At 73.8% G+C, this 56266-nt stretch carries 53 protein-coding genes and 1 tRNA gene (2 of these 54 running past the window's edge); 33 read left to right on the top strand and 21 right to left on the bottom strand.

Annotated features, from left to right (window positions below; all coding sequences use genetic code 11):
• On the bottom strand, positions 1–18 hold the 5' portion of the coding sequence (locus V6D49_RS20495; RefSeq protein WP_340561765.1) for a DedA family protein. The gene continues 615 nt to the left of window position 1, outside the view; the window shows 18 of its 633 coding nt (coding positions 1–18); it begins with the start codon at positions 16–18; its stop codon lies off the left edge, out of view.
• Between the two features lie 176 nt (positions 19–194).
• Here V6D49_RS20495 and V6D49_RS20490 point away from each other — a divergent pair, with 176 nt between their 5' ends.
• Complete coding sequence (locus tag V6D49_RS20490; RefSeq protein WP_340561763.1) at positions 195–797, top strand: superoxide dismutase family protein; 603 nt, start codon at positions 195–197, stop codon at positions 795–797.
• Between the two features lie 47 nt (positions 798–844).
• On the opposite strand, the gene V6D49_RS20485 is transcribed toward V6D49_RS20490, so the two are convergent.
• Positions 845–1522, bottom strand: a complete 678-nt coding sequence (locus tag V6D49_RS20485; RefSeq protein ID WP_340561761.1) for an HNH endonuclease family protein — start codon at positions 1520–1522, stop codon at positions 845–847.
• 392 nt (positions 1523–1914) lie between these two features.
• Between V6D49_RS20485 and V6D49_RS20480 the strand changes: the two genes are divergently transcribed.
• Positions 1915–2499: a TMEM165/GDT1 family protein gene (locus V6D49_RS20480; RefSeq protein ID WP_340561759.1), complete on the top strand. Its 585-nt coding sequence runs from the start codon at positions 1915–1917 to the stop codon at positions 2497–2499.
• 47 nt (positions 2500–2546) lie between these two features.
• Here the strand turns inward: V6D49_RS20480 and V6D49_RS20475 are convergent, their stop codons facing one another.
• The gene (locus V6D49_RS20475; RefSeq protein WP_340561757.1) at positions 2547–3227 is read right to left on the bottom strand and encodes an HAD-IA family hydrolase; all 681 of its coding nucleotides are present in this window, start codon (positions 3225–3227) and stop codon (positions 2547–2549) included.
• A 217-nt stretch (positions 3228–3444) separates the two neighbouring features.
• Between V6D49_RS20475 and V6D49_RS20470 the strand changes: the two genes are divergently transcribed.
• On the top strand, positions 3445–5499 hold the full coding sequence (locus V6D49_RS20470) for an MDR family MFS transporter (protein WP_340561755.1): 2055 nt from the start codon (positions 3445–3447) through the stop codon (positions 5497–5499).
• 4 nt (positions 5500–5503) lie between these two features.
• Here V6D49_RS20470 and V6D49_RS20465 read toward each other — a convergent pair whose 3' ends face one another.
• On the bottom strand, positions 5504–6007 hold the full coding sequence (locus tag V6D49_RS20465; protein ID WP_340561754.1) for a GNAT family N-acetyltransferase: 504 nt from the start codon (positions 6005–6007) through the stop codon (positions 5504–5506).
• Positions 6008–6178: 171 nt separating this feature from the next.
• Here V6D49_RS20465 and V6D49_RS20460 point away from each other — a divergent pair, with 171 nt between their 5' ends.
• Both V6D49_RS20460 and V6D49_RS20455 read left to right on the top strand, forming a co-directional pair.
• Complete coding sequence (locus V6D49_RS20460; protein ID WP_340561752.1) at positions 6179–7420, top strand: choice-of-anchor A family protein; 1242 nt, start codon at positions 6179–6181, stop codon at positions 7418–7420.
• Positions 7421–7502: 82 nt separating this feature from the next.
• Positions 7503–8048: a hypothetical protein gene (locus V6D49_RS20455; protein WP_340561750.1), complete on the top strand. Its 546-nt coding sequence runs from the start codon at positions 7503–7505 to the stop codon at positions 8046–8048.
• A gap of 3 nt (positions 8049–8051) precedes the next feature.
• Here V6D49_RS20455 and V6D49_RS20450 read toward each other — a convergent pair whose 3' ends face one another.
• Together V6D49_RS20450 and V6D49_RS20445 are read right to left on the bottom strand one after the other, a co-directional pair.
• The gene (locus tag V6D49_RS20450) at positions 8052–8723 is read right to left on the bottom strand and encodes a TetR/AcrR family transcriptional regulator (RefSeq protein ID WP_340561748.1); all 672 of its coding nucleotides are present in this window, start codon (positions 8721–8723) and stop codon (positions 8052–8054) included.
• Positions 8724–8781: 58 nt separating this feature from the next.
• Positions 8782–9759 (bottom strand): NADPH:quinone oxidoreductase family protein, encoded by a 978-nt coding sequence (locus V6D49_RS20445; RefSeq protein WP_340561747.1) that lies wholly within the window; start codon positions 9757–9759, stop codon positions 8782–8784.
• Positions 9760–10381: 622 nt separating this feature from the next.
• Here V6D49_RS20445 and V6D49_RS20440 point away from each other — a divergent pair.
• Complete coding sequence (locus V6D49_RS20440) at positions 10382–10687, top strand: hypothetical protein (protein ID WP_340561745.1); 306 nt, start codon at positions 10382–10384, stop codon at positions 10685–10687.
• Positions 10688–10760: 73 nt separating this feature from the next.
• Here the strand turns inward: V6D49_RS20440 and V6D49_RS20435 are convergent.
• Positions 10761–10835 (bottom strand) — tRNA-Val (locus V6D49_RS20435).
• 145 nt (positions 10836–10980) lie between these two features.
• On the opposite strand from V6D49_RS20435, the gene V6D49_RS20430 reads away from it, so the two are divergent.
• Positions 10981–12246, top strand: a complete 1266-nt coding sequence (locus tag V6D49_RS20430) for a hypothetical protein (RefSeq protein ID WP_340564172.1) — start codon at positions 10981–10983, stop codon at positions 12244–12246.
• A gap of 21 nt (positions 12247–12267) precedes the next feature.
• On the top strand, positions 12268–12486 hold the full coding sequence (locus V6D49_RS20425; RefSeq protein WP_340561744.1) for an FmdB family zinc ribbon protein: 219 nt from the start codon (positions 12268–12270) through the stop codon (positions 12484–12486).
• Between the two features lie 67 nt (positions 12487–12553).
• On the opposite strand, the gene V6D49_RS20420 is transcribed toward V6D49_RS20425, so the two are convergent.
• The 3 genes from V6D49_RS20420 to V6D49_RS20410 are packed head-to-tail and all read right to left on the bottom strand — an operon-like array spanning position 12554 to position 17021.
• Positions 12554–13372: an HAD family hydrolase gene (locus V6D49_RS20420; RefSeq protein ID WP_340561743.1), complete on the bottom strand. Its 819-nt coding sequence runs from the start codon at positions 13370–13372 to the stop codon at positions 12554–12556.
• Entirely contained in the window at positions 13369–15807 is a 2439-nt protein-coding gene (locus tag V6D49_RS20415; protein ID WP_340561741.1) for a phosphoribosyltransferase, read from the bottom strand. Before V6D49_RS20415 ends, V6D49_RS20420 begins: the two co-directional genes overlap by 4 nt.
• A complete protein-coding gene (locus tag V6D49_RS20410) occupies positions 15807–17021 on the bottom strand; it encodes an HpcH/HpaI aldolase/citrate lyase family protein (protein WP_340561739.1) in 1215 nt (404 codons plus the stop codon). The genes V6D49_RS20415 and V6D49_RS20410 overlap by 1 nt, the downstream gene beginning before the upstream one ends.
• Before the next feature lie 253 nt (positions 17022–17274).
• On the opposite strand from V6D49_RS20410, the gene V6D49_RS20405 reads away from it, so the two are divergent.
• A complete protein-coding gene (locus V6D49_RS20405; RefSeq protein WP_340561737.1) occupies positions 17275–18186 on the top strand; it encodes a TerD family protein in 912 nt (303 codons plus the stop codon).
• Positions 18187–18257: 71 nt separating this feature from the next.
• Here V6D49_RS20405 and V6D49_RS20400 read toward each other — a convergent pair whose 3' ends face one another.
• The 5 genes from V6D49_RS20400 to V6D49_RS20380 all read right to left on the bottom strand — a co-directional run bounded on the left by V6D49_RS20400 (position 18258) and on the right by V6D49_RS20380 (position 22234).
• The gene (locus V6D49_RS20400; RefSeq protein ID WP_340561736.1) at positions 18258–19016 is read right to left on the bottom strand and encodes a Tellurium resistance; all 759 of its coding nucleotides are present in this window, start codon (positions 19014–19016) and stop codon (positions 18258–18260) included.
• 123 nt (positions 19017–19139) lie between these two features.
• A complete protein-coding gene (locus tag V6D49_RS20395; RefSeq protein WP_340561734.1) occupies positions 19140–20291 on the bottom strand; it encodes a DUF475 domain-containing protein in 1152 nt (383 codons plus the stop codon).
• Positions 20292–20447: 156 nt separating this feature from the next.
• A complete protein-coding gene (locus V6D49_RS20390; RefSeq protein ID WP_340561733.1) occupies positions 20448–21023 on the bottom strand; it encodes a TerD family protein in 576 nt (191 codons plus the stop codon).
• Positions 21024–21196: 173 nt separating this feature from the next.
• Positions 21197–21655: a peroxiredoxin gene (locus V6D49_RS20385; protein ID WP_191207826.1), complete on the bottom strand. Its 459-nt coding sequence runs from the start codon at positions 21653–21655 to the stop codon at positions 21197–21199.
• A 138-nt stretch (positions 21656–21793) separates the two neighbouring features.
• Entirely contained in the window at positions 21794–22234 is a 441-nt protein-coding gene (locus V6D49_RS20380; RefSeq protein WP_191207827.1) for a DUF3052 domain-containing protein, read from the bottom strand.
• Between the two features lie 454 nt (positions 22235–22688).
• On the opposite strand from V6D49_RS20380, the gene aceE reads away from it, so the two are divergent.
• The 5 genes from aceE (at position 22689) to V6D49_RS20355 (ending at position 29676) form a co-directional block, all read left to right on the top strand.
• Positions 22689–25421: a pyruvate dehydrogenase (acetyl-transferring), homodimeric type gene (gene aceE / locus V6D49_RS20375; RefSeq protein ID WP_340561732.1), complete on the top strand. Its 2733-nt coding sequence runs from the start codon at positions 22689–22691 to the stop codon at positions 25419–25421.
• A gap of 453 nt (positions 25422–25874) precedes the next feature.
• On the top strand, positions 25875–26549 hold the full coding sequence (locus tag V6D49_RS20370) for a TetR family transcriptional regulator (RefSeq protein ID WP_340561730.1): 675 nt from the start codon (positions 25875–25877) through the stop codon (positions 26547–26549).
• A gap of 85 nt (positions 26550–26634) precedes the next feature.
• The gene (locus V6D49_RS20365; protein ID WP_340561728.1) at positions 26635–27837 is read left to right on the top strand and encodes an alpha/beta hydrolase; all 1203 of its coding nucleotides are present in this window, start codon (positions 26635–26637) and stop codon (positions 27835–27837) included.
• Between the two features lie 45 nt (positions 27838–27882).
• Positions 27883–28803 (top strand): DUF4429 domain-containing protein, encoded by a 921-nt coding sequence (locus tag V6D49_RS20360; protein ID WP_340561726.1) that lies wholly within the window; start codon positions 27883–27885, stop codon positions 28801–28803.
• Between the two features lie 60 nt (positions 28804–28863).
• On the top strand, positions 28864–29676 hold the full coding sequence (locus tag V6D49_RS20355) for a serine hydrolase domain-containing protein (RefSeq protein WP_340561724.1): 813 nt from the start codon (positions 28864–28866) through the stop codon (positions 29674–29676).
• Positions 29677–29703: 27 nt separating this feature from the next.
• Here the strand turns inward: V6D49_RS20355 and V6D49_RS20350 are convergent, their stop codons facing one another.
• Positions 29704–30378, bottom strand: coding sequence for a pirin family protein (locus tag V6D49_RS20350; RefSeq protein ID WP_340561722.1), 675 nt, complete (start codon positions 30376–30378; stop codon positions 29704–29706).
• Between the two features lie 138 nt (positions 30379–30516).
• Between V6D49_RS20350 and V6D49_RS20345 the strand changes: the two genes are divergently transcribed.
• From V6D49_RS20345 to fabF, 5 genes are all read left to right on the top strand, one after another.
• A complete protein-coding gene (locus tag V6D49_RS20345) occupies positions 30517–31722 on the top strand; it encodes a PucR family transcriptional regulator (protein WP_340561720.1) in 1206 nt (401 codons plus the stop codon).
• Positions 31723–31816: 94 nt separating this feature from the next.
• A complete protein-coding gene (locus V6D49_RS20340; protein WP_340561719.1) occupies positions 31817–32755 on the top strand; it encodes an ACP S-malonyltransferase in 939 nt (312 codons plus the stop codon).
• Positions 32756–32768: 13 nt separating this feature from the next.
• Positions 32769–33773 (top strand): ketoacyl-ACP synthase III, encoded by a 1005-nt coding sequence (locus V6D49_RS20335; protein ID WP_340561718.1) that lies wholly within the window; start codon positions 32769–32771, stop codon positions 33771–33773.
• 77 nt (positions 33774–33850) lie between these two features.
• On the top strand, positions 33851–34099 hold the full coding sequence (locus tag V6D49_RS20330; RefSeq protein ID WP_340561717.1) for an acyl carrier protein: 249 nt from the start codon (positions 33851–33853) through the stop codon (positions 34097–34099).
• An 81-nt stretch (positions 34100–34180) separates the two neighbouring features.
• The gene (gene fabF / locus V6D49_RS20325) at positions 34181–35446 is read left to right on the top strand and encodes a beta-ketoacyl-ACP synthase II (protein WP_340561716.1); all 1266 of its coding nucleotides are present in this window, start codon (positions 34181–34183) and stop codon (positions 35444–35446) included.
• A 68-nt stretch (positions 35447–35514) separates the two neighbouring features.
• On the opposite strand, the gene V6D49_RS20320 is transcribed toward fabF, so the two are convergent.
• Entirely contained in the window at positions 35515–36009 is a 495-nt protein-coding gene (locus V6D49_RS20320) for a DUF3145 domain-containing protein (protein ID WP_340561715.1), read from the bottom strand.
• A 267-nt stretch (positions 36010–36276) separates the two neighbouring features.
• Here V6D49_RS20320 and V6D49_RS20315 point away from each other — a divergent pair, with 267 nt between their 5' ends.
• Entirely contained in the window at positions 36277–37197 is a 921-nt protein-coding gene (locus tag V6D49_RS20315) for a GDSL-type esterase/lipase family protein (protein WP_340561714.1), read from the top strand.
• 61 nt (positions 37198–37258) lie between these two features.
• The gene (locus V6D49_RS20310) at positions 37259–38281 is read left to right on the top strand and encodes a zinc-dependent alcohol dehydrogenase (RefSeq protein WP_340561713.1); all 1023 of its coding nucleotides are present in this window, start codon (positions 37259–37261) and stop codon (positions 38279–38281) included.
• A gap of 106 nt (positions 38282–38387) precedes the next feature.
• Here the strand turns inward: V6D49_RS20310 and V6D49_RS20305 are convergent, their stop codons facing one another.
• Positions 38388–38813 carry an organic hydroperoxide resistance protein gene (locus V6D49_RS20305; RefSeq protein ID WP_340561712.1) on the bottom strand — a complete coding sequence of 142 codons (426 nt, stop codon included), beginning with the start codon at positions 38811–38813 and terminating at the stop codon, positions 38388–38390.
• Positions 38814–38901: 88 nt separating this feature from the next.
• A complete protein-coding gene (locus V6D49_RS20300) occupies positions 38902–39918 on the bottom strand; it encodes an NADP-dependent oxidoreductase (RefSeq protein ID WP_340561711.1) in 1017 nt (338 codons plus the stop codon).
• A gap of 94 nt (positions 39919–40012) precedes the next feature.
• Between V6D49_RS20300 and V6D49_RS20295 the strand changes: the two genes are divergently transcribed.
• Positions 40013–40471, top strand: coding sequence for a MarR family winged helix-turn-helix transcriptional regulator (locus tag V6D49_RS20295; protein ID WP_340561710.1), 459 nt, complete (start codon positions 40013–40015; stop codon positions 40469–40471).
• Positions 40472–40525: 54 nt separating this feature from the next.
• On the opposite strand, the gene V6D49_RS20290 is transcribed toward V6D49_RS20295, so the two are convergent.
• Entirely contained in the window at positions 40526–41740 is a 1215-nt protein-coding gene (locus V6D49_RS20290) for a helix-turn-helix domain-containing protein (RefSeq protein WP_340561709.1), read from the bottom strand.
• The gene (locus tag V6D49_RS20285; RefSeq protein ID WP_340561707.1) at positions 41737–42045 is read right to left on the bottom strand and encodes a hypothetical protein; all 309 of its coding nucleotides are present in this window, start codon (positions 42043–42045) and stop codon (positions 41737–41739) included. The genes V6D49_RS20290 and V6D49_RS20285 overlap by 4 nt, the downstream gene beginning before the upstream one ends.
• Positions 42046–42368: 323 nt before the next feature.
• Between V6D49_RS20285 and V6D49_RS20280 the strand changes: the two genes are divergently transcribed.
• The 11 genes from V6D49_RS20280 to dnaG form a co-directional block, all read left to right on the top strand.
• Positions 42369–43316, top strand: coding sequence for a DUF3068 domain-containing protein (locus tag V6D49_RS20280; protein WP_340561706.1), 948 nt, complete (start codon positions 42369–42371; stop codon positions 43314–43316).
• A gap of 307 nt (positions 43317–43623) precedes the next feature.
• Entirely contained in the window at positions 43624–44838 is a 1215-nt protein-coding gene (locus V6D49_RS20275) for a glycosyltransferase family 4 protein (RefSeq protein WP_340561705.1), read from the top strand.
• Positions 44839–44843: 5 nt separating this feature from the next.
• Complete coding sequence (locus V6D49_RS20270; protein ID WP_340561703.1) at positions 44844–45584, top strand: class I SAM-dependent methyltransferase; 741 nt, start codon at positions 44844–44846, stop codon at positions 45582–45584.
• Positions 45568–49887, top strand: coding sequence for an alpha-(1->3)-arabinofuranosyltransferase domain-containing protein (locus V6D49_RS20265; RefSeq protein ID WP_445330562.1), 4320 nt, complete (start codon positions 45568–45570; stop codon positions 49885–49887). Before V6D49_RS20270 ends, V6D49_RS20265 begins: the two co-directional genes overlap by 17 nt.
• The gene (locus V6D49_RS20260; protein ID WP_340561702.1) at positions 49884–51218 is read left to right on the top strand and encodes a condensation protein; all 1335 of its coding nucleotides are present in this window, start codon (positions 49884–49886) and stop codon (positions 51216–51218) included. Before V6D49_RS20265 ends, V6D49_RS20260 begins: the two co-directional genes overlap by 4 nt.
• Complete coding sequence (locus V6D49_RS20255) at positions 51215–51958, top strand: class I SAM-dependent methyltransferase (protein WP_340561701.1); 744 nt, start codon at positions 51215–51217, stop codon at positions 51956–51958. The genes V6D49_RS20260 and V6D49_RS20255 overlap by 4 nt, the downstream gene beginning before the upstream one ends.
• 2 nt (positions 51959–51960) lie before the next feature.
• The gene (locus V6D49_RS20250; RefSeq protein ID WP_340561700.1) at positions 51961–53025 is read left to right on the top strand and encodes a DMT family transporter; all 1065 of its coding nucleotides are present in this window, start codon (positions 51961–51963) and stop codon (positions 53023–53025) included.
• Positions 53015–53227: a Trm112 family protein gene (locus V6D49_RS26245; RefSeq protein WP_431780414.1), complete on the top strand. Its 213-nt coding sequence runs from the start codon at positions 53015–53017 to the stop codon at positions 53225–53227. Before V6D49_RS20250 ends, V6D49_RS26245 begins: the two co-directional genes overlap by 11 nt.
• Positions 53224–54015, top strand: a complete 792-nt coding sequence (locus V6D49_RS20245; protein WP_340561698.1) for an FkbM family methyltransferase — start codon at positions 53224–53226, stop codon at positions 54013–54015. The genes V6D49_RS26245 and V6D49_RS20245 overlap by 4 nt, the downstream gene beginning before the upstream one ends.
• A 21-nt stretch (positions 54016–54036) precedes the next feature.
• Positions 54037–54501, top strand: coding sequence for a GNAT family N-acetyltransferase (locus V6D49_RS20240; RefSeq protein ID WP_340561697.1), 465 nt, complete (start codon positions 54037–54039; stop codon positions 54499–54501).
• A gap of 54 nt (positions 54502–54555) precedes the next feature.
• Positions 54556–56266, top strand: partial view of a DNA primase gene (gene dnaG / locus V6D49_RS20235; RefSeq protein ID WP_340561695.1) — the 5' portion only. It continues 212 nt past the right edge of the window; 1711 of the gene's 1923 nt are visible here — the first part of the coding sequence; its start codon is at positions 54556–54558; its stop codon lies off the right edge, out of view.

The raw sequence follows: 56266 nt of genomic DNA, 5'->3' as shown, positions 1-56266 counted from the left end.
CGTTTCCAACACCGTCACTCCCGGTCCCGCTCCTCGGGCGGGAGCCGTCTTCCGCCGTACAGCGTACGCGCGGTTCCCCCACACGGACCGCAGGGGTTCGCGTGGCGCCGTTCCCGCACCGCGTTCGGCCCGGGTGGCGGGCACAGTGTCGGCCGTACGGCTCGGACAGGACTTGAGACGCGAGGGAGCAGGACATGCTGAAGGGACCGGCGACGGCGTTCATGGCGGCGGCACTGGCGGTGCTGCCCGCAGCGGCGGCGGACCGGGCGGCCGGGGCGAGCGCGCCGTCGGACGGCACGTACTGGATGACGCGCACCTCGGCGTTCGCCGTCGCGGAGCGGCAACTCACGCACGCGGCCGTGACGTACGCGCCGAAGGTGGTGCCCGAGGGAGCCGGGGTGACGGTGCGGCAGCGGCTGGACTCCGACGGCATGACGGTGAGCCTGACCGTCCGGGGCGCGGAGGCGGGCCGGACGTTCGGGGCGCACGTCCACACCCGGCCGTGCGGGCCGGAGCCGTCCGACCCCGGCCCGCACTACCAGCACGTCAAGGACCCCGTGCAGCCCTCCGGCGACCCGGCCTACGCCAATCCGTGGAACGAGGTGTGGCTGGACCTCACCACCGACGCGGAGGGCACGGGCACCGGTACCTCCCGGCAGACCTGGCGGTTCCGGGCGGGCGAGGCGCGTTCGGTGACGCTCCACCAGCACGCCACGCGCACGGGGCGCGGGGAGGCGGGCTTCGCGGGCGAGCGCCTGGCCTGCTTCTCCGTCCCCTTCCTCCCCCGGGGTCGCTGACCGGCCGGCCGGGGCCCGGTACGGCACGGGCCCCGGCCACCGCCGTCTCAGCAGCGGTTGAGGATTCCGGAGAGCGCCGACTTCTCGGCCGGGTCGACCTTCATCGCGTAGTTGTGCTTCACCCAGACCCAGGAGCGCGCGTAGAGGCAGTGGTAGGCGGAGCGCGGCAGCCACTCCGCCGGGTCCCGGTCGCCCTTGGAGCGGTTGGAGCTCGCCGACACGGCGATGAGCTGCGCGGCGCTGAGGTTGTTGGCGAAGGAGCGCCGCTTGCTCCAGGACCAGGAGTGGGCGCCGGAGCGCCAGGCCTCGGCGAGCGGCACGACGTGGTCGATGTCGAGCCCGGAGGAGTCGTACAGCGTGACCCCGTCGTACTGCGAGTACCACCTGCCGCTGACGGCGCGGCACTCGGCGTCCGTCTCGACCCCGGTGCCGTCGCGCTGGAGGACGATCTCGCGGGTGTTGCAGCTGTCCCCCTGGGAGATCCAGTGCGGGAACAGGTCGCGGTCGTAGCCGCTCAGCGAGTCCTCGGCGTCGACGGTGAGGCCCGCCAGCAGGGTGCGGGCGTCGGCGGCGCCGGGCGGCGTGGGGGGTGCGGCCTGGGCGGTGGGCGCGGTGGCCACGAGACCCGCGCCGAGACCGGTGAGCGCGAGGGCGGTGGCCAGGACCGGACGGGAGTGACGCGCGTAGCGTCGGGACGGGCGGGCGGACAGGCGTATGCGGCGCATACGGGCTCCCTGGGGTGAGACCTGCGGCGAGTGGGGGACCGGTGGTGCCTTCAGGCAGGGTGGTCCTGCCAGATGGCGCACCAGCGGTTCGCGGGTTACAGATTGGCGACATGCCCACGTCAAATCAAGGGGCGTGCAGCCACCCGCTCGCCGAGGGGGAGGCGCGGGCGCTCCGACGGGCATGTCGTAGGCTGACCGCACTGAAGGGGAGTAGCCCTCCGCCGGACCGTCGACATACTGGGCGGCTCACACCGCCCCGGCGCCCGGAGCGGCCCGCGTACGCGCGGCGCCGCCGGCGAGACCTTCGGCCGCAGTGTCCTGGACTCTGCCGTGCCGAAGCCTGCTCCCCGCAGCCCCTCTCGGTACGGCCCGACCGAACGGGGAACGCATCCGTGTTCAGCCTGACCGTCACCGCCGTCGTCTTCGGCGTCGTCTTCCTCGCCGAACTGCCGGACAAGACCGCGCTCGCCGGGCTCGTCCTCGGCACCCGCTTCAAGGCGTCCTACGTCTTCGCCGGGGTCGCCGCCGCGTTCACCGTCCACGTGGCCCTCGCCGTGGCCGCCGGCAGCGTGCTGACCCTGCTGCCCGAGCGGCTGCTCGCCGCCGTGACCGGCGCCCTCTTCCTCGGCGGCGCCGCGATGCTGCTGTGGCACAAGGGTGAGGACGACGAGGGGGCGGCGACGAAGGAACCCGCCGACCAGTCGTTCTGGAAGGTCGCGGGCAGCGGCTTCACCCTCATCATGATCGCGGAGTTCGGCGACCTCACCCAGATCATGACGGCCAACCTGGCGGCCCGCTACGAGGACCCGCTCTCGGTGGGGATCGGCGCGGTGCTCGCACTCTGGTCGGTCGCCGCCCTCGGCATCCTGGGCGGCCGGGCCCTGATGCGCCGTGTGCCGCTGCGCCTGATCACCCGCATCGCGGCCGCCATCATGGTCACGCTCGGCGTCTGGAGCCTGTACGAGGCGATCGCCTGACGGGCTCGCCCCGGCCGGGCGGGGCGGGCGTCATGCGCGGGCCGCCGTCACCCCCCGGCCGGAGCCAGGCACAGCCGGACGGCGCCGTCGGGCAGGACGTCGACCCGCACCGCCTCCAGCGTGGCCACGTGCGCGGTGGGCGCGAACGCCCCCGCGCGCGGGCCGACGCCGACGACCCGCATGCCGGCGGCCCGGCCCGCCTCGACGCCCGCGGCGGAGTCCTCGAACACGAGGCAGTCGGCGGGGGCGACACCGAGGGCGGCGGCGGCCTTCAGGAAGCCCTCCGGATCGGGCTTGCTCAGGCCGACGGACTCGGCCGTGATCCGCAACCCGGGCACGCGCAGCCCGGCGGCGGCCATGCGGGCCTCGGCCAGGGCCGCGTCGGCCGAGGTCACCAGCGCGTGCGGGACGTCCCGCACGGCGTCCAGGAAACGCGCCGCGCCGGGGATCGGGACGACGCCGACGGTGTCGGCCGTCTCCTCGGCGAGGAGGGCGCGGTTGTCCGCGTGGTGCTCCGCCAGGGGGCGGTCCGGCAGCAGCTCGGCCATCGTCGCCCAGCCCTGCCGGCCGTGCACGACGGGCAGCACGTCACGCGGGTCGAGGCCGTGCCGCACGGACCACTCGCTCCAGACGCGTTCGACGACGGCGTCGGAGTCGACGAGCGTGCCGTCCATGTCGAGCAGCAGCGCGCGGGCCGTGAGCCGGAGGCCGGGAGAGGTACCGGGCATGGCGGCTCCAGGGAACGAAAGGAGTGGCTCCGCCCGCCGGTCAGGGGCCCCGTGACCACACAGTCACCACGGGCACGGGCGGAACCACTTTGTTTCTGCACCATACAAAACAAGCGGGGCCTCGCGCCACCCCGTGCCGTCCCCCGCTTCCCGGCGGGCCCCGCAGCCGGCGTCGCCTCGACAGGACGGGACGGAAGCGGACACCCACCATGGACCCATGACGCACGCGCCGCCCTCCGGGCCCGCCACCCGCCAGGACAAGCGCACGCTCTACCTGGCCCTGAGCGCCCTGCTCATGGGCATGCTGCTCGCCGCCCTCGACCAGACGATCGTGGCCACCGCCCTGCCGACGATCGTCAGCGAGCTGGGCGGCATGGACCACCTCTCCTGGGTCGTCACCGCCTACCTCCTCGCCGCGACGGCCGCCACCCCGCTGTGGGGAAAGCTCGGCGACCAGTACGGCCGCAAGCGGCTCTTCCAGGGGGCCATCGTCATCTTCCTGATCGGCTCCGCCCTCTGCGGCGTCGCCCAGGACATGGGTCAGCTGATCGGCTTCCGCGCCCTCCAGGGCCTGGGCGGCGGCGGGCTGATGGCGCTGTCGATGGCCATCGTCGGGGACCTCGTCCCGCCCCGCGAACGCGGCCGGTACCAGGGACTGTTCGGCGCGGTCTTCGGCGTCACCAGCGTCCTCGGACCGCTGCTCGGCGGCCTCTTCGTCGACCACCTCAGCTGGCGCTGGGTCTTCTACATCAACCTGCCGCTGGGCGCCCTCACCCTCCTCGTCATCGCGGCCGTCCTCCACCTGCCCCGGCTGCGGGAGCGGCACCGCATCGACTACCTCGGCACCGCGCTCATCGCCGCCGTGGCCGCCGCCATCGTCCTGACCACCTCACTCGGCGGCACGACCTGGGCGTGGGGCTCCCCCGAGATCGTCGGGCTCGCGGTGCTCGCCGCCCTGCTGCTCCTGTGGTTCGTGCGCGTCGAGCGGCGGGCCGCCGAACCCGTGCTGCCGCTGAGCCTCTTCCGCAACCGGACGTTCACCCTCTGCGCGGTCATCGGCTTCGTCATCGGCTTCGCGATGTTCGGCGCGCTGACCTACCTGCCGACGTTCCTCCAGGTCGTGCACGGCATCTCCCCGACGCTCTCCGGCGTCCACATGCTCCCGATGGTGCTGGGTATGCTGCTCACCTCGACCCTCTCCGGGCAGCTCATCACCCGCACCGGCCGGTGGAAGATCTACCCGGTCCTCGGCACCGCCGTCGCCGCCGTCGGCCTCCTGCTCCTGCACAACCTCGGGGTGGACAGCGGAGACGGGGAGATGAGCCTGTACTTCCTCGTCTTCGGCCTCGGGCTCGGCCTCGTCCTCCAGGTCATCGTGCTCGTGGCGCAGAACTCCGTGCGCTACGAGGACCTGGGCGTGGCCACCTCGGGCGCGACGTTCTTCCGCTCCATCGGCGCGGCGGTCGGCGTCTCCGTCTTCGGCGCCGTCTTCGCCGCGCTGCTCGTGCCCCGCCTGGAGGAGTCGCTCGCGGACGCCGCCCTGCCGCCCGGCGTCACCCCGGAAAGCCTCTCGGAGGACCCGCGCGGCGTCGGGCGGCTCGCTCCGGGGGAACGCGCCGGAGCCCTGGAGGCCTACTCGGACTCGATCACCGACGTCTTCCTGTGGGCCGTCCCCGTCATGGTCGTCGCCTTCGTGCTCGCCTGCCTGCTCAAGGAGACGCCGCTGCGGGCCGGCGTCCAGGTACCCGACACCAGCGAGACGCTCGGGCTCAACCCCGTCGAACGCTCCTCGCACGACGAGCTGTGCCGCGCGCTCAGCGTGCTGGGCAGCCGCGAGGGCCGCAAGGACCTCTACGTCCGGCTCATCGCCGACGCCGGGCTCGACCTGCGCCCGGCCGCGGGCTGGCTCATCCTGCGCATGCACCGGGACGGCGGCGTGGAACCCGCGCTGCTGGCCGACCGGATGGGGCTGGACCGGGGCGTCATCTTCGCCGGTGCCCGGCAGGCCGAGGAGCGCCGGCTGGCGGTGCGCGAAGGGCTGGACCTCACCCTCACCCCGGTCGGCCACGCCGTCGCCGAGCGGCTCGCGCACGCCCGGGAGAACGCCCTGGCCACGCTGCTCGGGGACTGGTGGACGCCCGACCGCCCCCGCGACCTCACCGACCTCGTCCACGAGCTCTCCCGGGATCTCGGCGGCTCCGAGTCCGAGACACCGCACAGGGACGACGACCGCCACCCCGCGCCGCGCGGGCCGCTCGCACCACCCGGCTGACGGCTCAGCCCAGCGGCTTCGCGTACCAGTGACCGGCCATGTCGTTCGCGTTGTACGGCGGCACCTCCGCGTAGCCACGCCGCTCGTACAGCCGTCGGGCCGCCACCAGCTCGGCGCGGGTGTCCAGCACCAGGCGCGTCGCGCCCAGTCGCCGGGCGGCCTCCTCGGCCGCGTCCAGCAACGCCTTCCCCACGCCCCGGCCGCGCGCGGCGGAGGCGACGTACATGCGCTTGAGCTCCGCCGTGTCCCCGTCCAGCCCGCGCACGCCCGCGCAGGCCACCGGCTCCCCGCCCACCCGGGCGACGAGGAAGACCCCGTTCGGCGGGGTGAGGTCGGACCCCGTGCCGGTCAGGTCGGCGGGCGGCACACCGATCGCGGCGCCCACCTCCCGCGCGTAGGCGTCGAGCAGCACGCGGGACGAGGCCGCCGACACCGGCTCCTCGGCGACGGTCCAGCCGGGGCCGGGCTCGGGGCGGGGGGACGACGCGGGCGCGGAGGAGATCGGCATGCCACCAGTATCCCGCCGGGCGCGGAGCCCGCCGGACGGGCCCGGCCCGGGTCCGCCCCGGTCCGCCCCGGGCGCTCCCGGAGCGGACCGTTCATGACGGCTTCATCACGGTCCTCGCAGGACGCCGCCACCGCTTGACCCGCCGGTCCCGGGGTGGCGATCATGCGTCGCATGCGGCCCCTCCCCCCACGCGCTGCCGCGCTCGCCGCCTTACTGGCCGGCAGCGGTCTGCTCCTCGCGACGCCCGCCCCCGCCGTCGCCGCTCCCGCCTGCGGCCCCCAGCTCGGAGCCGCCGGCAGCTTCACCGAGTTCGTCCTCGGCGACTCCGACCGGTTCGGCGAGAGCGAGGGGGCCGTCGCCGTCGGCGGTGACGCCGACTTCACCCGTGGCTTCAGCATCGCGGGCCAGCCCGCCCCCGCCGACTCCGTGCCGGAGGACACCACGCTCGTGGTGGGCGGCACCCTGCGCAACGGGTCCGCCGGAAGCTCGACGTTCACGGTCCTGGAGCGCGGCACGGCCGTGTACGGCGGGCTCGACGGCCGTCCGCCGGTGGTGAAGGCCGGGCTGGAGGCGACCGAGGGCGGCTCCCCCGTCGACTTCCCCGCCGAGTTCCGCTCGCTGCGGGCCCTGTCCGAGCGGCTCGACGCGCTGCCCGCGCGCGGCAGCGTCGCACGCACCACGAACGACGGCGCGACCGTCGTGCGGCTGCTGGGCGAGGACGAGGACCTCAACGTGTTCCCGGTCAGCGCGAGCCGGCTGGAGTCGGCGCACAAGGTCCTGATCGTGGTCCCGGAGGGCGCCACGACGGTCGTCAACGTCTCCGGCCCCGTGTACGAGAACGGCGCGGCCCGCGTCGAGACCTCCGCCGGGGACAGCGAGGACGACGGTGCCGGCGGTGACGGCGGCGAGGGAGACGGCCCGGACGACACCGGGGACGCCGCCGGGAGCGGCGGGGACGGGCGCCGGGCGGCCGGCCGGCTGCTGTGGAACTTCCCCGACGCTACCGCCGTCACCCAGCCCGCCGGCGCCCACTGGCCCGGCTCCGTCCTCGCCCCGAACGCCGCCGTCGAACTCGACCCGGACGGGCGGGTGACCGGCACCGTCGTCGCCGCCTCGCTCACGGGCCGGGGCAGCGACACCCTGCGCGCACCGTTCACCGGCTGCCTGGACACGCCGCTCACCCCTCCCGACGGCGGCACGGGCACGGCCGGGGAGGACGACGACGCGGCCGGCGGCGACGGCGCGGGCCTGCACCTCCGCGCCCTGCTCGTCGCCACCCTCGGCGCCCTCGCCGCCGGGGCCGCCGCCCTGTGGGCCGGCGCCGGACGCGGCCGGGGAGGGGACCGGGACCGGCGCCGGGACCGGCCGGGCACCGGACACCTGGACGTCACGGCCGACGGCGGCCGGGGCTGACCGGCACCGGACCCGACCGTCCGACGGTCCGCGTCCAGGCGGCCGCCGGTTCACCGGCCCGGCGGCGGGGCACCCGCACCGCATGCCCCGAACGTCCCGCCACCCCTCGCCCGGTACGCCGACCCGCCGCCGTCCCCCGGGCCACGCCCTGCTCGGCGTCTACCTCAACGACCACCTCGCCGGGGCCACCGGCGGCCAGGAGCTGGCCCGGCGCGTCGCCCGGAACCACCGGGGCGCACCGGCCGAGGAGGCCCTGGCGCACCTCGCGGAGGAGATCGCCGAGGACCGCGCGAGCCTGCTGCGCCTCATGCGCCGCCTCGGCGTCCGCCCGAGCCGCTCCAAGGTGCTGGCGGCACGGCTCGCCGAACGCGCCGGACGCCTGAAGCCGAACCACGCCCTGGTCCACCGCTCACCGCTCAGCCCGCTGCTGGAACTGGAGGGCCTCTCCCTGGGCGTGCACGGCAAGCTCGGCCTGTGGCGCACCCTGCTCGGCGTCGCCGACCCGCTCGGGCTGGACCGTTCCGAGCTGCGGACGCTTCAGGAGCGGGCCGAGCGGCAGGCGGCCGTGCTGGAGGAGATCAGGCTGGCCGGGCCCGCGCCCTTCGCGCGCGCCGACCCCCACCGCTGACGCTCAGGGCGCGCCCCGCGACCCGTCCAGGCCCAGGTGCGCGAGCAGCTCCGGGGACAGGTCGGCGGCCAGCCCCGGCTCCGCCGTGGTGACGAGCGCGGGCAGCGCGCGTGCCAGGATCAGCACCAGCTCAGCACGCGGGACGGTAGGCTCCTTCGCCCAGGCCAGGGCCGTGTCCTCCACGAAGCTGAACCAGCCCCGCAGCGCGAGCTCCGTGCGGGGCGTCGTCTCGAGGGCGCCCAGCGAGGCCGCCGCCCGCGCCACGAAGTCGCCGCGGATCTCCTCGTAGATCTCACTGACGTAGTCCGCGCCCCCGGCCGACCCCCGCAGCAGGGCCAGGTACGGCTCCCGGCGGCGCTCCAGGAAGCCGAGGTAGCCGTCCAGGGACTGCGTCAGCTGCACCGCCCGCGACGCCTCCGCGTCCGGCCGCGCCGCCCGCAGGATGCGCCGCGCGGCGGCCCGCACCACCGCCACGTAGAAGTCCCGCTTGGTGGCGAAGTAGTGGAACAGCAGCCCGCGCGAGATGCCCGCCTCGGCCGCGATCTCGTCGATCGACAGGTCGTGGATCGGCCGTTCGGTCAGCATCCGCAGCCCGATGCCGACGAGCTGACGGCGCCGGTCCTCGGCGCTGAGCCGGGCCCGGGCTGGGGCCGGCGGGGAGGGGGAGTCGGGCATGGGCCTCATTCTAGGAAGCTGCGGGGGCTCCCACCGGGGCCGCCCGCTCCCCCACCGGTCACCTGACCTTCAGGACGACCTTGCCCAGCGCCGTGCGCCGCTCGAGCGAGGCGATGGCCTCGGCCGCCCCGTCCAGCGGGTGCAGCACCGGCTCGGGCACCGGCACGGCCCCGGACGCCAGCAGCGGTTCGTAGGCGGCCCACTGCTCGGCCAGGTACTCGGGGTCCGACAGCCACCAGGCCCCCCAGCCCACGCCGCGCACGTCCACGTTGTTGAGCAGCAGCCGGTTGACCTTGACCGTCGGAATCTCGCCGCCGGTGAAGCCGACGACGAGCACGCGTCCGGCCGGGGCGAGGGAACGGAGGCTGTCGGTGAACCGGTCCCCGCCCACCGGGTCGACGACGATGTCCACGCCTCGGCCGCCGGTCAGCTCCTTCACCCGGTCCCGCCAGCCGTCGGTGAGGACGACGTCCGTCGCCCCGGCCGCCTTCGCGACCTCGCCCTTCTCCTCCGTGCTCACCACGGCGACGACCCGCGCGGCACCCATCGGCCCCGCCAGCCGCAGCGCCGACGTCCCGATGCCCCCGGCCGCCCCGTGCACCAGCACCGTCTCGCCCTCCCGCAGCCCGCCGCGCCGGCCCAGCGCGAAGTGCACGGTGAGGTCGTTGAACAGCAGCCCGGCGCCCGCCTCGAACGAGACGTTGTCCGGCAGCCGGAACGTCATCGACGGCGGGACGGCCGCGACCTCGGCCATGCCCCCGCCGAACCCGGTCAGCCCCACGACGCGGTCCCCCGCGTCGAAACCGGAGCCCTCCGGTGCGCTCCGCACCACCCCGGCCACCTCACTGCCCGGCACGAACGGCAGCTCCGGCCGGTACTGGTACTGCCCGCGCGAGAGCAGCACGTCGGGGAACGCGACGCCCGCCGCGTGCACGTCCACCACGACGGCGTCGGGGTCGGTGGGCTCCGCCGCCTCGCCCACCTCCACGGCCTCCGGTCCTTCCAGCTCCACGATCCGTACCGCCCGCACGGCCATCCCTCCTCCTGTTGAGCAACGCTCAACAACATACGCCCGACCCACGGCGGGAGCACAAGGCGTCCGTGCCCTGCATCGGAGCTCCGGGGATGTGCGCCCGCCCAGCGCGGTGCCCCCGGCCGGCGCCGCGCCGGGCGGTGAGGCACGTCCTCGGCGGACCGGCCCACGCGGGCTACTGCCGCCGGCGCTTCCCCTCCTTGGCCTTGCGCTTCTGGATCGTGTACGAGGACCACGCGCCGCGGTGCTCGTGACAGCGCGAGGCACCGACCATCGCGCGATTCCGACAGCGGGTGCCCTTCTTCGTCCACGCTCCGCACGTGGACTGCCTGGTCGCCATGTGCTCCGGTCCGCCCTTCGTCAGTCCGCTGTGACACGGCCATGGTCGGACTCGGCGGAGCCCCTCCGACAGGCGCACGGAGGACGACACGGAGTCGCCGGGAAGCACGAGCGGCCACGCACGTCACCGGCCCGCCCCGGCGTGCGCGGCACCGGGCGCTGGCCGCGCCTCCCCCGCCGTGCGCCCACCTGAGTACGCGTACTCATGCGGGTCGGCCGGGGCCGCGGACAGACTGCGGGGCGGGGCGGGGCGGCCGTCCGTCGGCATCACGACCGGGGGTGGGGTGTGCACGAACCGTCGACCGGCCAGAAGGCCGCCGCCGTCGTTCTGCTCCTGCTGGCCGACCTGTTCGTGGTCGGCTGCCTGCTGTGGGGCTACCTGTGGACGGGGTGGGGCGACGGCTGGAACGAAGGCCACCCGCCGGAAGCACCCCGGCTGGCCCGGGAGTTCATGTGGTACCTCGCCGGGAGCGCGGTCGTCACCGCAGGCGCGCTGATCGCCTTCGGCCGGGGCGCCTACGCCGCCGTGCAGCTCGTGGTGCTGGGCGGCGGCGCCGCGCTGTTCGCCGCCCTCGCGACCCGGACGCACTGAGCCGTACCGCGATCCCCGGCGTCGGCACGGATGGGCAAGACCCCCGACTGTCCTCGGCCGGGGGTCTTCGGGGTGGTGGGCGCAGACGGGTTCGAACCGCCGACATCTGCCTTGTAAGGGCAGCGCTCTACCGCTGAGCTATGCGCCCGGACACGCGCACCCGGGGGTGGGCGCACGACGAGGGTAAAGGATAGCGGGCGGTCGGTGGTGCCGTGGCCTGCGTGCCGGGCGGGGTGCGGTGGAACAATGGTGGCGGCCAGAGGCGGACACCCGGAGGGGATTGTGTGGCGGCGATGAGCGGGGGCGGCGGGACGCGGCGGTGGGGCTGGGGCGGCGGACGCGCGGAGCAGCTGCGGGCCGAGGCGCAGGCTGCGAAGGACGCCGCAGCGGCGGCCTTCTACGCACTGGACACCGCTCAGCGTGACGTGCGCATCTCGGTGGAGACGATCGGCGCCGTGGACGCGTCGGGGCCCGGGCGGCGGACGGTGGAGCGGTTCGCGGAGTTCGGGCAGCGGATCGACGCGGTGAGCCACGACTACATCCAGGCGGTGGACGCGCACGACCTGGACCGGGAGGGGCTGGAGCCGGGGGCGGCCCAGCAGGCGCTGCGGGACCTGGAACGGGTCAGAGGGGAGCTGGAGCGGACCCGTGCGGACCTGGCGCGGTTCGAGCACGGGCTGGCCCCGCTGCTCCAGCACGCGGAGGCCCAACTGGCGCAGGTGGCACCGGCCGTCGAACGGGGACGGCAGGCGCTGCTGGGGGCGACACAGGCGCTGGACGCCGCGCGGGAGGCCGGTTTCGCGGCGCAGGAGCAGGCGGCCCGGCTGGCCGCGCTCGCCCCGGAGCTGACCCGGCTGAACGAGGGCGCGGCCCGGCACGGCGTCCCGGAGACGATCCGCCGGGCGGAGGACGTCCAGCGGCGGGCCGAGGCGGTGCGGGAGGAGGCGCGTCGGCTGCCCGAGCAGGCCGCCGAGATCGACCGCAGGCTGGCCAGCCTGCGGACCCGGGCCCAGGCGCTGGCCACGCGGGCCGAGACGGTGGAACCGGTGCTGAGCGAGCTGCGGCGGCGCTTCAGTGCCGCGTGCTGGGAGGATCTCCAGCACGTGCCGGCGCAGGCGCTGGAGGCGTCCCGGCAGGCCGAGGAGAAGCTGCGCGAGGCGCAGGAGGCCCGGCGGGCGCAGCGCTGGCCGGACGCGACGGCGCTCCTGGCGACGGTCCGGGCGTCGCTGAACAGCGGGGACAGCGCGGTCTCGGCGGCCGGGGAGCGGCTGGACCGGCTGAACGAGGTGGCGTTCAGCCATGAGCGGGAGACCGAGCGGGCCCGGTTCGCCGTCCGGGACGCGCAGAAGCTGGCCATGGCGGGTCGCAGCACGCCCGACCCCCGGCACGCCGCGCCGCTGGACGAGGCGGTGGCCCGGCTGGAACGGGCGGTGGCGGGCCTGGAGGGCGGCGGCCGACACCCGGACTACTGGCACTTCCTGACGGAGCTGGACGCGATCCGGGAGACGGTGTCCGCCGTGGTGCGGGACATCCGGGAGAGCCGGGGCGGGCAGCGCTGACCCGCGGCTATCCTGCGGGGTATGCCGAGATATGAGTTCCGTTGCCGCGAGTGCGGCACGTCGTTCGAGGTCAGCCGCCCGATGGCGGAGTCCGGTGCGCCCGCGTCCTGTCCGCAGGGACACGGGGACACGGTGAAACTGCTGTCGGCGGTGGCGGTGGGCGGCACGAGGGCCGCACCCGCGCCCGCCGCCCAGGGCGGCGGCGGTGGCGGATGCTGCGGGGGCGGTTGCTGCGGCTGACCGCCGGGTCGGCGGGTCAGGGGCCGGCGGGTCGGCGGCGGGTCGGCGGCGGGTCGGCGGGTCGGCCTTACACCCCGGCGCAGCGCAGGGCCTCGTCGAGGATGCGCTCCCCCGCGCCGACCCCGACGTCGGGCAGCGCCGTGATGTGCGGGGCGGTCCAGCCGGTGTCGGCCAGTTCGCCGTGGCCGGGACGCCAGCCCGCGTCGGCGGCGAGCAGGAGGTCGGCGTCGAGGAGGGAGTCCCCGGCGGCGAGGGTCCGGCGGGCGCCGGTCCGGCGGACGACCTCGGCGACGGCGGCGCTCTTGGTGAGCGGCCGTGGCACGGCGTAGACCTTGCGGCCCTGGACGGAGATCGCCCAGCCGAGCGGCTCGGCCCAGGCCGCCAGGTCCTTGATCCACGCCTCCGGCAGCAGGGTCCGGTCCACGACGAGGTAGGCGAAGAGGTCCTCGGCGGTGCGCTCCTTCAGCAGCCAGGCCGGGTCGGACGCGCGACGCAGGTGCTCCCGGACCTCGGCCAGCGGGGCGCAGGCGTCGTCGAGCCGGGCCAGGACGGCGCGGTGCCAGTCGTGGTCGGTGCGGCCGTCCACCAGGAGGTGGCCGCCGTTGGCGCAGATGGCGAACGGTGCGGGCGGGCCCGGCAGGTGGATGCGCCGGTACTGCTCGCGGGTGCGCGTGGTGGTGGGGACGAGGACGCTGCGCGCGGCCAGCTCGGGGAGCAGCGCGGCGGCGCGTTCGGTGAGGTAGGACAGCGGCTTGCCCTGGTAGACCTCGACGCACAGCAGCCGGGGTGCCTCGGCGTCCGGCACGTCGAGGTGGAGCGCGGCGGCGGAGTAGATGAGGGTGCGGTCGAGGTCGCTGGCGACGAGCAGGGGTCCGGTGGGCGTCATCGGGCGGCCTTTCCGTCGGCGCCGGTGGCGCCCCTGGTGTAGCGCGGGTGGATGAGCCCGACGCAGGTGTAGGGCAGGTCGTCGGTCTCCTCGACGGGCACGCCGCGCTGCTGGGCGAGCAGCCGGACGTGGTCGAGGTCGGTGCCCGCTCCGCGCCGGGCCAGGATGCGCCAGGGCACGCGGCGCAGCAGGACGCGGGTGGTCTCGCCGACGCCGGGCTTGACGAGGTTGACGTCGCCGATGCCGTACTCGTCGCTGATGCGCTCGACCGCCCGCCAGCCGTCCCAGGTGGGGGTGCGGTCGGCGGTGCGCAGGGCACGGGCGTCGGCGGCGGCGTCGGCCGCGACGTCGGGGAAGTGCGCGGCGACGGAGTCGAGAAAGTGCGCGGACAGGTCGCTCCCGGCGAGCTCCCGGTAGTGCTTGGCGCCGTGGAAGTCGCCGGGCCCGACGAGGTCGGCGCGCAGGACGGTGCGGGAGATCAGCCCGGACACGGTGGAGTTCAGGCAGGCCGACGGGATGAGGTAGTCCTCGCGCGTGCCGTAGGTGCGCACACAGCCACCCGGGTCGGCGAGGACGGCCAGGTCGGGGTCGAAGCCGGGGAAGGGGCGCAGGGCGTCGGCCAGTTCGCGCGTGATGGCGCCCTTGCCCGTCCAGCCGTCGACGAAGACGACGTCGGCCGGGTCGTGGTGGGCGGCGAGCCAGCGCAGCGCGGTGGTGTCGATGCCCCGGCCGCGCACGATGGAGACGGCGTAGTGGGGCAGGTCGAGGCCGTGGGCGTGCCGGGCCCAGCGGCGCATGAGGACGCCGACGGGCGTGCCGGCCCGGGCGAGGGAGACCAGGACGGGGCGCGGGCCGCGCTCGGCCAGGACGGTTTCGGTGACGGTGCCCACGGCGCGGGCGACGCGGGCGGCGGAGAGGTCCAGCGCGGTGTGGAAGAGGCGCTGGTACTCGGGGCTGGGCTGGTACTCGACGGGCAGCGACTCCGCGTAGTGGGCGCCGCCGCGCTGGATGGCCTCCTCCCGCTCCTCGGTGGGGGCTTCGAGGGAGACGGCGGAGAGGTCCTGGAGGAGCCAGCCGCAGTCCTCGGCCGGGTAGGAGGAGAAGTGCGGGCCGCGCAGGGGCCGCGGGAGGGGGTCGGGCGAGGGCAGCGTCGCCCGGACGACGCGTCCGGTGCGGGTCGCGAGCCGGGCGAGGAGACCGTCGGGGGCGTGCAGGGCGGGGGTGTCGGCGGCGGAGTCGGTGATGACGACGATGGCGTCGAACCCGGGGTCGCGGGGGTGGTCGCGCGGGGGGATGTTGTACGCGTAGCGGGGCCCGGGGCCGTCGGAGGGGGTGTCGTGGGCGGGGAAGACAATGCGGTGCCGGATGGCGTAGCCGGGATCGTCGACGGCGAGCACGGGCGAGCGGGTGGTGGTGGAGTAGCGGACCTCCGCGCCGGTGGCGCCGGTGAGGGCGTCGGCGATGCGCAGCGGCACGTACATCAGTTCCTCGGTGCCGAGCACCAGGACGCGGCGTGCGTCCTTCGGCAGCGCGGCGGCGACGGGGTCGGCCAGGGCGGGCAGGACCGCCTCCAGCCGGGCGCGGTGCTCGGGGGTGAAGCCGTGTCGGCCGCCTTCGGGCAGCCCGGCGGGCCAGGGAAGCTCCACGGGGACGATCTCGGCGGCGCCCGCGTCGGGGCCGCCGTCGGTCGCGGCGTCGGTCGCGGCGTCGGTCGCGGCGGCCGTCCCGGCGGGGTCACCGGCCGCCTCGGCCTCGGCGATGAGGGCCGCCGCCCGCTCCAGGACGTCGGGCGGGAGCGTCAGCGTGCCGTCCGCGAGGGCCACGACGTCCACGCGCGCGCCGAGTTCGGCGGCGAACTTCTCCAGCGTCGCCGTGTCCTGCGGTGAGCGCATGTCGGTGAGGGCGACGACGACGTATCGCTCGCGCGGGTAGGCGCGGTGCAGTGCGGCGATGGTGTTGCGGACGGTGGTGCCGGTGGAGAACTCGTCGTCGACGAGGACGAGCGGCCCGGCGCCGGCCAGCAGCCGCCGGTCGGCGGGGAGCAGCAGGTGGGAGGTGTGGTGGGAGTGCTCCTCCTCGAACCCGGCGGCCTGGGCGTACCCGGGCACGGGACGGCGGGTGGAGTGCAGGTACGGGGCGCGTCCGACGCCGTCGGCGACGCAGTGGCCGAGGCCCGTCGCCGTCTCCGCGTAGCCGAGGACGACGGCGCGCGCGGCGTCCTCCTCGCCGAGCAGTTCGCGGACGCGGTGGCCGAGCCCGAGCGCCGTGGCCAGGACGACGCCGGGCAGCTGCGGGACGTGCTTGCCGAGCACGCGGGAGACCAGCAGGTGGGCCCGCTTGGGGTTGCGGCGCACGGCGAGGCCGAGCAGGTCCCGGATGCCCTCACCCCTCAGCTCGACGCCGAGCCGCTCGGCCGTCCAGGTACCTGTCCACATCACGCGTGCGTTCCGTCCTCTTCCGTGCCCCGGTGGTCGTGGTCGTGCTGGCCTGCGGCGAGGAGGTCCACGAAGTCGACGCCCTCGCGGGCGACTCCGAAGACCTCGGCCCGCAGCAGGGTGCGCTCGGCCCACGCCCGATGGGGTTTGACCTCGTTCATCTTGTTCGTGTACGCCGAACGCAGGACCCCGCCGCCGTGCCGCTCGGGCCGCAGGATGTCGGTGGCGTCGCTGAACTCCTCGTGCGTCACCACGGAGAGGGCGTGCACCGGGGCCACGTGGGAGGGGTGTATGCAGGTCTTGCCCTGCAGACCGTTGGCGCGGTCGAGCTGGATCTCGCGCAGCAGACCGTCCATGTCGTGCTCGATCAGCTCGGCGCGCAGCTCGTCCGCGCCCCGCCAGCGGAACGGGGAACTGCGCAGCTGCGGCTTGAACATCCGCTCCGAGAAGCGGAAGTACTCCCACACCGGGCCGGTGACGGTACAGCCGGTGCCGTCGTTGCGGCCGAGGACGTTGACGACGTCGGCGATGACGGTGGCGACCAGGCCGACGTCGTACGCCGTGATGTGCGGCGTCCTACGCAGCCCGTAGACGGAGCAGAAGTCGGTGACGCCCAGCCGCAGCGCGAGGACGCGGTCGCGGTACTTGTCGACGGAACGGGCGATACCGGCCAGCGTCTCGGCGCGGGTCTCCAGGTGGAGCACCTCGGGCGACTCCAGGACCGGCATGGCGAACAGTCGTCGCCCGCAGTCACTCTCCGCGCGGGCGAGGGCTTCGAGGAACGGCATGCCCCGGTCCTCGGTGAACTTCGGCAGCACGTAACCGGAGAGCAGCCGCACCGCGTCGCCGAGCCGCGTGGTCAGCCGGGTGATCTGCTCGGCCTCCCGGACCCGCACGAACAGCAGCGGCAGCTCCGCGTCGGCGTCGTGGCCGCCCTCGTGCAGCGCGGTGAGCTGGCGCACCAGGTTGGCCTCGGCGGCCGGCACCTCGGCATCGGCGATGGAGTCCTCCAGGCACAGGACCATGGAGACGACGCCACGGTCGGCCAGCTTCACCACGTCCCGCGCGAGGTGCGGCCGGGTGGCGGGACTGTAGAGCGTCGCGCCGAGGGCGACGGCGAGGAGATTCGCGGGGGACGCGGAGGTGAACTCCACGGGCTCCTGGTGAAAGAGCGCTTCCCGGACGGACGGTGCGAGGTGCCCGAAGTGGCGCATGGAACCCCCGTATCACTGGTGCGCGCCGGGCCGTCGCGGTGAAACCCGGCCGGCTCATCGTACGTGCGAACGCCGGTCCGAAGCCCCCGCGCACATGAACGTCACCTTACCGGCGACCGACCTCCCGGTATCCGGGCCACCGCACCGCTGTCGGGGGGGCGCCACGCCGAGGGCCCGACCGGCAGGGCAGGCCGGGCCCGCCACCGGCACGCCCGGCTTGCCCTGCCGGTCGGGGGCTCGGCAGGATGGCCGTATGACCCAGGTGATGGCGAAGGGCTCCAACATCGAGCTGCGGGCCACCGCGGTGCAGGCGGTGCTCCGCTGGTCGGGCGCCCCGACCGCACTGGACATCGACGCCTCCGCGCTGCTGCTCGGCGCGGACGGCCGGGTGCGTTCGGACGACGACTTCGTCTTCTACAACCAGCCACGGCACCCCTCCGGGCTGGTGCGGCACCGGGCGAAGACCCGCGACGCCGACGGCCTCACCGACACCGTCGAGGCGGACCTGTCCTCCCTCGACCCGACGGTCGACCGCGTCATGCTCACCGCCTCCGCCGACGGCGGGACGTTCGGCGAGGTCGGCGGCGGTATGCGGCTGCTCGTACGGGACGCGGTGAGCGGGACGACGCTCGCGTCGTTCGACTTCAGTCCGGAGACCGGCGCCGAGACGGCGATGATCTGCGGTGAGCTCTACCGACGCGGGTCGGGTTGGAAGTTCCGCGCCCTCGGGCAGGGCTACAGCAGCGGACTGGTGGGGCTCGCGACGGCGTTCGGCGTCTCGGTCGACGAGGGGAACGCCGACGGGGCCGCCACCCACGTCCCGCCGCCGCGTGCGTCCGGCGCGGACCCCGTGGGCGGGCCCGGGCCGGGCACGGTGCCGGAACCGCCGCACGAGCCGGGGGTGCCGGAGCCCGAGCCCGTCCCTCCGCCGGCCCCCGGGCCGCCCCCGCCCGCGCCGGGGCCCGTCCCCGAGCCGGAGCCGCCGGGGCCGGGGCCCGTACCGCAGCCCCCGCCCGCGCCGCCGGAACCACCGGCCTACCCGCCGGTACCGGCCCAGCACCCGCTGGCCGGGCCGCAACCCGCGTACGGATATCCCCAACCGGTGGGCGGGCCGACGTTCACCCTGCCGCCGCAGGGGCCGCAGTTCGCGTCCCCCCGGGGCTGACGGGGCCCGCGCTGACGGGGCCCGCGCTGACGGGGCCCGCGCTGACGGGTCGCGGCCGGTACCGGCTGCCGTCAGCGCCGGGACGGGGACTTGTAGCCCCGCCCCCAGGCCATGCCCCAGCCGTAGAGCCGGTCCAGGTCGGCCTGGAAGCCGTAGACGTACCGCACTTCCCGCCGTGCGACGAGGTTGCCGTTCTTGTCGTGCTCGATCATGAGCACGGCACAGGAACGGGCCTCGGGCGCCCGTTCGTCGAGCCCGACCTCCACGTGCGGTCCACTGCTGGGCACCAGCGTCACGATGGCGTGCGTGCGGTCGAACGCGGGCGTGCCGTCGTAGATGTAGACGAAGAACAGCAGCCGCTTGATCTCGTCGGCGTGGTCGAGGTTGACGTAGATCGTCTCCCCGGAACCACTGCCGAACCGGTCGTCGCCGCTGAGCTTCACGTAGGGCGGGTCGTGCATGTCGCCCACCAGGCCGCCGAGCGGCTGGACGACGCCCTTAGAGCCGTCCTTCAGCTCGTACATGCAGGCCAGGTCCAGGTCGACGTTGACCATGCCCTGCGTGTGGGCGTTCACCGGCTCGGGCTTGAGCATCTCCAGCGGGTTTCGCAGGGAGATCCGACGGCGCGGCCGGTCGTAGAGATCCGAGGGGCGCATGCGCCAGGAGAGGTTGACGCGCAACGTGCCGGTGTGGGCACCCTCCTGCGTGAGCGACACCTGCGGGTACCGCTTGGTCAGCTCCACCGCGTAACTCGACGGACCGCCCACCGTGTCGAACCGCGGCCCGCGGTTCCTGTTGCCGCTGCGCCAGTGCTCCCACAGAGAGACCATGCCCTGCCCCCATTCCCCGGTCCGCTCGGACAACGCCACGGGGCGGCCGTCCGGCACGGACGGCCGCCCCGTTCAGAAGGCTTCCGCAATCGGGGCGTCGCGACACCCCGCTTCACCCGTTGTTCATACTCCCGAGGTGACGCGCTTCTCCTCGGAGGGGCTTCCCCCCTCACCTCCGTCACGGTCTCCTCGGTGCAGCCGGTTGTAGCGCAGCGAGGACCAGAACGCGAGACCGATGAGGGTGACTCCGAGCAACCCGGTGATCACCTCGTGGATCTCGAAGCGGATGGTGACGAGCAGGATCGCCGCCAGCGCACCGATCGCGTAGTGGGCGCCGTGCTCCAGGTAGACGTAGTCGTCCAGCGTGCCCTGGCGCACCAGGTAGACGGTGATCGACCGGACGTACATCGCACCGATGCCCAGGCCGAGCGCCATCCAGAAGATGTGGTTGGTGATCGCGAACGCGCCGATGACGCCGTCGAAGGAGAACGACGCGTCGAGCACCTCCAGGTAGAGGAAGAGGAAGAAGGCCGCCTTGCCGCCGACCCCGAGGGCCGTGACCTGCTGACCCGACCGGGCCGCCGCCTCCTCGGCGACGTGCTCGCGCTCCTCTTCCTCCTCCAGCTTGTGCTCGAAGAAGCCGGAGAGGCCTCCGACGACCAGGTAGGTGATCAGACCCGCCACACCCGACAGCAGCACGGTCGTCGTCTTGTCCGCGTGCCCGCCGTACTGGTGGGCGTGCGGGGCCAGGGCCATCGCGGAGACCAGCAGCGCGATGAGAGCGATGCAGACCGACAGGGCGTTGACGCCGCTCAGCTTGGCGAGCGGACGCTCCAGCCACGGCAGCCACTTGTGCTCACGGTCCTCGAACATGAAGTTGAGGAAGATCATCAGCAGGAACATGCCGCCGAACGCCGCGATCGAGGGATGGGCGTCGGTGACCATCTGCTCGTAGGTGTCGGGCTCGCTCATCGCCAGGTCGACGGCCTCGATCGGTCCGACACCCGCCGTGATGGCCACGATCGCCACCGGGAAGATCAGCCGCATGCCGAAGACGGCGATGAGAATGCCGATCGTGAGGAAGATCTTCTGCCAGAAGGCGTTCATCTTCTTCAGCACACCGGCGTTGACGACGGCGTTGTCGAACGAGAGCGAGATCTCGAGGATCGAGAGGATCGCCACCACGGCGAAGCCCTCCCAGCCCCAGAAGAACGCCGCGAAGGCCAGGCCCGCGGCTGTCACGCCGAAGGACCATCCGAAGGTTCTGAGGACCACTGCTTACCCAATCTGTCGCACGGAGCTCCTCCGCGCTGCCCGCGCGGCCGGCCCACGGCCCGCGGCGCGGACCACGTGACGTTCACGCCGAAGTGTAGGGCGGGCACCGCGGCGCGTGGTGCCCGCCCATGACAGGGCCCGTGAGCCCGACGGATCTCAGACGTTGACGCCGAAGTCCTGCGCGATGCCGCGCAGCCCGGAGGCGTAGCCCTGGCCGATGGCGCGGAACTTCCACTCGCCCCCGTGCCGGTAGAGCTCGCCGAAGACCATCGCGGTCTCCGTCGACGCGTCCTCGGTGAGGTCGTACCGGGCCAGCTCCCGGCCGTCCGCCTGGTTCACCACCCGGATGTAGGCGTTGCGCACCTGGCCGAAGCTCTGCTGGCGGGTCTCGGCCTCGTAGATGGAGACGGGGAAGACGATCTTCTCCACCTCCGCCGGGACACCGGCCAGGTTGACTTTGATCGCCTCGTCGTCGCCGTCGCCCTCACCGGTGGTGTTGTCACCGGTGTGCTCCACGGAGCCGTCGGGGCTCTTGAGGTTGTTGAAGAAGACGAAGTGCTGGTCGCTGAGGACCTTGCCCTGGCCGCTCGCCAGCAGGGCGCTGGCGTCCAGGTCGAAGTCGGCACCGGTCGTGGTGCGGGCGTCCCAGCCCAGGCCCACCAGGACTGCCGTCAGGTTCGGGGCTTCCTTGGTCAGCGAGACGTTGCCGCCCTTGCTGAGGCTGACTCCCACAAGTCCTCCAGGTGTGTGGCGCCGGGAGCAGCGCGCTCCCGGCCGTGATCAGTTCGGTCGGAAGGGTGCCGTCCTGAACAACGCCCCGGCCCCCGCCACCGGTTCCCTCGTCACGTTCCGCCCGCGGACGTGACACAGGGTGGGGCGGCGGGGCGGGCACGGTCAGGCAGGCGTCACAGCGCCTCGAGGGCGCGGACGTATTCCTGCAGGTCGCGAGCGTCGGGCAGACCGTTGACCACGGTCCAGCGGACGACGCCCTCCTTGTCGATGATGAAGGTCCCGCGCACCGCGCAGCCCTTCTCCTCGTCGAAGACGTCGTAGGCACGGGAGACCTGGCCGTGCGGCCAGAAGTCCGACAGCAGCGGGTAACCGAGCTGCTCCTGCTCGGAGAAGACGCGCAGGGCGAAGGGGGAGTCGTTCGAGACGGCCAGCAGCTGGACGTCGTCGTTGACGAACTGCGGGAGCTGGTCGCGCAGGGCGCACAGCTCACCGGTGCAGACGCCGGTGAACGCGAAGGGGTAGAACATCAGGACGACGTTCTTGCGGCCCCGGAAGTCGGCGAGACCGACCGCCTCGCCGTGCTGGTTCTTGAGCTGGAAGTCCGGAGCCTTGGTGCCGACCACGATGGGCATGGGGTGCGATCCTCCGATGGGAGACGACGAAACGACGTTGGACGTGCCTCGCCACACCCTAATGCTCCGCGCACCGCAGGCCCCGGCCCCGGCCGGTACGCGTCCGTCCGGGGCAGGGGAACGTGCCGGTGGCCGGGCTCAGCCCTTGGCCGCGCGGCTCGTCTTCGGGGTGACCAGCCGGCTGCCGGTCCAGTCCCTGCCGATGTTCATGGGCTTGGTCTGCTGCAGCCCGGCGGTCTGCGCCGCCTCGCCGATGTCGCTCGCCTCGACGTAGCCGTCCCGGCCCGTCTTGGGCGTCATCAGCCAGATCGGGGCCCCGTCGTCGACCAGCGAGATGGCGTCCACCAGCGCGTCCGTCAGGTCGCCGTCGTCCTCGCGGAACCACAGCACCACGGCGTCGGCCAGGTCGTCGTACTCCTCGTCGACCAGCTCGGTGCCCGTGATGGCCTCGATGCCCTCGCGAAGTGCCTGCTCGGTGTCCTCGTCGTTGCCGAGCTCCTGGACCACCTGTCCGGGCTGGAAACCCAGCCTTGCGGCGGGGTTGGTCCGCTCCTCCGCGTGGTCCGCGGTCGCGCTCACGGATTGCCTCCTGTCATGGTTCGAACGTAGTGGGACCCTCGCGTGTACGCGAGGTACTTGGCCGTAGTCCACACGTGCCGGGCGGATCGCGCAAGTACCCGGCCGTCCGAACTGCCCAAACGGTGACGTGTCACCGCAGAGTGCGCATGCGCGGCGCGGCGCTCGGTGGCGGCCCGCCCACCGCGGGTGTGGGCGGCGCCCGCGTGTGGAGCGGCCGGGTGGACCCGGCGGGCCACGATTGTCGCCCTACCCGCCCATAAGCGAGACAGGACCGGGGTGGGCGTAAGGTTGCGATTTGGCCGACCGGTGCGGCCGGCCCCGCGCTCGCCGTCCTCGCGGACGTCTCGGGGAACGCCTGGGTTACCTCTGGGTAGAGGTGACGCGGGCGGCCCTGCGGTGGACGATGGAGTCGGCGCGACACCAGCAGTGCACTACCGAGCAGCGAAGGAACAGCGTGGCTTCCGCATCCGATCGCAACCCGATCATCATTGGCGGCCTTCCCAGCCAGGTCCCGGATTTCGATCCCGAGGAGACCCAGGAATGGCTCGACTCGCTCGACGCGGCCGTCGACGAGCGAGGCAGGGAACGTGCCCGCTATCTGATGCTCCGCCTCATCGAGCGCGCCCGCGCCAAGCGGGTGGCCGTGCCGGAGATGCGCAGCACGGACTACGTCAACACCATCGCCACCAAGGACGAGCCGTTCTTCCCCGGCAACGAGGAGATCGAGCGCAAGGTACTGAACGCCACGCGCTGGAACGCGGCCGTCATGGTCTCGCGTGCCCAGCGGCCCGGGATCGGGGTGGGCGGCCACATCGCCACGTTCGCCTCCTCGGCCTCCCTCTACGACGTGGGCTTCAACCACTTCTTCCGGGGCAAGGACGAGGGCGACGGGGGCGACCAGGTCTTCTTCCAGGGGCACGCCTCGCCGGGCATCTACGCCCGCGCCTACTTGCTGGACCGGCTCACCGAGGAGCAGCTCGACGGCTTCCGGCAGGAGAAGTCGGCCTACCCGAACGGTCTCTCCAGCTATCCGCATCCGCGCTCGATGCCGGACTTCTGGGAGTTCCCGACGGTCTCCATGGGGCTCGGCCCGATCGGGGCGATCTACCAGGCGCGGATGAACCGCTACATGGAGGCGCGCGGCATCGCCGACACCTCGCGCTCGCACGTGTACGCCTTCCTCGGCGACGGCGAGATGGACGAGCCGGAGTCGCTCGGTCAGCTCTCGCTGGCCGCCCGGGAGGGCCTGGACAACCTGACGTTCGTCGTCAACTGCAACCTGCAGCGGCTCGACGGCCCGGTGCGCGGCAACGGGAAGATCATCCAGGAGCTGGAGTCGCAGTTCCGGGGGGCGGGCTGGAACGTCATCAAGTTGATCTGGGACCGCTCCTGGGACCCGCTGCTGGCGCAGGACCGGGACGGCGTCCTGGTCAACCGCCTGAACACGACGCCGGACGGGCAGTTCCAGACGTACGCCACCGAGACCGGCGCCTACATCCGGGACCACTTCTTCGGTGACGACCACCGGCTGCGCGCCATGGTCGAGGACATGACCGACGACCAGCTCCTCCACCTGGGGCGCGGCGGCCACGACCACCGCAAGGTGTACGCGGCCTACAAGGCCGCCCGCGAGCACAAGGGCCAGCCGACGGTCATCCTGGCGCAGACCATCAAGGGGTGGACGCTGGGGCCCAACTTCGAGGGCCGCAACGCCACGCACCAGATGAAGAAGCTCACCGTCGACGACCTCAAGCGCTTCCGCGACCGGCTGCACATCCCGATCCCCGACCAGCAGCTGGAGTCCGGCCTCCCGCCGTACTACCACCCGGGCCGCGACTCCGAGGAGATCCAGTACATGCACGACCGCCGCAGGGGCCTGGGCGGCTATGTGCCGACCCGGGTCGTGCGCGCGGAGCCGCTGCCGCAGCCTGGGGACGAGACGTACGCGGCGCTCCAGAAGGGCTCCGGCAACCAGCAGGTCGCCACCACCATGGCGTTCGTCCGGCTTCTGCGGGACCTGATGAAGGACAAGGAGATCGGCAAGCGTTTCGTACCGATCGCCCCGGACGAGTACCGCACCTTCGGCATGGACTCGCTGTTCCCGACGGCCAAGATCTACAACCCGCTGGGCCAGGCCTACGAGTCGGTGGACCGGGAGCTGCTGCTCTCGTACAAGGAGTCCCCCACCGGGCAGATGCTGCACGACGGGATCTCGGAGGCGGGCTGCGCGGCCTCGCTCATCGCCGCCGGCTCCGCCTACGCGACGCACAGCGAGCACCTGATCCCGGTCTACGTCTTCTACTCGATGTTCGGTTTCCAGCGCACCGGCGACCAGTTCTGGCAGATGGCCGACCAGCTGGCGCGCGGCTTCGTGCTGGGCGCCACGGCCGGACGCACCACACTCACCGGTGAGGGGCTCCAGCACGCCGACGGGCACTCGCAGCTCCTCGCCTCCACGAACCCGGCGTGCGTGTCCTACGACCCCGCGTTCGGTTTCGAGATCGCGCACATCGTCAAGGACGGTCTGCGGCGGATGTACGGGGAGAACGCCGAAGACGTCTTCTACTACCTCACCGTCTACAACGAGCCGATCCGGCAGCCCGCCGAGCCGGAGGGCGTCGACGTCGAGGGCATCCTGCGCGGCCTGCACCGCTACCGGGCCGGTGAGCGGGGGCAGCAGCGGGCCCAGATCCTCGCCTCGGGCGTGGCGATGGGCTGGGCACTGGAGGCCCAGCAGATCCTCGCGGACGACTGGGGTGTGCGCGCCGACGTGTGGTCGGCGACCTCCTGGAACGAGCTGCGCCGGGAGGCGGTGGCGACGGAGGAGCACAACCTGCTCCACCCCGAGGAGGAGCAGCGCGTGCCCTACGTGACGCGCACACTGCGCGAGACCGAGGGCCCCGTGGTGGCCGTCTCGGACTGGATGCGCGCGGTGCCCGACCAGATCGCCCGCTGGGTGCCGGGCACCTACCAGTCCCTCGGCGCGGACGGCTTCGGGTTCGCCGACACCCGGGGAGCGGCCCGCCGCTTCTTCCACATCGACGCCCAGTCGATCGTGCTGGCGGTGCTGACCGAGCTGGCCCGCGAGGGGCAGGTGGACCGCTCCGCGCTCAAGCAGGCGATCGACCGCTACCAGCTCCTCGACGTCCGGGCGGCCGACCCGGGCCCCGCGGGCGGTGACGCGTAGGTCCGGCCGAAGGACCGCCGGCCGGCTCGCTCCGGCCGTCCGGCCCCCGTACCGCTGCCCACCGGGCACGGCGCGGGGGCCGTTCGCGTGCCCTGCCCTCGCGGGCTCCGGCGCCACGCGGGAGGTGGGCGCGGGTGTGCTGGAGGTGTGCATGGTCTTCCCGTTCTGCCGGCGGTCCGGCGCGGTCGAGCATCCTGATCGGTGACCCGCGAAGCCCGGGTCGTCACGCTGTGTCACCAGCTTGTGCGGGTGAAGGCCGGCCTGCCAAGAGCGAACCGACCGAATCACCGTCCGGGGTGGCGCGGTTGTCCACAACCGGCGAGTACTCCACAGACGACGCGACGCGGCACCGCACATGGCAGTCCGTGCCAGTTTGGTGACATTGCGCTGAGGCAGCGACTGCCAGAAGGCTCGCAGGTACTCTGAGCAGCTCGAACACACTGGAGGTGGGTCGTGGCCGGACTGCGCGAACGCAAGAAGCAGCGCACCCGGGACGCACTGGTGCGTGCGGCGAACGAGCTGTTCGTGTCACGGGGGTACGAGCGCACGACGGTCGACGACATCGCCGCCGTCGCGGACGTCTCACAGCGCACCTTCTTCCGCTACTTCGCGGGCAAGGAGGAGGCCGCCTTCGCCATCGACGTCATGATCCAGGAGCGGTACGTGGAGAGCCTGAAGGCCCGCCCGCCGCACGAGCGTCCGATCACCGCGCTCCGCAACGCCGTCGAGGACAGCTGGAACAGCATCGGCGAGGCCGTCGCCAGGATCGTCCCCCTCGACCTCCACATGCGGATGTGGCACCTGATCGAGACCACGCCCGCGCTGACGGCCGTCCAGATGCGCAACGCGATGGACATGGAGCACCGGCTGGCGCTGATCATCGCCGAGCGGGAGGGGCTGGACGTGCGGGCCGACCCCCGGCCACAGGTCCTGGTCGCCTCCTTCTCCGCCACCATGCGCACGGCCATGCAGAGTTGGGGCCAGGGCGAGGACCTGACGGTACAAGGGGCACGCGAGGGGGCCCGGGGCTACCTGGAGGCACTGTCCCCGGCCCTGTTCGACGCCTGGCGTCCGCCTGCGGAGGAGACGCCGCAGCCCCGGCAGCGCTGCGTGCGGCGATGGAGCTGAAGCTCCCGCCCCCGCACGGACGGAACGTGACGGACATCACCAGCACACATGATCGCGCGGTGGCGTCCTCCTCAGTGTGGCTCCTGTGACGTTGTTCTCCCGCCTCTACCCGCACACTTCCCCCCGCCCCCGCCCGAGCGGGCCGGGGACGTTCACCCTCCCCCGCTTCCTCAAGGCGGTGGCCGTCGTCTTCGCGCTGCTGGCCACGACCGGCTGGACCGCCCGGCAGAGCCACGACGTCACGCCGAACGCGCGGGTGGCGGCGCTCGTCGCCTGGGAGCAGGACACGTTCGCGGGACGTGAGCTGCCGGACGCGGGGGCGCGGCCGGACCGGGTCGCCGCGTTCTTCGCCTCGCTCTCCGCCCGGGAGCAGCACCGGCTGGCCGACCGGCACCCCCTCGTGGTCGGGAACCTGGGCGGTGTCCCGGTGACGCTGCGGTACCGGGCCAACCGCACGGCGCTGGCCGAGGCCGCGCGGCGGGAGCGGGAACGCCGCGTCGACCCCCGGTTCAGCGAGGCGGGACGGCACCTGGCGGGACGGCGCATGAACCGCTTCCTCTCCCTGGGCGAGGAGGGTCGGCAGATCCTCGCCTTCGACCCCACCGGGCTCGGGCGTGCGGCCGAGGTCTTCGGGGACCTGGAGAGCGCCGAGCGGATCTCCGTCGTCGTGCCCGGGGCGGACGTCGACCTGCTGACGTTCGAGCGCACCCGCATGAAGTACGCGGCGCCCTCCGGCATGGCCGAAGCGCTCCACGCGCAGCAGGTGCGCTCCGCTCCCACCGTGCGGAGCGCCACGATCGCCTGGGCCGACTACACCGCGCCGCGCGGTCTCAGCGTGGACACCGCCACCGGGGACCTGGCCCGGGCGGGCGCCGCCCGGCTCCGCGACCTGCTGGCCGCGCTACCCGGTGAGGGCGGGGTCGCGCTGATGTGCCACAGCTACGGTTCGGTGGTGTGCGGGCTGGCCGCCGGCGCTCTGCCCGAGCGGGTCACGGACCTCGCGGTCGCGGCCAGCCCCGGGGTGCGCACGGGGTCGGCACGGGACCTGGGCGAGAACGTGCGGGTGTGGGCGATGCGGACGCCGGACGACTGGATCGGCGACGTCCCGCACCTGCACGTGGCGGGTATCGGTCACGGGGCGGATCCGATGTCCGCGGCCTTCGGAGCCCGCCGCCTCAGCACGGACGGGGCCACCGGCCACACCGACTACTTCGTGCCGGGCACCCGCAGCCTGGAGAACCTCGCGGCGGTCGGAACCGGGGCCTACCATTCCGCTGAACTGCGCTGACGCGGCGTGCGGCACGGGGGGACGTGCGGGCTCCCGGCGCATACGATGGGCCGCATGGGTGATGTGCTGGCCGGAATCCACTCCGCCTGGGAGTTCGACACCGACTCCGTGCTCATCCGCTTCGAACGGGGGATCCGCACGCCGAAGCTGTTCCAGGTCCTCCGGGAGCGGCGTGTTCCGTACGAGGCGCTGGCCCGCGTGGAGCTGGCGCCGGGGGTACGGCGTGGCACGGTGGCGCTGCGCGCGGTGCTGCGCCGGGGCGCCGATCCGCTGCTGGACGCTGCGGCGGGGCAGCTGAAGACGGGCTGCGACCCGTACCGGCTGGTGCTCCCCGCCGACCGCGAGACGCTCGCCGACTTCTACGCGACCGAGCTGCGCGGCGTCCTCGGGGCCGACGCGGAGCACCCGGCCGGGACGTACCTGGTGCCGGCCCCGGAGCCGCCCCTCCAGTTCAAGGCGTACGACGGCAAGGCCGCGTTCGACGGCGGCACCGTCTCGTTCCGCTGGTTCTGGACGGGCGCCTCCTCCGCGAAGTGGAAGGCGGGCGACCAGTTCTTCGACGTCGCGGACCTGGAGGACGTCGAGTGGCGCACACCCGAGGTGCTGGGCGGCCATCTGCGGCTGATCCGGCGCGCCGTGGAGGGCCGGGAGTCCCGGCCCGGCGAGCCGGACCAGGACCCGGCCGCCGTCGTCTTCGGTCTGGGGTACGGGCTCGTGCACGAGTCACTGCCGTTGGCGGCGGCCGTGCTGGCGGCGATCCGGGCGGACCGCGCGACGGCCCGGAACGCCGACGGGCCGGTGGGCGGGGGCGCGGGCGGGCCGTCGCCCCGGGCGCCGGGCGCGCTGCGGGCCGATCCGGCCGACATCGCCGAGCGCATCCGGCACCTCGGCAGGCTCCACGACGCCGGGCTGCTGACGGACGAGGAGTTCTCCGTCAAGAAGGCGGATCTGCTCGCCGAGCTGTAGCGCCCCGGCCGGGGTGCGCTCCGGGCCGGCGTGTTCCGCCCGTCCCGTACGCTCGGTGCCATGGACAGCCTGCGGATGATCGACAACTGGCCGGTGACGACGGCGGCGGCCTCGGTGGTCCGGGCCGACGGCACCCTGGCGGGCCGCCACGGTCCGGACGGCCACCGGTTCGCCCTCGCCTCCGTGACGAAGCCGCTGACCGCCTACGCCGCGCTCGTGGCCGTCGAGGAGGGAGCGGTGGAGCTGGACGAACCGGCCGGGCCCGAGGGCTCGACGGTGCGGCACCTGCTGGCGCACACCTCGGGGCTGGCGTTCGACGAGCACCGGGTCATGGCCGGGCCCGGCGAGCGCAGGCTGTACTCCAACACCGGGTTCGAAGTCCTCGGCGACCACATCGAGAAGGCGGCGGACATCCCGTTCGCCGAGTACCTGCGCCAGGCGGTCCTGGAGCCGCTGGGCATGACGGCGACCGAGCTGAACGGGACGCCGGCGGCGGCTGCCGTCTCCACCCCGGCGGACCTGACGCGCTTCGCGGCCGAACTGCTGGCCCCCACGCTCGTCGCCCGGCAGACGCTCGACGCGGCGACGACGGTGGCGTTCCCCGGCCTGCGCGGGGTGCTGCCCGGTTACGGGAACCAGTCGCCGAACGACTGGGGGCTCGGCTTCGAGATCCGGGGGGAGAAGTCCCCGCACTGGACGGGCGCCTCCTCCTCCCCCGGCACCTTCGGGCACTTCGGCCAGGCCGGAACGTTCCTGTGGGTGGATCCGGCGGCGGGCGCCGCCTGTGTGGCCCTCGCCGACCGGCAGTTCGGCGAGTGGGCGGTCGAGGCGTGGCCGCCCTTCACCGACGCGGTCCTGGCCGAGCTGGGCTGACGCGGTCCCGGCCGCTGCCGGTGGGCGTCAGCCGTAGCCGGGCTCGGCGTGCATCTCCCAGACGAGCAGCTCCGCACCGCCGTGCCCGGCGGCGACGACCAGCGCTTCCGCGTCCGTGACGCGGGCGGCGTCACCGACGGCCAGCCAGCGACCGGCCACCTCCAGGCTGCCGCGCACCACCTGGAGGTAGGCCCAGGGCGCGTCGGGCACGGCGGAGCGCTGCCCCGCCCGCAGCCGGCGGACGTGCAGCACCGCCTGTGCGCGGTCCAGGGCGTAGGGCGTGCCGTCCGCGATGCCCCGCACGACGTCGTACTCCGGCGCGCCCCCGAAGACGCCGGGGACCAGCCACATCTGCCAGAACCGCAACGGCCCGGTGCCGGCGTTGCGTTCGCTGTGCCGCACCCCGTCCCCCGCGCTGAGCCGCTGGAGATCGCCGGGACGCACGACGGTGGCGTGCCCGGCGGTGTCGGTGTGCGTCAGCTCGCCCTCGGTCACCCAGGTGACGATCTCCAGGTCGCGGTGGGGGTGTTCGGCGAAGCCCGCGCCGGGGACGAGCCGCTCCTCGTTGCACGCGACGAGGAGCCCGAACCCGGTGTTCTCCGGGTCGTAGTGGCCGGAGAAGGAGAAGGCGTGCCTGGTGTCGATACCCGCTGCGGCGTCGCCGCCCCGGTACCGCTCGGCCGCTCTGCGCACATCCACCATGGGTGCACGGTACGTGCTTCCTCGGTGACCAGTCACCAGTGACCGGTCACTGGTGACTGGTGCCGGAGGGGGGCGGGCCCGCGCGGGGTCGCGAGGGGCCGGTCCGTGGACGTCGTACCGATAAGGCAGGCTTGTCCCGTGCCCGAACCTGCTGAGACCCCGCCGCCCGCCGTCCCCGACCATCCGCACGCCGCCACGCTGCGTCGGCTCCAGCAGCACTCCGGCAAGCTGGCCGCCGCCGCGATCGCGCGGATGGACGAGCAGCTCACGTGGTACCGGGTCATGCCCCCGGAGAACCGTTCGTGGATCGGGCTGGTGGCGCAGGCGGGCATCGCGGCGTTCACCGAGTGGTTCCGGCACCCGGAGACGCCGCGCGCCATCAGCACCGACGTCTTCGGCACGGCCCCGCGCGAGCTGACGCGGGCGATCACGCTGCGGCAGACGGTGGAGATGGTCCGTACCACGATCGAGGTGGTCGAGAGCGCCATCGACGAGGTCGCCGCCCCGGGCGACGAGGCGGTGCTGCGCGAGGCGCTGCTGGTCTACGCGCGGGAGATCGCCTTCGCCACCGCGCAGGTGTACGCGCAGGCGGCGGAGGCGCGCGGGGCCTGGGACGCGCGGCTGGAGTCCCTGGTGGTGAACGCGGTGCTCTCCGGTGAGGCGGACGAGGGAGCGGTGTCGCGGGCGGCCGCCCTGGGCTGGAACGCGCCGGAACACGTGTGCGTGGTGCTGGGGAACGCTCCGGACGGGGACAGCGAGCTGACGGTCGAGGCGATCCGGCGCGCCGCCCGGTACGCGAAGCTTCAGGTGCTCACCGGTGTGCTCGGCAGCCGGCTGGTCGTCGTCGCCGGTGGTGCGGAGGATCCGCTGAAGGCGGCGAAGTCACTGATCGGCCCCTTCGCCCCGGGGCCGGTGGTGGCGGGCCCGGTGGTCGCGGACCTGCTGTCGGCGCCGCGGTCCGCGCGGGCCGCGGCGGCCGGGCTGCGGGCGGCGGCGGCGTGGCCGGACGCTCCGCGCCCGGTGCTGGCGGACGATCTCCTGCCCGAGCGGGCGATGGCGGGAGACCCCACGGCGCGCGATCTGCTGGTGGAGGAGATCTACAGACCGCTGGAGGACGCCGGTTCGGCGCTCCTGGAAACACTGAGCGTCTATCTGGAGCAGGCGAGCAGTCTGGAGGGCGCCGCGCGGATGCTGTTCGTGCACCCCAATACCGTGCGCTACCGGCTGCGACGTGTGACTGATGTCACCGGCTGGTCGCCTTCGGACGTACGTTCGGCGTTCACCCTGCGTATCGCACTGATTCTGGGACGGCTCGTCGACGCCAGGACGCCTGTCCGTCCTTGACGAGCGGCTTTGTGCAGGGTCCACAATTCCCACGAACGTTCTTCGTCTCGGTCCCCACCGGCGGGGACCTTCACCCCCAAGAGAGAGTGGAAGGGTGCTCGTACTCGTCGCTCCAGGCCAAGGCGCCCAGTCGCCCGGCTTCCTGAATCCCTGGCTCGAACTCCCGGGTGTCGCGGACCTGCTCACGCAGTGGTCCGAGATCACCGGGCTCGACCTCGTGCGCCACGGCACGGAGGCCGACGCGGACGAGATCCGCGACACGGCCGTCGCGCAGCCGCTGCTGGTCGCCGCCGGGCTGCTCTCCACCCGCGCGCTGCTCGACGGCGACCCCCCGTCGGCGCTGGACCGCGTCGGCGCGGTCGCCGGGCACAGCGTCGGTGAGCTGACCGCCGCCGCGACGGCCGGGGTGCTCTCCGAGCGGGACGCCATGGCGGTCGTGACGCGGCGTGGACAGGCCATGGCCGAGGCCGCCGCCGTCACGCGGACGGGCATGTCCGCCGTGCTGGGCGGGGACGCCGACGCCGTCGTGGCCCACCTGGAGGGCCTCGGGCTGACGCCCGCCAACATCAACGGGGCCGGGCAGATCGTCGCCGCCGGCACCACGGAGCAGCTGGCCGCGCTCGCCGCCGAGCGGCCCGAGGGCGCCCGGGTGCGGGAGCTCAAGGTGGCGGGCGCCTTCCACACCCACCACATGGCACCCGCCGTCGGCGCGCTGAAGGAAGCCGTCGCCGACCTCACCCCCGGTGCTCCGGCCGTGCGGCTGGTCTCCAACCGGGACGGACAGGTCGTCACCGACGGCGGCGACTTCGTCGACCGTCTGGTCGGCCAGGTCGCCAGCCCCGTCCGCTGGGACCTGTGCATGGACACCTTCCGCGAGCTGGGTGTCACCGCCGTCATCGAGGTGTGCCCGGGCGGGACGCTGACCGGGCTCGCCAAGCGCGCTCTGCCGGGCGTCAAGACCCTGGCGCTCAAGACCCCCGACCAGCTCGACGCCGCCCGTGAGCTGATCGCCGAGCACGGCACCGCCGAATAGGAGCACCGAGCCCATGCCCGCGAAGATCAAGCCCGCCCAGGGCTCCCCGTACGCGCGTGTCCTCGGTGTGGGCGGCTACCGCCCGACCCGGGTCGTGCCGAACGAGGAGATCCTCAAGCACATCGAGTCCTCCGACGAGTGGATCCGCTCCCGGTCGGGCATCGCCACCCGCCACTGGGCCGGGCCCGACGAGACGGTCACCGAGATGACCCTGCACGCGGCGGGCAAGGCCATCGCGGACGCGGGCCTGGCCCCCGAGCAGGTGGACGCGGTCATCATCTCGACCGTCTCGCACTTCAAGCAGACGCCCTCGGTGGCCACCGAGATCGCCCACCGGCTGGGCACCGGCAGGGCCGCCGCGTTCGACATCTCCGCCGCCTGCGCCGGGTTCGGCTACGGCCTGACGATCGCCAAGGGCCTCATCGTCGAGGGCAGCGCGCGGCACGTGCTCGTCGTCGGCGTGGAGCGGCTCTCCGACCTCACCGACCTGACGGACCGCTCCACCGCGTTCCTCTTCGGCGACGGCGCCGGCGCGGTGATCGTCGGCCCCTCCCAGGAGCCGGCCATCGGCCCGACGGTGTGGGGCTCGGAGGGCGACAAGCACGAGACCATCACGCAGACCCTGCCCTGGGACGTCTACCGGGACGGCACGCCGGAGAAGTACCCCGCGATCCGCCAGGAGGGCCAGACGGTCTTCCGCTGGGCGGTCTTCGAGATGGCCAAGGTCGCCCAGGAGGCGCTGGAGGTGGCCGGGATCTCCGCGGAGGACCTGGACGTCTTCATCCCGCACCAGGCGAACATGCGGATCATCGACTCGATGGTGAAGACGCTCAAGCTGCCGGAGCACGTCACCGTCGCCCGGGACGTGGAGACGACCGGGAACACCTCGGCCGCCTCCATCCCGCTCGCCATGGAGCGGCTGCTGGCGACCGGGCAGGCCAGGAGCGGCGACACCGCGCTCGTCATCGGCTTCGGGGCGGGTCTCGTGTACGCGGCGACTGTCGTTACGCTCCCCTAGTCGGTTCACCCGGCCGGTCGGTCGACCGGCCGTCCACCGCAACACATCAGCGCAACACATCAGAAGGAGCGCCAAGCATGGCCGCCACGCAGGAAGAGATCGTCAAGGGTCTCGCCGAGATCGTCAACGAGATCGCCGGTATCCCCGAGGAGGACGTCGAGCTGGACAAGTCCTTCACCGACGACCTGGACGTCGACTCGCTGTCGATGGTCGAGGTCGTGGTCGCCGCCGAGGAGCGCTTCGACGTGAAGATCCCCGACGACGACGTCAAGACCCTCAAGACCGTCGGCGACGCCGTCAAGTACATCGTGGAGCACCAGGGCTGACGCCCGCTCGTTATGCGTTTGTCGCCACCCGGGGTACCGGGTGGCGGGTCACAACCCTCTACCCGTGGAGACAGGAATTCCGTGAACACGACCAATCGCACCGTGGTCGTCACCGGTATCGGCGCAACCACACCGCTGGGTGGCGACAGCGCATCGACCTGGGAAGGTCTGACGACGGGGCGCTCCGGCGTCTCGCGCATCGAGGAGGAGTGGGCGGCGGACATGTCCGTCCGCATCGCGGCCCGGGTGGCGGTGGAACCGACCGAGGTTCTGTCCCGCCCCCAGGCCCGCAAGCTGGACCGCTCCGCGCAGTTCGCGCTGGTCGCCTCCCGTGAGGCGTGGGCCGACGCCGGGTTCGAGAGCGGGGCCGGCGAGCCGGGCACCCCGATCGATCCGGCGCGCGTCGGCGTCGTGGTGGCGTCCGGCATCGGCGGCGTGCAGACGCTGCTGAGCCAGTACGACGTGCTGCTGCAGAAGGGCGCCCGCCGCGTCTCGCCGCACACCGTACCGATGCTCATGCCCAACAGCCCGTCGGCGAACGTGAGCCTGGAGGTCAACGCCCAGGCGGGCGTGCACACTCCGGTGAGCGCGTGCGCCTCGGGCGCCGAGGCCATCGGCTACGGCATCGAGATGATCCGTACCGGCCGCGCCGACGTCGTCGTCGCCGGCGGCACGGAGGCGGCCATCCACGCCCTGCCGGTGGCGGCCTTCGCCAACATGATGGCGATGTCGAAGAACAACGACGCTCCCGAGCAGGCGTCCCGGCCCTACGACACCGCGCGGGACGGTTTCGTCCTCGGCGAGGGCGCCGGCCTGCTGGTGCTGGAGTCGGCCGAGCACGCGGCCCGCCGCGGCGCACGGGTGTACTGCGAGGCGGTGGGTCAGGGGCTGTCCTCCGACGCGCACCACATCGCGCAGCCGGAGCCGACCGGGCGCGGCATCGCCGCCGCCCTGCAGAACCTGCTGGACGCGACGGACCTCGCGCCCGAACAGTGCGTGCACGTCAACGCGCACGCCACGTCCACCCCCCAGGGTGACGTCGCCGAGATCAAGGCGCTGCGCAAGGTCTTCGGCGACCGGCTGGACCAGGTGGCGATCTCCGCCACGAAGTCGATGACCGGTCACCTCCTGGGCGGCGCGGGCGGTGTCGAGTCGGTCGCCACCGTGCTCGCGCTCTACCACCGCACGGCTCCGCCCACCATCAACGTCGACGAGCTGGACCCGGAGGTCGACGCCGACATCGTGCGGGGTACGGCCCGCGCGCTGCCGGAGGGCACGATCGCGGCGGTCAACAACTCGTTCGGCTTCGGCGGTCACAACGTCGTCCTGGGTTTCCGCTCGGTCTGAGACCCGTGGAGCAGCACGAAGGGCCGCACCCGTGGGGTGCGGCCCTTCGGCGTGTGGGGAGCCGGAGGTCAGACGACCTGGTGCAGCCAGCGGACGGGGGCGCCCTCCCCCGCGTAGCGGAAGGGCTCCAACTCGTCGTCCCACGGCTTGCCCAGCAGCCGGGACACCTCGGCCGCCAGGTCCGTCTCGCCCCGTGCGGCCCGCTCCATGGCGGCCCGCAGCCGGTCCTCGGGAATGAGGATGTCCCCGTGCATGCCGGTGACGGCGTGGAAGATGCCGAGCTGGGGTGTGGAGCTGTAGCGCTCGCCCTCCGCCCCGGCGGAGGGGTCGGCCGTCACCTCGAAGCGCAGGAGGTGCCAGCCTCTGAGGGCGGAGGCCAGCTTCGAGGCGAAGCCGGGCTCCCCCTGCCAGGACAGCTCCGCACGCCAGGTACCGGGCGCGGCGGGCTGATTGATCCAGTCGAGGCTCACCCGGGTGCCGAGTACGCCGGCCACCGCCCATTCGACGTGCGGACACAGCGCGCGCGGCGCGGAGTGCACATAAAGAACGCCACGTGTCGTCACCGGGACCTCCCGTGCGGTTCGAAGTCCGCCGCCTGCCATTGTTCCCCATGGGCAACGTGACCACCAGTTGCTGAGTTACGAACAGTAAACACCATTGACGGTCATTCTCCGCAAATCGGACGCCGTATGACGTGCCGTTAGTGTCCCACCGGTGATCGGAACCGTTCTTCCCGCCGCACGTCCCGGCGGGCGTCCCGGACGGGGCAGCCATCACGTACCGTCGGGTAGGGAAGCGGATGGACGGCGTCGGGGAACGAGGGCGAGCGCATGACGGTCGGCGAACGGGTCCGGAGCCGGAGGGTCGGGCGCAAGGGCGCCGCGCTCACGGCCGCACTCCTGCTCGCGCTGGGCGGGGCGGCGTGCAGCTCCGGGCCGGATCCGGCCGAGGAGACCGACAGCCGCAGGACCTTCGTCGAGGGGCGGCCCTCCCCCACCCCCACCGGCGACTGGGACACCAGTCCCGAGTCCATCGCGGCCCTCGGGGACTCCATCACCATCGGCTTCGACACCTGCTCGCTGCTGGCGGACTGCCCGGAGGCGTCCTGGTCGACGGGCACCTCCCCCGAGGTCGAGAGCCTCGCCGAGCGGCTCCTGCCGGACCCGTCGGACGCGACGTGGAACTACGCCGTCGCCGGCTCCGACATGGCCGACCTGCCCGGCCAGGCCGACCGGGCCGCCGCCCACCGGCCCGATCTGGTCACCGTGCTCATCGGCGCGAACGACGCCTGCGCGCGCGACGTGTCCGCCATGACACCGACCGACGACTTCCGGGCGGACTTCGAACGGTCGCTGCGCACACTGGAACGTGGGTCACCGGACACACAGGTGTACGTGGCCAGCGTGCCCGACCTGGAGCGGCTGTGGTCGCAGGGTCGGGACAACGCGCTGGCCACCCGCATCTGGCAGCTGGGCATCTGTCCGACCATGCTCGGCGACCCCGCCGCCGTGGACGCGGCGGCCACCGAGCGCCGCGAGCGGGTCTCCGAGCGGGTCGACGCCTACAACGCCGTGCTGGAGGAGGTGTGCGACGCCGCCGAGCGCTGCCGCTACGACGGCGGTGCCGTGCACGCGTACCGCTTCACGGCCGACGAGGTCAGCGGCCTGGACTGGTTCCACCCGAGCAGGAAGGGCCAGGCCGTGCTCGCGGAACTCGCCTTCGAGCGGGTGACGGCGCCCCGGGAGCCCTGAGCCTGGCCGGAAGCTGACGGTGCCTCCGCTCGGCCCTGCGGCACGCCCGCACAATGGGGTCGTGATCCCCAGCGTCCGCACCGCACGTGCCGTCGTCGTCGACGGGCCGCGGGCACATCGGCTGGTGAGCGGCCCCGTCGCCGAACCCGGGGCGGGCGAGGTCCGGGTCGCCGTGTCCGCCGCGCTCGTCGGCCCGGCCGACCGCGCCGTGTACGAGGGGCGGACCGTCGGCTGCCCGACCGTCTACCCCGTCACGCCCGGCCGCGAATGGTCGGGGACCGTGGAGGCGGTCGGTGAGGGGGTGACGGAGCGGCTGCTCGGCCGTGCGGTCGCGGGCCGCACCGAGCCCGGCGGATGTCTCACCTGCGCACGCTGTCGTGAAGGATCGTCACATCTGTGCGCGCGGCCGCCCGGCCGCCCGGGCCCCGGCGCCTTCGCCGACGTGCTCGTGCTGCCCGCCGAGCTCCTCCACACGCTGCCGGACGGCGGTGACCGGCCGGCGGCCGCCCTGCTGGGACGCGCGGCCGTGGCCGCCGGGGCCGCCCTGGCCGGCGCGCCCGTGCCCGGGGAGCGGGTGGCGGTGCACGGTGCGGGCACCCTCGGGCTCCTCACGGTCCAGGTGCTGGCCGCCTCCTCGCCCGGCGAACTGGTCGTCGTGGACCGGCGGGTGCGCCGACTGGAGCAGGCGCTCGGGCTCGGCGCGGACCGGACGGTGGACCCGGCGGAGAGCTCCGTCCTGCACGGGCGGTGCGACCTGGTGGTGGAGACGGCCGGTGAGCCGGAGAGCGCGCACGGAGCGTCTCTGCTCGCCCGGCCGGGCGGCCGGGTGGTGCTGGCCGGTCGTCCGGGACCGGGGGCGCGCGGCCTGGACCCGGCGCGGCTGGCCTCGCACGCCCTGACCGTGCGGGCCGTCCCCGGCGCCGCGCCCGCCGCCTGGACGCACGCGGTGCGGGCCTTCCGGCTGGGCCGGCTGCGGGCCGAACCGCTGGTGAGCCACGCGTTCCCGCTGGCGGACTTCGGCGCGGCGATGGCGCTGTCCGGCGCCGGGCAGCCGGGAGCGGGAGCGGTGCTGCTGCGGCCGTGAGCGGCCGACGGGCTCCGGCGGATCCGCGCGGAGGGAGTGCGGGGCGGCCGGGGAACGGCGAAGGCCGCCACGGCGGTGCCGTGGCGGCCTTCGCCGTCCGGGCCGGTCAGGCCGAGACGGTGACCTCGATGTTCCCGCGCGTGGCGCTGGAGTACGGGCACACCTGGTGGGCCTTCTCCACCAGGGCCTGGGCCGTGGCCGCGTCCACGTTCGGGATGTCGGCCTTGATCGCGACCTTCAGGCCGAAGCCGCCCTCGGGCGTCTTGCCTATGCCGACCTCGGCGGTGACGGTCGAGCCGGAGATGTCGGCCTTCTCCTGACGGGCTACGACTCCGAGCGCGCCCTGGAAGCAGGCGCTGTACCCGGCGGCGAAGAGCTGCTCGGGGTTGGTGCCGGCTCCGCTGCCGCCCATCTCCTTGGGCGGGTTGACGACGACCTCGAGCTGGCCGTCACTGCTGGCGACCTTGCCGTCGCGGCCGTTCTCGGCGGTGGCGACGGCGGTGTAGAGGACGTCGACGGGCTGGATGGACATGCAGTTCCTCCTAGGTGGGGAAGTCACCGAACGGGCTCGCGCCCACGCCCCGTCCGGCGGGACGAGTCTAGAGCCTGACGTGCGGGGGTCAGTCGGCGAGGCGGACGATCATCTTTCCGGTGTTGCGGCCGCGGAGCATGCCGAGGAACGCGTCCACGGCGGACTCGATGCCCTCGCTCGCGGTCTCGTGGTACTTCAGCTCCCCGGAGGCGATCCAGCCGGCGGTCTCCTCCGTGAAGCGCGGCATCAGCTTCTGGTGGTCGTTCACGAGCATGCCCGTGAGGCGCAGCCGCTTGCCGATGGCCAGGGCGAGGTTGCGCGGGCCCGGTGCCGCCTCGGTGTCGTTGTACTGGGCGATGGCGCCGCACAGCGTGGCGCGGCCGTGGACCTTGAGGGAGCCGATGGCGGCCTCCAGGTGGTCGCCGCCGACGTTGTCGAAGTAGACGTCGATGCCCTCCGGGGCCGCCGCGCGCAACTGCTCGGCGACCGGGCCGTCCTTGTAGTTGAAGGCGGCGTCGAAGCCGTACTCCTCGGTGAGCAGCTTGACCTTCTCGGGCGAGCCGGCGCTGCCGATGACGCGGGAGGCGCCCTTGATCCGGGCGATCTGGCCGACCTGGCTGCCGACGGCTCCGGCGGCACCGGAGACGAAGACGGCGTCGCCCTCCTGGAAGGACGCCACGTCGAGCAGGCCCGCGTAGGCGGTCAGGCCGGGCATGCCCATGACGCCGAGGTAGGTGCTCAGCGGGGCCAGGTCGGCGGAGACCTTCTGGGCGTGCGCGGCGTCGAGCGTCGCGTACTCGCGCCAGCCGAGGAAGTGCAGGACGTGGTCGCCGACCGAGAAGCCCTCGGCCTCGGAGGCCACGACGACGCCGACGGCGCCGCCCTCCATCGGGTGGTCGAGCCGGAAGGGGGGTACGTAGGACTTGACGTCGTTCATCCGGCCGCGCATGTACGGGTCCACGGACAGCACGGCGTTGCGCACGAGGATCTGCCCGGACGCGGGGGCCGCGACGGGTTCCTCGCGCAGCGCGAAGTCCTCCGGGGTCGGCCAGCCGTTCGGGCGGGCTGTCAGGTGCCAGGCGCGGCCGGTCGTGGGCAGGCTCATCTCAGCTCCTTGAAGCACGAAATTACTTCAGCATCTGAAACAACACTGCACCTGGATATTTCAGGTTGTCAAGTAAATCGCTATGCTGGTGGGCATGACCCGTGCCAAGACCCCCGCCGACCGGCTCACGCTCGACGTGCTGGAGCTGCTCGGCGACGTCGTGGGCCGCTACTACGAGGAGTACGACAAGGCCGCCGCCCAGCACTCCCTGACCGGCGCGCAGGCGCGGGTGCTCGCCCTGCTGGCCTACTCCCCCATGCCCATGCGGCACCTCGCCCAGCGGCTCAAGTGCGAGCCGTCGAACGTGACGGGCATCGTCGACCGGCTGACCGCGCGCGGTCTGGTCGAGCGACGGTCCGACGAGACGGACCGCAGGGTGAAGCTCGCCGCCGTCACGCCCGAGGGACGGCGGACGGCGGCGGCGCTGCGGGAGTCGCTCGGCGACTTCGCCCGGGAGCCGCTGGGACGCCTGGACGCGGCGGACCGCCGGACGCTGCGGGACCTGCTGCGCCGGATGCTCGGCACCGGCGAGCCGCCGGACGCCACCGACTGACGCGCCCGCCCGGCGGGGTCGCCCGGCGGGGTCGCCGGACGCGACGGACGGCGCTCAGGCCAGGTCGCCGCGCAGCCTGCGGGCGCGGAGCACGAGCTCCAGCTCGAAGCGGCGGTCGGGGTCGTCGACCGCCTCGCCCCACATCTCCCGGATCTGCCGCAGCCGGTAGCGCACGGTCTGCGGGTGGACGCCCAGCCGGGTCGCCACCTCCGGCGCGCCGCCGCGCGTCTCCAGCCAGGCGAGCATCGTCTCCGCGAGCCGCCTGGCGTGCGTGGGGCCGCACTCCTCCAGCGGGGCCAGCAGACGTCGGCCGAGGTCGTCGATGAGCTCCTCGGGTGGGAGGAGCACCAGGGCCTCGGTGTGCTCGGTGCAGTCCAGCAGCCCGCCCGACGGCAGCAGTCCGCGTTCCATCAGCGACACCGCCGACTGCGCCCAGCGCAACGACTTCGCCGCCTCCGCGACGCCCACCGGCGGGCCGACGGCGCCCGACCAGCCCGCCGTCGCGCGGCGCAGCAGCTCGCCCCGGCCCGCCGCGTCCGGCTCGGGCACGACCATGAGCGGCTGCTCGCGTTCCATGTCGAGCAGGACCTCGGGGCCGAGGGCGGGCGGCAGCGCCTCCCGCGCCGGGGGGACGAGCACGGCGACGGCCACCGTCTGCGGGACCGGCCAGCCGATCCGGGCCGCCCGTTCGGCCAGCACCGACTCGAGCCGCCCGCCGTGCCCGCTCTCGTCGAGCAGCAGGTCGAGCAGGCGGCGTTGCAGGCGCAGCCGCTCCCCCGCCTGCCGGGCCGCCGCCTCGGCGTATCCGCGCACGGATTCGGCGACCAGGCCGTCGAGGTACTGGAAGCCCGACTCGGCCAGCTCGTACATCGCCGGGGCGGGGATCTCGGCCTGCTGGCCGATCTCCGCCAGCCGCCGCCAGGCGAGCCGCACGCCGAGCCGGTAGATCGCCTGGAGTGAGTCGAGGCTGCGGCCCTGGAGCAGCTCGCCCCGGCCGAAGTCCTGGAAGACGGTGGGGTGCACGTGCGGGCTGCCGAGACCGGTGGCCAGGTGCTCCACGAAGTGTTCGAGCGCCCGGCGGATGCCGATGAGCGACATGGGCTCGCCCGAGGTCTCGTCGACGACGACGGGCAGACTCGGGTGGGCGCGGCGGATCTCCCGCAGGATGTCGGCGGCGAGCACGGGGATCTCGTCCCGGGCCCGCGCGGTGAACGTGCGGACCTGGGTCTCGGGGACCGCTCCCCACGCGGACTCCACGGTCGCCGTCACGAGGTTCCGTCCTCCGCCGGCCCGTCCGGCTGCTCGGTGGGCTCGGCGCTCTCGTCCCCGTCCCCGCCCTCGTCCTCGGAGGCGCCCTCGGAAGCGCCCTCGGCCTCGGCCCCGTCCGCGGGCTCACCGGACGGGTCGGTCGATTCGGAGGGTGACGCGGGCTCGGCCGGCGGGCTCGTCGCCTCCGGCTCGTGATCGGGGAAGTGCACCAGCGGCACATTCGGCTGCTCGGTGTCGGCGTTCAGCATGGCGACGATGCCCACACCGGCGCCGACGGCGAGCAGCGCGGCAAAGATGCAGGTCAAGGCTGCTGCAAGGAGTCTGTGCATGGCGCGGGGGACCTCTTCTCGGCACGTCACGGCACCAGCTGTCGCCCCCGACACCAGTTTCCTACTGACGAGTTTGGAAGGGCATTGACGTGCTGTCAAGAGTTCGCTTACCGTCACCGGCCCAGGGGCTTGCCCGGACGACCGGAGGCTGCCCCGGCACGTTCACGCCACGGGGCGCCACCGGCCCCGCGCGCTGCGCGTCCCACAGCTCCGGTGGCGCACGTGGCACACCTCGACGCACGTCGCACCGCACGCAGCACGTTGAACGCGCACCACCCATCTCACCGGGAGCACCCGTCATGCGCCGTTCCGCTTCACCCCTGTCGCTGACCCTGCTGGGGCTCGGCGTGTTTCTGCTGGTCCTGGCCCCGATGCTGGCCTGGTACGTGGAACCGCGCGCCAAGCGCACCCCCATCGACGTGGACACCACCACGGTCTTCAAGGGCACCGGCGACTACTTCGACCAACAGGCGGTCGAGGGCAAGACCGACGAACCGCTCACCGTCACCCGCCGGGTGCTCGGGAACGTCGCCGCGAGCGAACGCGGCGACGTCGCCGTCTGGGACATCTCCCAGACCATCGACACCGAGCGCACGCTGGAGCTCGACGACCCGCGCAAGTCCTTCCAGTGGACGACCGAGCGGTGGGTCACCGACCGGAAGACGAACAAGCCGGTCCACTGCTGCGGCGAGGCCCCGACGGAGTTCGCCGGGGACGCCTACCTGAAGTTCCCCTTCGACGTCCAGGAGAAGGACTACCGCTGGTGGGACGGCACGCTCGGGGGCACCGTCGTGCTGGAGTACGTCGACCGCGTGACGGTCCAGGACTACGAGGGCATGCGGTTCACGGGCACCGTCGAGGCGACCAGGACGGGCTCCCGGCAGGTGCCCGGACGGCTGGTGGGCATGCCGGAGACCTCGCAGGTGATGGCCGAGGAGTGGTATGCCAACGACAACATCGAGCTGGTCGTCGACGAGGCCACCGGCCGCATCATCCGGGCGACCACCGGCCCCCACGTGACGCTGCGGGCGCCGGGCGGGACGGAGACGGCCGTCACCCTGCTGCACAGCGAGGGGCTGACGTTCACCGAGGACACCCAGGAGCAGCAGGTGGAACTGGCCCGGGCGGACAGCTCGCAACTGCGGACGGTCGGGACCACCGCCCCGATCGGGGCGGGCGTCGCGGGCGTGCTGCTCGCCGCGGCCGGTGCCGTGCTGGTGGTCCGTGGCAGGCGTCCGGCGGAGTGACGCGCGCCTCCCGGGGTGCGCCGGGAGGCGTCACCGGCCGTCTTTGAGCGCCACGACGTGTACCCGCCGGTAATTCAGGGGCGAATTTGTCATACGGGTGAGTAGCCGCATCCGTCACGACGACGAAAATTGAGCCATCCGATGGCCAGCCACCGCCCCCGGCTCCCGGCACTCGGTCCCACCGCGCACCACGCGGTCCCCGCGCACGAGACAGGCTCGCACTCCGCAGAACCCGCTCGTCCCCTCCCGCGCAGCACCAGCACCACCCCTTCGTCCACCACGCACCCTCACACGAGTGGAGCGCCCCATGCCCCAGCAGGTGCCCCCGGTGGCTCCCCACGCCGCCGCCGTACCGCCGCAGCGGCTGCCCGCCTCGGCGGGCACGGCGGTCGCCGCCGCCCTCGCGGACGCCGTCCCCTCCCGGTATCCGCGCCGCATCGTCTTCCTCGCCCGCCGCGACATCGGCAACCCGGCCGCAGGCGGTTCCGAGCTGCTCATCGACCGGATCGCCGCCGGCCTCACCGCCCAGGGCCACGAGGTCACCCTCGTGTGCGGCGGCCCGGCCGCCGAGCGCGACTACCGGGTCGTCTCCGCCGGCGGGGACGCCGGGCACTTCCTGCGCGCCCGGCGCACCGTCACCCGTGAGGTCGGTGAGGCCGACCTGATGGTCGAGGTCTGCAACGGCATGCCCTACCTCGCTCCCCTGTGGTACCGGGGGCCGACGCTCTGCTTCGTCAACCACGTCCACACCGACCTGTGGGGGATGCGCTACCCGGCCCCCGCCGCGCGGATCGGTCGGCAGCTGGAGCACTGGGCCCTGGCCCGCACGCACCGGGACAACCTGATGGTCGCGGTCTCCGACTCCACGGCCGAGGCGCTGCGCGGCATCGGCGTCCGGGGCGACCGCATCCGCATCGTCCACAACGGTGTCGAGGAACCCGGTCCCCCCGCGCCGAAGTCGCCCGAGCCGCTGTTCCTGGCGATGGGCCGGCTCGTGGAGTACAAGCGCATCGACCTGCTGCTGCGCCTGTGGGAACGGGTGCGTCCGGTCACCGGCGGCCGCCTCGTCATCGTGGGCGACGGGCCCGAGCGGGCCCGGCTCGAAGCGATGGCCGGGGACTCGGTGACGTTCACCGGGCACGTCTCCGAGGCGGAGAAGCACCGGCTGCTGAGCTCGTCCTGGCTGCTCCTGCACCCCTCGCTCGTGGAGGGCTGGGGCCTCGTGGTGATGGAGGCCGCCGCGCGCGGCACCCCCGCCGTGGGGTTCGACATCCCCGGGCTGCGGGACTCCGTCGCCGACGGGGAGACCGGCGTCCTGGCACGCGGCGAGAGCTCCTTCGCCGCCGCCTGGTGCACCCTCGGGCTCTCCACCCCCCGCCGCACCGCGATGGGCGACGCCGCACGGGCGCGCGCCGCCGGCTTCGGCTGGACGCGCACGGTCGCGGCGTTCCGCGAGGTGGCGGCCGAGGCGTGGCGGCACGGCACCGCCCCGCCGGACCCCCGCCCGGGGGCCCCGAGGTGACCGGTGTGAAGGACCCGTCCCTGCGGAGATCGGTCGCCCTGTTCAGAGCCTTCATGAACGAGCAGAACGACCCCGAGACCTGCTACTCCCTGCTCGCCCGGGACGCGGCCGACCAGATCGAGCGGTACACGCCGCTGAAGGGCTCGACCGTCATCGACGTCGGTGGCGGCAGCGGGCACTTCACCGACGAGTTCCGGCGGCGCGGCGCCCGCGGCTTCCTCTTCGAGCCCGACCCGGCGGAGCTGCACGGCCACGGCCGCACCCCGCAGGGGGCGGTGCTGGCGGACGGCTACCTGCTGCCCGTGGCCGACGGCACCGCCGACGTCACCTTCTCCTCCAACGTGCTGGAGCACGTCGACGACCCCCGGACGTTCCTCAGCGAGATGGTGCGCGTGACCCGCCCCGGCGGGCTGGTCTACGTGTCCTTCACCAACTGGTACTCCCCGTGGGGCGGCCACGAGACCGCCCCCTGGCACTACCTCGGCGCCGAGCGGGCGCGGGCCCGCTACGCCAGGCGGCACGGCCGCCCGGCCAAGCACACCCTCGGCGAGAACCTGTTCGCCGTGCACGTCGGCCCCACCCTGCGCCACGTGCGGGCCCGCGACGACGTCGAGGTGCTCGCCGCGCGGTCGCGTTACTGGCCCTTCTTCGTCCATGCCATCACCCGGGTCCCGGTCCTCCGTGAGATCGCCACCTGGAACCTCCTCCTCATCCTCCGGCGGTGCCCCCATGACGACGACCACTGACCGCACGCTCGAGATGAGCGCCGTCGGGCCCGACCCGACCGGGCCACCCCGCAGCCGGTGGTGGCTGCTGGGTGCCTACGTGCTGGTCCTGGTCGCCTTCGTGGTGGCAGCACCGGGCAACATGACCTTCGAGACGAAGCTGGGCGTCGCCACCGACCCGTGGATGTTCCTCGGTGAGCTGGGGAACCTGTGGTCGGACCGCTCCGGCTTCGGCGGCATCGCCGACCAGTACATCGGCTACCTCTTCCCGATGCTGCCGTTCTACGCCCTGCTGGACTGGGCACCGGTGTGGCTGGCCGAACGGCTGTGGCTGTCGCTCGTGGTGACCACCGCGTTCTGGGGCGCGCTGCGGCTGGCCGAGCGGCTGGACGTGGGCAACCGCTCCACCCGGCTGCTGGGGGCCGTGGCCTACGCGCTGTGGCCCACGTTCACCATCATCGTCGGCTCCACCTCGGCCGGCGCCCTGCCCGGCGCGATGCTGCCGTGGGTGCTGCTGCCCCTGGTGGCGAAGGCGGACGGCACGGCGCCGATCGCCCGGGTGGCGGCCACCCGCTCCGCGCTGCTCATCCCGTTCATGGGCGGCGTGAACGCGGCGTCGACCCTGGCGGCGCTCCTGCCGGTCGGCCTCTACCTGATCACCCGCACCGGACGGCGGCGTCTGACGCTGCTGGCGTGGTGGATACCCGGCGTGATCCTGGCGACGCTGTGGTGGGTGATCCCGCTGCTGCTCCTCGGCGCCCACGGCGAGGACTTCATGCCGTACGTCGAGCAGGCCACCGCGACCACGTCCACGATGTCGGCCTTCGAGATGCTGCGCGGCGCGGGCAACTGGGTGGCCTACCTGAACTTCGGTGAGGCCTGGCTGCCGGCGGGCTGGACGATGGCCACCGCCGCGCTCGCCGTCGCGGGCAGCGCGCTGGCCGCCGCCGTCGGCCTGGGCGGCCTGGCCCGGCGCGACATGCCCGAGCGGCGCTGGCTCGTGCTCACCGTCGTCACCGTGACGCTCGTCATGCTGGCCGGCTACGGCGGCGCCCTCGGCGCGCCGTTCGCCGAGGGGTTCCAGGGCTGGCTGGACGGCTGGCTCCGGCCGTTCCGCAACATCTACAAGTTCCAGCCCGGCCTCGCGCTGGCCCTCACCCTGGGCCTCACCCACCTCACCGCCGTCCTGGTGGCCCGGCGGCGCGGAGCCCGCGCGGCCGGCCCCGACCGCGTCGGCGCGCTGCGCAGCGCGCGGCTCGTGCCCGCGCTCACCGCGCTGCTGGTGCTGCCCGGGCTGGCGCTGCCGTACCTGAGCGGTGCGGTGCTGCAGCCGGGCGCGTTCGAGGCGCTGCCCAAGCACTGGGAGCAGACGGCGGACTGGCTGGAGGAGAAGTCCGGCGACACCCGGGCCCTGGTCGTCCCGGCGACCGCGCACGGCGTCTACACCTGGGGCTCGCCCATCGACCAGCCGCTGCACGTACTGGCCGAGTCACCCTGGGCGCAGCGGGACTACGTGCCCTTCGGACCGCCCGGCGAGCGCCGCATGCTGGACGCCGTGGAGCAGGCGCTGATGAGCGGGGGCGCCGTCCCCGGTCTCCAGCAGTACCTGAACCGCGCCGGGCTCCACTACGTCGTCGTGCGCAACGACCTCGACCCGGACCAGGTGGGCTACGTGCCGCCGCAGACCGTGAAGCGGACGCTGGAGGCGTCCGGCTACGAGAAGGTCGAGAGCTTCGGCCCGCTGACGACCGCCGGGCGCATCCCGGCCGACACCCCGGTCATGCTCCAGGGCTTCTACCCCCGGCAGAAGTCGGTGGAGATCTACGAGCCCGCCGGTACCTTCGCGCCGTCGATGCCGGAGCAGGTGCGGGCCCAGGACGTGGCGCAGACCGCACGCGTCAGCGGTGGCCCCGAGGCCCTGCTGCCGCTGTCGGCGGACCGCGACTTCGGGAACCGGCCGGCCGTGCTGACCGGCGACGCCCACCCCGGCGTCGACGCACCCGACCTGCACGTGACGGCGGACGGGCTGCGGCGTGCCGACACCCGCTTCGGCCTGGTCAACAACAACACCTCCTTCACCTACACCGCCGAGGAGCGCAACCACCCGGAGAGCCTCCAGGACGCCGGCGAGGCGCCGAAGATGATCCTCCCGGTGGAGGGCACGCGGCACCAGACGGTGGCCACGCTGCGCGGCGCGAAGTCCGTCACCGCCTCCAGCAGCGGCAGCTGGCTCTTCCACCTGCCGCAGTTCGACCCCGTGCACGCCTTCGACGGCGACCCGGAGACGGGCTGGGCCGAGGGCAGCGCCGACGACAGCACCGGCCAGTGGATCAAGGTCGAGTTCACCGGGGCCACCGACGTCCCCGGCGAGATCGAGCTGACCCCGCTGCCGGACGACGGACTGCGCCCCACGCCGACGAAGGTCAGCGTCGAGACCGACACGGGCAGGAAGGCCGTGAGATCCACGCTCGACGGCACCGGCACGCAGACCGTCAAGGCGCCCGCCGGTGAGGCGAACTGGCTGAAGCTGGAGATCCTCGACACCCAGGAGCGGCGCCCGGGGCTGACCGGCGCGGGCTTCTCCGAGATCCGCATCCCGGGCGTGGAGGTCACCCGGATGCTGTCACTGCCCGCCGACGCCCCCGAGGACGCCGCCGCCGACGCCGAGGTCGTCTCCCTGCACCGCAACGCCGACCCCGGCGGTCTGAACCCGGTGGGCAGCGAGCGGGCCCTGCACCGGCAGTTCTCCGTGACCGAGGCCGGTGACTACGGCGTCGAGGTGAGCGCCCTGCCCGTGCCCGGGACGGCGTTCGACGAGCTGCTCGACCAGGTCGCCCCCGGTGCGCAGGGCCGCATCACCGCGACCGCCGAGTCGACGAGCCCCACCGGACTCTCGCTCAGCCCGCGCAACCTCGTGGACGGCGACCTGACGACGGCGTGGATCGCCGGGGACGAGCCGGTGGTCAGGATCAGCTGGCCGCAGGCGCGCCCGGTCGACTCCGTCGTGCTGTCCGCCGCCGGCGGCATCTCGGCCCGTCCGACGGAGGTGACGATCACCTCTCCGGACGGCGCGGTGACCACGGCCGTCGACCGGAACGGCTGGGCCCGATTCGAGTCGATGACGACCGACCAGCTGGAGATCACCGTCACCGGGACGGCCGACCTCACGGTGGCCAACCCCGTCGCCGGGAGCGACCTCCAGCTGCCCGTGGGCCTGAACGAGGTCTACATCCCCGGGCTGGACGACTTCCGCGTCGAGGCGCCGCTGAAGGAGGCGCCGTTCGAGCTGGAGTGCGGCGAGGGTCCGGCCGTCACCATCGACGGCACCGCGTACGACACCAGCGCCTCCGGCACCGTCCGCGACCTCACCGACCGCCGTCCCGTGGAGGTCCGGCTGTGCGGCGACGGCGTGGGCCGCGGCGAGTCCGTCGCCCTGGACGCCGGTGAGCACACGGTGGAGACCGGCGCCGACGAGGCCCTGGCCGTCACCGACCTCTCCCTGACCCGGGGCGACGTCCAGACCACCGGCGCCGACCGGGACGTGACCGCCACCGACTGGGAGGGCGACGAGCGCTCCGTGAAGGTGGAGCCGGGCAACGCCTCCTACCTGCGTACCCACATGGCCGTCAACGACGGCTGGACGGCCACGCTGGACGGCGAGGAGCTGGAGCCGGTGCGGCTCGACGGCTGGCAGCAGGGCTTCCTCGTCCCCGAGGGCGAGGGCGGCACGGTGACGCTGGAGTACGGCCCCGCGACGACGTACACCGTCGGACTGTGGGTCGCGGGAGCCGCGATCCTGGGGCTGCTCGCGCTCGCCCTGGTCCGGCGCCGCGACGTCGACGAGGAGGCCGGCGCCGCTCCGGTGCCCGCCCCGGGCTGGCTGCTGGGCGTCGTGGCCCTGACCGTGGTGCTGGCCCTGGTCTCCGGGCCGTACGCGCTCGTGGTCCCGGCGGCGGCCCTGCTGGCCTGGTGGCGGCCCGCCGTGCTCGTTCCGCTCGCGGTCGGTTCCATGGTGGTGGCTGCGGTCTTCGCCGTCCTGCACGCCGACTCCGGCTTCGCGGAGGGCACCGGCGCCTACGGGCACGCGGCCCAGGCGCTGGCGCTGCTGGCCCTGGTCGCGGCGCTGGTGACGGTGGGCCCCGGACCGGGCGGACGCCACCGCGAGGGCGGCGAGGAGGACGCGGGCCACAGGTCCGCTCCGCACGGCCCGCCCGTCGCGGCACCGCGGGGCCCCGCACCGCAGGGCCCGGACGCGTACGGCAAGCCCGGCGCCGGCCACCCCGGCACCGGTCACGGCGACACCCGGGAGGAACCGAACCGATGACCCCTGAGCGCATCCCGTTCCCGGTGGTGGACGAGATATCCCGGCACTGTGTCGACGAGCGCGAGCCGGACACCGTCCACATCGAGATCCACCTGCCCGGCCGGCTCGACGAGGACCGGCTGCGCAGGGCGGTGCGGGATGCGCTCGGCCGTCATCCGCGCGTCCTCATGCGCGAGGCGCCGCCGCGCTGGTGGCGTCCCGGGTACGCCTGGGAGCTGCCCGGGGCGCCGGACACCGACCCCGTCCGGTTCCCCGGCGACACGCTGGCGGAGGCCCGTCACCGCTCGCTGCGGGACGCACCGCCCCTGAGCGCCGCGCCGCCGCTGCGCATCGAGGTGGTGGACGCGCCCGGGGGCGACGGGTGCGTCCTGCTCGCGACGGTGAACCACGTCGGCATGGACGGACCGGCGTGCCTGCGGGTCCTGGCCACGGCGGCGGAGCTGTACGGCGGCGCGGACAACGCGCCCGCGCCGCCACCCGTCCGCGCCGCCACCGGGCCGGACCGGCCGGAGCCGTCCGCGCCCCCCGAGTCGGGCTCGGCCTGGGCCCGTCCGGCGCGGCTCGCCGCCGATCACGGCGGCGGACGGCCCGGGCACGGCAACGGCATGCACCTCGCCGAGCTGCCGCTGCCGTCCCGGCCGAAGGGCTCCCCGTACACCGTCAACGACCAGCTCCTCGTCGCCACGTGCCTGACGGCCCTGCGGTGGAACCGCGACCACGGGCGCGGCGACCGGCCGGTCCGCATCACCATGCCCGTCGACGACCGGCCCCGGACCGCCGACATGCCCATCGGCAACGGCACCCGGCTCGTGGAGGTGCCCTTCGGGACGCCGCACCGGGCCGCCGACGGCGACCCCGACGCCGTCGAGGAGCTGCTGCGCGCGACGGCGCTGCGCACCCGGGCGCTCAAGGCGCTGCCCCGGCCGCAACTGGGCCGCAGCGGCGCCCTGCTGACGACGCCGGTGCTGCCGGTCGGGGTGCGGGCGACGACCGCCCGGGCGCTGCGGTGGGGGCTCGGCCCGTGGGCGTCCACCACGCTGCTGTCGAACCTCGGACGGCTCCCCTACCCGATGGACTTCGGGGACGGCGCCGGGCGGGCCACCGCCGCGTGGATCTCGGCTCCCGCCCGTATGCCGCGCGGGGTGTCGGTCACCACGATCTCGGTCGGAGGGCGCCTCCAGGTCGTGCTCCGCTGGTCGCGGGGCCGCTTCGACGACGCCGCCGGGCACCGGCTCGGCGACCTGTTCGCCCGTACGCTGGCCGAAACGGCCTCCGGTGACGGCGGCGGCCCGGCCACCGGTCGTCCCACCGGACAGGAGGCAGCACGATGAGCGCACCGGCCGACAGCCTCAAGGAGCTCTACGAGAACCCGGCCACCCCGGTCGCCTCCGGCGCCGACCGCTCCCGCAGGCAGGCCGCCATCCTCGCCCGCGCCCTGGGCCCGGGCCCCGGCACCGTCCTCGACGTCGGCTGCGGGGACGGCACGGCGGCGGCCGTCGCGGCGCCGCTGCTGCCGGGGAAGCGGCTGGTCGGCAGCGACTGGTCCCAGGACGCGCTGCGCCGCGCGGGCGCCCACCTGCGGGCGGTGCGCGGCGAGTTGACGGCGTTGCCGTTCGCCACCGGCTCGGCCGACGCCGTCCTGTTCAGTGAGGTCATCGAACACCTCGTGGACCCGGACGCCGCCCTGGACGAGCTGCACCGCGTCCTGCGGCCGGGCGGCCACCTGCTGCTCTCCACGCCGAACCTGGCCGCCTGGTACAACCGGGGGCTGCTGCTCGCGGGCGTGCAGCCGGTGTTCTCGGAGGTGTCGATGCGGGGCATCCACGGACGTCCCGGCGCCCAGGTCGTCGGCCATCTGCGCCTGTACACCGCGCGGGCGCTGCGGTCGATGCTCCCGGCGGCGGGCTTCGAGATCGTCCGCATGACGGGCGCGCCGTACCACGACGTCCCGGCTCCGCTGCGGCCCCTGGACCGCCTGGCGTGCCGGACGCCGTCGCTGGCCTCGATCCTGCTCGTCCACGCCCGCCGCCGCGACCGCGCCGCCGGACCCGACCCCCGGGAGGGCGGCTAACCGTGTGGGTGGGCGTCGCTGCGGCGCTGCTGGCCAACCTGCTGTTCAGCGTCGGCTTCGTGGTGGAGAAGCGGGCGCTGTCCGGGCTGCCCCCGCTCTCCGCCGCGCGCCCCTGGCAGGTGCTCGCGCACCTGCTGCGCAGCCCGCTGTGGCTGGTGGGCGCCGGGGCGCTCGGGCTCGGCTTCGTCGCCCAACTCGCCGTGTACCGCACACTGCCGCTGGTGGCCGCGCAGGGCCTGTTCGTCACCGGCCTGGTGATGCTGCTCCTGCTCTCGCCGGTGTTCCTCGGCGAGAAGTCCTCCGGGCGCGAACGGGCCGCGATGGTGCTGATCCTGGCGGCGCTGGTGATGATCGTCCTGTCGCTGCGCGGCGGTGAGGAGGCCATCAGCCACGCCGCGCCGACGCCGCTGCTGCTGGGCATCTGCGTGCCGGCGCTGCTGCTCGGCCTCCTCGTCTTCGGCACCGCCGAACGCCGCTCCCGGCGACGGCACCGGATGCCCACGGCCGGAGTGCCCTACGGCGTCGCGGTGGGGTTCCTGTACGGGGTCAGCTCGCTGGCCATCAAGGGCGTGGCCGGTCTGCTGGAGGGCAACGGCCTGGGCGGCTGGGTGCTCGCCGTGCTCGGCTCCCCCTACCCGTACCTGCTGATGTGCACCGGCTCGACGGGGCTGGTCCTCTCCCAGACGGCGCTGCAACGGTGCCGCGCCTCCCTCATCGTCCCGGTCTGCACGACGGTCACGTTCCTGTTCACCGTCGCCGCCGGCACGATCGCGTTCGACGAGCCGCTGCCGGAGGAGCCGCTGCGGCTCGCGCTGCGGCTGGGCGGCGCGCTGCTGGCCGTCAGCGTGCTGCTGGCCCTCCCCCGACACGACGAGCCGCCCGCCGCCGAACCGCCCGGACCCGCACCACGCCACACCGCGCGGAACGACACCGCACGCAACGGCCCCGCGCGGAACCGCCCCGGCGGGCCGGTGCCCGTCCCGAGGCCGCCGGGCCGGGCGGAGGCGTACGGCCCGACCCCCCTGGCAACCGACCACCGCACGGAAGGCACCTCCCATGTCCCCTGACGACCCGCTGCTGGAGATCCTGGCCTGCCCCCTCGACAAGGGCACGCTGATCCTGCTGGAGGGTGAGCACGCCCTCTACAACCCACGGCTGCGCCGCCGCTACCCGATCGTGGACGGCGTGCCGCAACTCCTGCCGGCCTCCGGCGAGCCGGTGAGCGACGAGGAGCACGCCCGCTTCAGCGAGCGCGCCGAGGCCGTATGACGCTCGCCGCCCGCCTCGGCCCGCTGCTGCCCGCCCGTGTCGTGGCGGGTGCGGCGGCCCGGGTGTACCCGCGATTCGAGCCCGAGCTGCGCCGGCTGGCCGACTTCTGCCCGCGCGGCGGCACGGCCGTGGACATCGGCGGCTGGTACGGCCCGTGGACCCGTCACCTCGCCCGGCGGGCGGACCGCGTCGTCACCGTCGAACCGGTGCCGGGGCTCGCGGCCACGCTCCGGTCCACCGCCCCCGGCAACGTGCGGGTCGTCGAGGCCGCCGCGGCCGAGAGCGAGGGCACGGCGACACTCTGGCTGCCGACGGGCGGCGGCGAACGCGGCGTCTCCTCCCTGGTGCGCCGCGAACAGCTGCACTCCGTGAAGCTCCAGGTGCGCACGGTCAGCGTCGACGGGCTGGAGCTGGACGACGTCCGGCTCGTCAAGGTCGACGTCGACGGGCACGAGGCCGCCGTGCTCCGGGGCGCCGAGCGGACCCTCGCGCGGTGCCGGCCGGCCCTCTTCGTCGAGCTGGAGGTCCGCATCCAGCCCGTGGAGCCCGTGCTGGAGCTGCTGGCGGGGTACGGCTACACCGGCTGGGTGCTGCCGGCCGCGCACTGGATCCCGCTGGCCGCGTTCGACCTGGCCGGGCACCAGGAGCGCACCGCGCACGTCGCCGAGCACGGGCTGCTGCGTCGTACGGTGCTGCCGCACCGCCGCTACGTCAACTCCGTGCTGTTCCTGCCCGACGGGCGCAGCCCCCGCGTGCGCGGCCCGGCCGAGCGCGGTGTGGCCCGCTGAGGGCCGCGTAGGGTGAGCCGCATGACCATCCGGACCGCCGTCGTACCGCTCGCGGACGTCTTTCCGCTGCGCTGGGAGGTGCTGCGGCCGGGGCTGCCGAGGGAGTCCGCCGCGTTCCCCGAGGACGCCGGGCCGGGCGCCTTCCACATCGCCGCGTTCGGGCCGGGCGCCTCGGGCGAGGCGGTGCTCGGGTGCGGCAGCTTCTACCCCGAACCCTTCCCGCGTCCCGGCGGGCCCGCCGGGACGGCGTACCGCATCCGGGGCATGGCCAGTGCCGAGGCGGCGCGCGGCCACGGCTACGGCGCCGCCGTCCTGGCCGCCGGGAGCCGCGAGGCGGCCGGGCGCGGCGCGCGGGTGCTGTGGTGCAACGGGCGCACCGAGGCCCGCGCCTTCTACGAGCGGCACGGCTACCGGGTGCACGGCGAGGAGTTCGTCATCGAGGGCGTCGGGCCGCACTACGTCCTGGTCAGGGAGCTGGACGCCTGACGCCGGCCCGGACGGCCGCGCGGGAGGCCCCCGGGCGGACCGTAGACTTGCCGCGTGGCGGGCAGGATCAACGACGACGACGTGCGGACGGTGCGGGACGCGGTCCCGATCGACACCGTCGTCTCCGAGTACCTCCAGCTGCGCCCCGCCGGGGGAGGCAACCTGAAGGGGCTGTGTCCCTTCCACGACGAGAAGTCCCCCTCCTTCCACGTGAGCACCGCGAAGGGGCTCTTCCACTGCTTCGGCTGCCAGGAGGGCGGCGACACGCTCGCCTTCCTGATGAAGGTCGACCACCTGACGTTCTCCGAGGCCGTCGAGCGGCTCGCCGCCCAGGCCGGGATCACGCTGCGGTACGAGGAGGGCGGCTACGGGCGGGCCAGCCAGCAGGGCGAGCGCACCCGGCTGATCGAGGCGCACAAGGCGGCCGTCCTCTACTACGCCGAGCAGCTCGACTCCCCGGAGGCGGAGGCGGGCCGCCGCTTCCTCGCCGAGCGGGGCTTCGACCAGGGCGCGGCCCGGCACTTCGACGTCGGCTACGCCCCCGCCGGGTGGGACCACCTCACCCGGTTCCTGCGCGGGCGGGGGTTCACCGACAAGGAGCTGGTCCTGTCGGGGCTGTCCCAGGAGGGTCGGCGCGGCCCGATCGACCGGTTCCGAGGCCGGCTGATGTGGCCCATCCGGGACATCTCGGGTGAAGTGGTCGGCTTCGGCGCCCGACGGCTGCGGGAGGACGACAACGGGCCCAAGTACCTCAACACCCCCGAGACGCCGATCTACCGCAAGTCGCAGGTGCTCTACGGCATCGACCTGGCCAAGCGGGACATCGCCAAGGAGGGGCGGGCCGTCGTCGTCGAGGGCTACACCGACGTCATGGCCTGCCACCTGGCCGGGGTGACGACGGCGATCGCCACCTCCGGCACGGCGTTCGGCGAGGGGCACATCAAGATCCTGCGCCGCATCCTCATGGACAACTCGCGCACCGAGGTGATCTTCACCTTCGACGGCGACGCGGCCGGACAGAAGGCGGCCCTGCGCGCCTTCGAGGACGACCAGAAGTTCGCCGCCCGCACCTCCATCGCCATCAGCCCCGGCGGTATGGACCCGTGCGACCTGCGCCTCGCCAAGGGCGACACCGCCGTGCAGGAGCTCATCGACAGCCGTTCGCGGCTCTTCGAGTTCGCCCTGCGCTCCGTGGTGGACGAGCACGACCTGGACTCCGCCGAGGGCCGGTCGGCGGCCCTGGAGGCGGCGGCACCCATCGTCGCGCAGCTCAAGGACCCCTCGCTCCAGCACGAGTACGCCGTGCGGCTGGCCGGGCTCCTCGGCGTCCTGGACACGCAGTTCGTCGTGCGGCGCATCGGCCAGATCGCCAAGTGGAAGCGGGAGGGCGGCGGCCGACAGCAGCGCCCCCGTGCCGACCGGGCCGGGGAGGGGCCCGGGGGCCGCACCCCCGCGCCGCCCCCCGGTCCCGCACCCGGCAGGCTCGGGCCGTCCCTGCACCTGCGCAGCCCCGCCCACCTCGTCGAACGGGAGCTGCTGAAGCTGGCGTTGCAGTACCCGGCACTCGTCGCTCCGACGTTCGACGCCTACGGGGCCGACGAGTTCACCGCCGAGCCCTACGCCGTCGTGCGCGGGCTCATCGAGACGGCCGGAGGCACCGAAGCGGCGGACGCGGACTACCTGGACCGGGTCCGGGACGCCGCGCCGGACGACACCGTGCGCAAGCTGATCACCGAACTGGCCGTCGAGTCCCCGCGCAACCCCG

Source organism: Streptomyces sp. GSL17-111, assembly GCF_037911585.1.
Classification (GTDB): Bacteria; Actinomycetota; Actinomycetes; order Streptomycetales; family Streptomycetaceae; genus Streptomyces.
This window is presented reverse-complemented; position numbering and strand designations above follow the sequence as displayed.

Bases quoted from the DNA above. Each gene is read 5' to 3' on its own strand.
- V6D49_RS20490 (WP_340561763.1), top strand. From the start codon at position 195: ATGCTGAAGGGACCGGCGACGGCGTTCATGGCGGCGGCACTGGCGGTG.
- V6D49_RS20485 (WP_340561761.1), bottom strand. From the start codon at position 1,522: ATGCGCCGCATACGCCTGTCCGCCCGCCCGTCCCGACGCTACGCGCGT.
- V6D49_RS20475 (WP_340561757.1), bottom strand. From the start codon at position 3,227: ATGCCCGGTACCTCTCCCGGCCTCCGGCTCACGGCCCGCGCGCTGCTG.
- V6D49_RS20470 (WP_340561755.1), top strand. From the start codon at position 3,445: ATGACGCACGCGCCGCCCTCCGGGCCCGCCACCCGCCAGGACAAGCGC.
- V6D49_RS20465 (WP_340561754.1), bottom strand. From the start codon at position 6,007: ATGCCGATCTCCTCCGCGCCCGCGTCGTCCCCCCGCCCCGAGCCCGGC.
- V6D49_RS20460 (WP_340561752.1), top strand. From the start codon at position 6,179: ATGCGGCCCCTCCCCCCACGCGCTGCCGCGCTCGCCGCCTTACTGGCC.
- V6D49_RS20455 (WP_340561750.1), top strand. From the start codon at position 7,503: ATGCCCCGAACGTCCCGCCACCCCTCGCCCGGTACGCCGACCCGCCGC.
- V6D49_RS20450 (WP_340561748.1), bottom strand. From the start codon at position 8,723: ATGCCCGACTCCCCCTCCCCGCCGGCCCCAGCCCGGGCCCGGCTCAGC.
- V6D49_RS20445 (WP_340561747.1), bottom strand. From the start codon at position 9,759: ATGGCCGTGCGGGCGGTACGGATCGTGGAGCTGGAAGGACCGGAGGCC.
- V6D49_RS20430 (WP_340564172.1), top strand. From the start codon at position 10,981: ATGAGCGGGGGCGGCGGGACGCGGCGGTGGGGCTGGGGCGGCGGACGC.
- V6D49_RS20425 (WP_340561744.1), top strand. From the start codon at position 12,268: ATGCCGAGATATGAGTTCCGTTGCCGCGAGTGCGGCACGTCGTTCGAG.
- V6D49_RS20420 (WP_340561743.1), bottom strand. From the start codon at position 13,372: ATGACGCCCACCGGACCCCTGCTCGTCGCCAGCGACCTCGACCGCACC.
- V6D49_RS20415 (WP_340561741.1), bottom strand. From the start codon at position 15,807: ATGTGGACAGGTACCTGGACGGCCGAGCGGCTCGGCGTCGAGCTGAGG.
- V6D49_RS20410 (WP_340561739.1), bottom strand. From the start codon at position 17,021: ATGCGCCACTTCGGGCACCTCGCACCGTCCGTCCGGGAAGCGCTCTTT.
- V6D49_RS20405 (WP_340561737.1), top strand. From the start codon at position 17,275: ATGACCCAGGTGATGGCGAAGGGCTCCAACATCGAGCTGCGGGCCACC.
- V6D49_RS20400 (WP_340561736.1), bottom strand. From the start codon at position 19,016: ATGGTCTCTCTGTGGGAGCACTGGCGCAGCGGCAACAGGAACCGCGGG.
- V6D49_RS20385 (WP_191207826.1), bottom strand. From the start codon at position 21,655: ATGCCCATCGTGGTCGGCACCAAGGCTCCGGACTTCCAGCTCAAGAAC.
- V6D49_RS20360 (WP_340561726.1), top strand. From the start codon at position 27,883: ATGGGCCGCATGGGTGATGTGCTGGCCGGAATCCACTCCGCCTGGGAG.
- V6D49_RS20355 (WP_340561724.1), top strand. From the start codon at position 28,864: ATGGACAGCCTGCGGATGATCGACAACTGGCCGGTGACGACGGCGGCG.
- V6D49_RS20350 (WP_340561722.1), bottom strand. From the start codon at position 30,378: ATGGTGGATGTGCGCAGAGCGGCCGAGCGGTACCGGGGCGGCGACGCC.
- V6D49_RS20335 (WP_340561718.1), top strand. From the start codon at position 32,769: ATGCCCGCGAAGATCAAGCCCGCCCAGGGCTCCCCGTACGCGCGTGTC.
- V6D49_RS20330 (WP_340561717.1), top strand. From the start codon at position 33,851: ATGGCCGCCACGCAGGAAGAGATCGTCAAGGGTCTCGCCGAGATCGTC.
- V6D49_RS20315 (WP_340561714.1), top strand. From the start codon at position 36,277: ATGACGGTCGGCGAACGGGTCCGGAGCCGGAGGGTCGGGCGCAAGGGC.
- V6D49_RS20305 (WP_340561712.1), bottom strand. From the start codon at position 38,813: ATGTCCATCCAGCCCGTCGACGTCCTCTACACCGCCGTCGCCACCGCC.
- V6D49_RS20300 (WP_340561711.1), bottom strand. From the start codon at position 39,918: ATGAGCCTGCCCACGACCGGCCGCGCCTGGCACCTGACAGCCCGCCCG.
- V6D49_RS20295 (WP_340561710.1), top strand. From the start codon at position 40,013: ATGACCCGTGCCAAGACCCCCGCCGACCGGCTCACGCTCGACGTGCTG.
- V6D49_RS20280 (WP_340561706.1), top strand. From the start codon at position 42,369: ATGCGCCGTTCCGCTTCACCCCTGTCGCTGACCCTGCTGGGGCTCGGC.
- V6D49_RS20275 (WP_340561705.1), top strand. From the start codon at position 43,624: ATGCCCCAGCAGGTGCCCCCGGTGGCTCCCCACGCCGCCGCCGTACCG.
- V6D49_RS20265 (WP_445330562.1), top strand. From the start codon at position 45,568: ATGACGACGACCACTGACCGCACGCTCGAGATGAGCGCCGTCGGGCCC.
- V6D49_RS20260 (WP_340561702.1), top strand. From the start codon at position 49,884: ATGACCCCTGAGCGCATCCCGTTCCCGGTGGTGGACGAGATATCCCGG.
- V6D49_RS20255 (WP_340561701.1), top strand. From the start codon at position 51,215: ATGAGCGCACCGGCCGACAGCCTCAAGGAGCTCTACGAGAACCCGGCC.
- V6D49_RS26245 (WP_431780414.1), top strand. From the start codon at position 53,015: ATGTCCCCTGACGACCCGCTGCTGGAGATCCTGGCCTGCCCCCTCGAC.
- V6D49_RS20245 (WP_340561698.1), top strand. From the start codon at position 53,224: ATGACGCTCGCCGCCCGCCTCGGCCCGCTGCTGCCCGCCCGTGTCGTG.
- V6D49_RS20240 (WP_340561697.1), top strand. From the start codon at position 54,037: ATGACCATCCGGACCGCCGTCGTACCGCTCGCGGACGTCTTTCCGCTG.